At 66.4% G+C, this 53,540-nt stretch carries 57 protein-coding genes (1 of these 57 running past the window's edge); 28 read left to right on the plus strand and 29 right to left on the minus strand.

The annotated features are described in order from the left end of the window. Positions 1 to 16: 16 nt before the first annotated feature. The 3 genes from AC1D1F_RS12080 to speD are packed head-to-tail and all read right to left on the minus strand — an operon-like array spanning position 17 to position 2,538. A complete protein-coding gene (locus AC1D1F_RS12080) occupies positions 17 to 1,408 on the minus strand; it encodes an aminopeptidase P N-terminal domain-containing protein (protein WP_477696727.1) in 1,392 nt (463 codons plus the stop codon). Positions 1,409 to 1,429: 21 nt separating this feature from the next. Then, a complete protein-coding gene (gene murU, locus AC1D1F_RS12085; RefSeq protein WP_477676691.1) occupies positions 1,430 to 2,140 on the minus strand; it encodes an N-acetylmuramate alpha-1-phosphate uridylyltransferase MurU in 711 nt (236 codons plus the stop codon). Positions 2,141 to 2,160: 20 nt separating this feature from the next. Continuing rightward, on the minus strand, positions 2,161 to 2,538 hold the full coding sequence (speD, locus tag AC1D1F_RS12090; protein ID WP_477676667.1) for an adenosylmethionine decarboxylase: 378 nt from the start codon (positions 2,536 to 2,538) through the stop codon (positions 2,161 to 2,163). 132 nt (positions 2,539 to 2,670) lie between these two features. On the opposite strand from speD, the gene tkt reads away from it, so the two are divergent. The 3 genes from tkt (at position 2,671) to AC1D1F_RS12105 (ending at position 7,151) form a co-directional block, all read left to right on the plus strand. Beyond that, positions 2,671 to 4,713, plus strand: coding sequence for a transketolase (gene tkt / locus AC1D1F_RS12095; protein ID WP_477676668.1), 2,043 nt, complete (start codon positions 2,671 to 2,673; stop codon positions 4,711 to 4,713). Between the two features lie 61 nt (positions 4,714 to 4,774). Beyond that, positions 4,775 to 5,773, plus strand: coding sequence for a type I glyceraldehyde-3-phosphate dehydrogenase (gene gap / locus AC1D1F_RS12100; RefSeq protein WP_477655540.1), 999 nt, complete (start codon positions 4,775 to 4,777; stop codon positions 5,771 to 5,773). A gap of 163 nt (positions 5,774 to 5,936) precedes the next feature. After that, the gene (locus AC1D1F_RS12105) at positions 5,937 to 7,151 is read left to right on the plus strand and encodes an adenylate/guanylate cyclase domain-containing protein (protein ID WP_477676670.1); all 1,215 of its coding nucleotides are present in this window, start codon (positions 5,937 to 5,939) and stop codon (positions 7,149 to 7,151) included. A gap of 15 nt (positions 7,152 to 7,166) precedes the next feature. On the opposite strand, the gene AC1D1F_RS12110 is transcribed toward AC1D1F_RS12105, so the two are convergent. Beyond that, the gene (locus AC1D1F_RS12110; protein WP_477676671.1) at positions 7,167 to 8,087 is read right to left on the minus strand and encodes a LysR family transcriptional regulator; all 921 of its coding nucleotides are present in this window, start codon (positions 8,085 to 8,087) and stop codon (positions 7,167 to 7,169) included. A 111-nt stretch (positions 8,088 to 8,198) separates the two neighbouring features. Here AC1D1F_RS12110 and AC1D1F_RS12115 point away from each other — a divergent pair, with 111 nt between their 5' ends. Genes AC1D1F_RS12115 through AC1D1F_RS12130 form a run of 4 tightly spaced genes read left to right on the plus strand, consistent with a single transcriptional unit; the run spans position 8,199 to position 11,819 of the window. After that, positions 8,199 to 8,849, plus strand: a complete 651-nt coding sequence (locus AC1D1F_RS12115; RefSeq protein ID WP_477676672.1) for a hydrolase — start codon at positions 8,199 to 8,201, stop codon at positions 8,847 to 8,849. Between the two features lie 6 nt (positions 8,850 to 8,855). After that, on the plus strand, positions 8,856 to 9,461 hold the full coding sequence (locus tag AC1D1F_RS12120) for an antibiotic biosynthesis monooxygenase (RefSeq protein ID WP_477696728.1): 606 nt from the start codon (positions 8,856 to 8,858) through the stop codon (positions 9,459 to 9,461). A 29-nt stretch (positions 9,462 to 9,490) separates the two neighbouring features. Next, positions 9,491 to 11,386 (plus strand): amidohydrolase, encoded by a 1,896-nt coding sequence (locus AC1D1F_RS12125; protein ID WP_477676674.1) that lies wholly within the window; start codon positions 9,491 to 9,493, stop codon positions 11,384 to 11,386. 10 nt (positions 11,387 to 11,396) lie between these two features. Further along, the gene (locus AC1D1F_RS12130) at positions 11,397 to 11,819 is read left to right on the plus strand and encodes a DoxX family protein (RefSeq protein WP_477700730.1); all 423 of its coding nucleotides are present in this window, start codon (positions 11,397 to 11,399) and stop codon (positions 11,817 to 11,819) included. A gap of 37 nt (positions 11,820 to 11,856) precedes the next feature. Here AC1D1F_RS12130 and AC1D1F_RS12135 read toward each other — a convergent pair whose 3' ends face one another. The 9 genes from AC1D1F_RS12135 to AC1D1F_RS12175 form a co-directional block, all read right to left on the minus strand. Then, positions 11,857 to 12,312: a hypothetical protein gene (locus AC1D1F_RS12135; RefSeq protein WP_477676676.1), complete on the minus strand. Its 456-nt coding sequence runs from the start codon at positions 12,310 to 12,312 to the stop codon at positions 11,857 to 11,859. A gap of 2 nt (positions 12,313 to 12,314) precedes the next feature. Beyond that, positions 12,315 to 13,421 (minus strand): pirin family protein, encoded by a 1,107-nt coding sequence (locus tag AC1D1F_RS12140; RefSeq protein ID WP_477676677.1) that lies wholly within the window; start codon positions 13,419 to 13,421, stop codon positions 12,315 to 12,317. 98 nt (positions 13,422 to 13,519) lie between these two features. Beyond that, on the minus strand, positions 13,520 to 14,281 hold the full coding sequence (locus tag AC1D1F_RS12145; protein WP_477683876.1) for an ABC transporter permease: 762 nt from the start codon (positions 14,279 to 14,281) through the stop codon (positions 13,520 to 13,522). Beyond that, positions 14,278 to 15,237, minus strand: a complete 960-nt coding sequence (locus AC1D1F_RS12150; protein ID WP_477696730.1) for an ABC transporter ATP-binding protein — start codon at positions 15,235 to 15,237, stop codon at positions 14,278 to 14,280. The genes AC1D1F_RS12145 and AC1D1F_RS12150 overlap by 4 nt, the downstream gene beginning before the upstream one ends. Positions 15,238 to 15,409: 172 nt before the next feature. Continuing rightward, positions 15,410 to 16,030 carry a glutathione S-transferase family protein gene (locus tag AC1D1F_RS12155; RefSeq protein WP_477676679.1) on the minus strand — a complete coding sequence of 207 codons (621 nt, stop codon included), beginning with the start codon at positions 16,028 to 16,030 and terminating at the stop codon, positions 15,410 to 15,412. 31 nt (positions 16,031 to 16,061) lie between these two features. Continuing rightward, the gene (locus tag AC1D1F_RS12160; RefSeq protein ID WP_477676680.1) at positions 16,062 to 16,409 is read right to left on the minus strand and encodes a YciI family protein; all 348 of its coding nucleotides are present in this window, start codon (positions 16,407 to 16,409) and stop codon (positions 16,062 to 16,064) included. Between the two features lie 13 nt (positions 16,410 to 16,422). After that, a complete protein-coding gene (locus AC1D1F_RS12165; protein WP_477676681.1) occupies positions 16,423 to 16,857 on the minus strand; it encodes a VOC family protein in 435 nt (144 codons plus the stop codon). A gap of 46 nt (positions 16,858 to 16,903) precedes the next feature. Further along, on the minus strand, positions 16,904 to 17,320 hold the full coding sequence (locus tag AC1D1F_RS12170; RefSeq protein WP_477676682.1) for a nuclear transport factor 2 family protein: 417 nt from the start codon (positions 17,318 to 17,320) through the stop codon (positions 16,904 to 16,906). 33 nt (positions 17,321 to 17,353) lie between these two features. After that, on the minus strand, positions 17,354 to 17,827 hold the full coding sequence (locus tag AC1D1F_RS12175; RefSeq protein WP_477676683.1) for a VOC family protein: 474 nt from the start codon (positions 17,825 to 17,827) through the stop codon (positions 17,354 to 17,356). Between the two features lie 147 nt (positions 17,828 to 17,974). Here AC1D1F_RS12175 and AC1D1F_RS12180 point away from each other — a divergent pair, with 147 nt between their 5' ends. Beyond that, positions 17,975 to 18,643: a TetR/AcrR family transcriptional regulator gene (locus AC1D1F_RS12180; RefSeq protein ID WP_477676684.1), complete on the plus strand. Its 669-nt coding sequence runs from the start codon at positions 17,975 to 17,977 to the stop codon at positions 18,641 to 18,643. A 6-nt stretch (positions 18,644 to 18,649) separates the two neighbouring features. On the opposite strand, the gene AC1D1F_RS12185 is transcribed toward AC1D1F_RS12180, so the two are convergent. Beyond that, positions 18,650 to 19,600, minus strand: coding sequence for a LysR family transcriptional regulator (locus tag AC1D1F_RS12185; RefSeq protein WP_477676685.1), 951 nt, complete (start codon positions 19,598 to 19,600; stop codon positions 18,650 to 18,652). Between the two features lie 131 nt (positions 19,601 to 19,731). Between AC1D1F_RS12185 and AC1D1F_RS12190 the strand changes: the two genes are divergently transcribed. Next, the gene (locus tag AC1D1F_RS12190; protein ID WP_477676686.1) at positions 19,732 to 20,940 is read left to right on the plus strand and encodes an MFS transporter; all 1,209 of its coding nucleotides are present in this window, start codon (positions 19,732 to 19,734) and stop codon (positions 20,938 to 20,940) included. Between the two features lie 75 nt (positions 20,941 to 21,015). On the opposite strand, the gene AC1D1F_RS12195 is transcribed toward AC1D1F_RS12190, so the two are convergent. After that, on the minus strand, positions 21,016 to 21,882 hold the full coding sequence (locus AC1D1F_RS12195; protein WP_477676687.1) for an oxidoreductase: 867 nt from the start codon (positions 21,880 to 21,882) through the stop codon (positions 21,016 to 21,018). A 132-nt stretch (positions 21,883 to 22,014) separates the two neighbouring features. On the opposite strand from AC1D1F_RS12195, the gene AC1D1F_RS12200 reads away from it, so the two are divergent. Further along, positions 22,015 to 22,980 (plus strand): LysR family transcriptional regulator, encoded by a 966-nt coding sequence (locus AC1D1F_RS12200; protein WP_477676688.1) that lies wholly within the window; start codon positions 22,015 to 22,017, stop codon positions 22,978 to 22,980. Between the two features lie 17 nt (positions 22,981 to 22,997). Here AC1D1F_RS12200 and AC1D1F_RS12205 read toward each other — a convergent pair whose 3' ends face one another. Continuing rightward, on the minus strand, positions 22,998 to 23,600 hold the full coding sequence (locus tag AC1D1F_RS12205; protein ID WP_477676689.1) for a DUF4142 domain-containing protein: 603 nt from the start codon (positions 23,598 to 23,600) through the stop codon (positions 22,998 to 23,000). Positions 23,601 to 23,896: 296 nt separating this feature from the next. Here AC1D1F_RS12205 and AC1D1F_RS12210 point away from each other — a divergent pair, with 296 nt between their 5' ends. Continuing rightward, positions 23,897 to 26,320, plus strand: a complete 2,424-nt coding sequence (locus AC1D1F_RS12210) for a glucose/quinate/shikimate family membrane-bound PQQ-dependent dehydrogenase (RefSeq protein ID WP_477696733.1) — start codon at positions 23,897 to 23,899, stop codon at positions 26,318 to 26,320. 11 nt (positions 26,321 to 26,331) lie between these two features. On the opposite strand, the gene AC1D1F_RS12215 is transcribed toward AC1D1F_RS12210, so the two are convergent. Continuing rightward, a complete protein-coding gene (locus AC1D1F_RS12215; protein WP_477696734.1) occupies positions 26,332 to 27,228 on the minus strand; it encodes a LysR family transcriptional regulator in 897 nt (298 codons plus the stop codon). Between the two features lie 170 nt (positions 27,229 to 27,398). Here AC1D1F_RS12215 and AC1D1F_RS12220 point away from each other — a divergent pair, with 170 nt between their 5' ends. The 4 genes from AC1D1F_RS12220 to AC1D1F_RS12235 all read left to right on the plus strand — a co-directional run bounded on the left by AC1D1F_RS12220 (position 27,399) and on the right by AC1D1F_RS12235 (position 29,955). Then, positions 27,399 to 28,154, plus strand: a complete 756-nt coding sequence (locus AC1D1F_RS12220) for a glucose 1-dehydrogenase (protein WP_477676498.1) — start codon at positions 27,399 to 27,401, stop codon at positions 28,152 to 28,154. Between the two features lie 64 nt (positions 28,155 to 28,218). Continuing rightward, on the plus strand, positions 28,219 to 29,118 hold the full coding sequence (locus tag AC1D1F_RS12225; protein ID WP_477676499.1) for an SDR family oxidoreductase: 900 nt from the start codon (positions 28,219 to 28,221) through the stop codon (positions 29,116 to 29,118). Positions 29,119 to 29,150: 32 nt separating this feature from the next. Beyond that, the gene (locus AC1D1F_RS12230) at positions 29,151 to 29,492 is read left to right on the plus strand and encodes a DoxX family membrane protein (protein WP_477676500.1); all 342 of its coding nucleotides are present in this window, start codon (positions 29,151 to 29,153) and stop codon (positions 29,490 to 29,492) included. 130 nt (positions 29,493 to 29,622) lie between these two features. Next, positions 29,623 to 29,955 (plus strand): helix-turn-helix domain-containing protein, encoded by a 333-nt coding sequence (locus AC1D1F_RS12235; protein WP_477676501.1) that lies wholly within the window; start codon positions 29,623 to 29,625, stop codon positions 29,953 to 29,955. 3 nt (positions 29,956 to 29,958) lie between these two features. Here AC1D1F_RS12235 and AC1D1F_RS12240 read toward each other — a convergent pair whose 3' ends face one another. Continuing rightward, positions 29,959 to 30,813, minus strand: coding sequence for an AraC family transcriptional regulator (locus AC1D1F_RS12240; RefSeq protein WP_477676502.1), 855 nt, complete (start codon positions 30,811 to 30,813; stop codon positions 29,959 to 29,961). Positions 30,814 to 30,996: 183 nt separating this feature from the next. On the opposite strand from AC1D1F_RS12240, the gene AC1D1F_RS12245 reads away from it, so the two are divergent. Beyond that, complete coding sequence (locus AC1D1F_RS12245) at positions 30,997 to 31,551, plus strand: carboxymuconolactone decarboxylase family protein (RefSeq protein WP_477676503.1); 555 nt, start codon at positions 30,997 to 30,999, stop codon at positions 31,549 to 31,551. Between the two features lie 6 nt (positions 31,552 to 31,557). Here the strand turns inward: AC1D1F_RS12245 and AC1D1F_RS12250 are convergent, their stop codons facing one another. Then, positions 31,558 to 32,487, minus strand: coding sequence for a LysR family transcriptional regulator (locus tag AC1D1F_RS12250; protein WP_477676504.1), 930 nt, complete (start codon positions 32,485 to 32,487; stop codon positions 31,558 to 31,560). 145 nt (positions 32,488 to 32,632) lie between these two features. On the opposite strand from AC1D1F_RS12250, the gene AC1D1F_RS12255 reads away from it, so the two are divergent. Next, positions 32,633 to 33,643, plus strand: a complete 1,011-nt coding sequence (locus tag AC1D1F_RS12255) for an aldo/keto reductase (protein ID WP_477676505.1) — start codon at positions 32,633 to 32,635, stop codon at positions 33,641 to 33,643. Between the two features lie 18 nt (positions 33,644 to 33,661). Here AC1D1F_RS12255 and AC1D1F_RS12260 read toward each other — a convergent pair whose 3' ends face one another. After that, on the minus strand, positions 33,662 to 34,858 hold the full coding sequence (locus AC1D1F_RS12260) for a Fic family protein (RefSeq protein WP_477676506.1): 1,197 nt from the start codon (positions 34,856 to 34,858) through the stop codon (positions 33,662 to 33,664). 104 nt (positions 34,859 to 34,962) lie between these two features. Beyond that, the gene (locus tag AC1D1F_RS12265; protein WP_477676507.1) at positions 34,963 to 35,940 is read right to left on the minus strand and encodes a GlxA family transcriptional regulator; all 978 of its coding nucleotides are present in this window, start codon (positions 35,938 to 35,940) and stop codon (positions 34,963 to 34,965) included. A gap of 124 nt (positions 35,941 to 36,064) precedes the next feature. On the opposite strand from AC1D1F_RS12265, the gene AC1D1F_RS12270 reads away from it, so the two are divergent. Beyond that, positions 36,065 to 37,063, plus strand: coding sequence for an SLAC1 anion channel family protein (locus AC1D1F_RS12270; RefSeq protein WP_477676508.1), 999 nt, complete (start codon positions 36,065 to 36,067; stop codon positions 37,061 to 37,063). A gap of 7 nt (positions 37,064 to 37,070) precedes the next feature. On the opposite strand, the gene AC1D1F_RS12275 is transcribed toward AC1D1F_RS12270, so the two are convergent. Continuing rightward, positions 37,071 to 38,255 carry an NAD(P)/FAD-dependent oxidoreductase gene (locus tag AC1D1F_RS12275; RefSeq protein ID WP_477696736.1) on the minus strand — a complete coding sequence of 395 codons (1,185 nt, stop codon included), beginning with the start codon at positions 38,253 to 38,255 and terminating at the stop codon, positions 37,071 to 37,073. Between the two features lie 219 nt (positions 38,256 to 38,474). Between AC1D1F_RS12275 and AC1D1F_RS12280 the strand changes: the two genes are divergently transcribed. Beyond that, a complete protein-coding gene (locus tag AC1D1F_RS12280) occupies positions 38,475 to 38,978 on the plus strand; it encodes a hypothetical protein (RefSeq protein ID WP_477676510.1) in 504 nt (167 codons plus the stop codon). Positions 38,979 to 39,100: 122 nt separating this feature from the next. Here AC1D1F_RS12280 and AC1D1F_RS12285 read toward each other — a convergent pair whose 3' ends face one another. Together AC1D1F_RS12285 and AC1D1F_RS12290 are read right to left on the minus strand one after the other, a co-directional pair. Continuing rightward, entirely contained in the window at positions 39,101 to 41,857 is a 2,757-nt protein-coding gene (locus AC1D1F_RS12285) for a polysaccharide deacetylase family protein (RefSeq protein WP_477676511.1), read from the minus strand. 176 nt (positions 41,858 to 42,033) lie between these two features. Then, complete coding sequence (locus AC1D1F_RS12290; RefSeq protein WP_477696737.1) at positions 42,034 to 42,945, minus strand: LysR family transcriptional regulator; 912 nt, start codon at positions 42,943 to 42,945, stop codon at positions 42,034 to 42,036. Positions 42,946 to 43,046: 101 nt separating this feature from the next. Here AC1D1F_RS12290 and AC1D1F_RS12295 point away from each other — a divergent pair, with 101 nt between their 5' ends. The 6 genes from AC1D1F_RS12295 (at position 43,047) to AC1D1F_RS12320 (ending at position 47,688) form a co-directional block, all read left to right on the plus strand. Beyond that, positions 43,047 to 43,514, plus strand: coding sequence for an ester cyclase (locus AC1D1F_RS12295; RefSeq protein WP_477696738.1), 468 nt, complete (start codon positions 43,047 to 43,049; stop codon positions 43,512 to 43,514). 18 nt (positions 43,515 to 43,532) lie between these two features. After that, positions 43,533 to 44,456 (plus strand): NADP-dependent oxidoreductase, encoded by a 924-nt coding sequence (locus AC1D1F_RS12300; protein WP_477675494.1) that lies wholly within the window; start codon positions 43,533 to 43,535, stop codon positions 44,454 to 44,456. 39 nt (positions 44,457 to 44,495) lie between these two features. Further along, positions 44,496 to 44,966 carry an ester cyclase gene (locus tag AC1D1F_RS12305; RefSeq protein WP_477696739.1) on the plus strand — a complete coding sequence of 157 codons (471 nt, stop codon included), beginning with the start codon at positions 44,496 to 44,498 and terminating at the stop codon, positions 44,964 to 44,966. Positions 44,967 to 45,100: 134 nt separating this feature from the next. After that, positions 45,101 to 45,979, plus strand: coding sequence for an NmrA family NAD(P)-binding protein (locus tag AC1D1F_RS12310; protein WP_477696740.1), 879 nt, complete (start codon positions 45,101 to 45,103; stop codon positions 45,977 to 45,979). Between the two features lie 57 nt (positions 45,980 to 46,036). Continuing rightward, on the plus strand, positions 46,037 to 46,918 hold the full coding sequence (locus AC1D1F_RS12315) for an AraC family transcriptional regulator (protein ID WP_477696741.1): 882 nt from the start codon (positions 46,037 to 46,039) through the stop codon (positions 46,916 to 46,918). 71 nt (positions 46,919 to 46,989) lie between these two features. Next, entirely contained in the window at positions 46,990 to 47,688 is a 699-nt protein-coding gene (locus AC1D1F_RS12320; protein WP_477675498.1) for a B3/B4 domain-containing protein, read from the plus strand. Positions 47,689 to 47,832: 144 nt separating this feature from the next. On the opposite strand, the gene AC1D1F_RS12325 is transcribed toward AC1D1F_RS12320, so the two are convergent. Both AC1D1F_RS12325 and AC1D1F_RS12330 read right to left on the minus strand, forming a co-directional pair. Further along, a complete protein-coding gene (locus tag AC1D1F_RS12325; protein ID WP_477696742.1) occupies positions 47,833 to 48,402 on the minus strand; it encodes a DUF1439 domain-containing protein in 570 nt (189 codons plus the stop codon). Between the two features lie 124 nt (positions 48,403 to 48,526). Continuing rightward, positions 48,527 to 48,778, minus strand: a complete 252-nt coding sequence (locus AC1D1F_RS12330; protein WP_436155460.1) for a hypothetical protein — start codon at positions 48,776 to 48,778, stop codon at positions 48,527 to 48,529. 173 nt (positions 48,779 to 48,951) lie between these two features. Here AC1D1F_RS12330 and AC1D1F_RS12335 point away from each other — a divergent pair, with 173 nt between their 5' ends. The 3 genes from AC1D1F_RS12335 (at position 48,952) to AC1D1F_RS12345 (ending at position 50,932) form a co-directional block, all read left to right on the plus strand. Next, positions 48,952 to 49,389 carry a universal stress protein gene (locus tag AC1D1F_RS12335; protein ID WP_436155459.1) on the plus strand — a complete coding sequence of 146 codons (438 nt, stop codon included), beginning with the start codon at positions 48,952 to 48,954 and terminating at the stop codon, positions 49,387 to 49,389. A 99-nt stretch (positions 49,390 to 49,488) separates the two neighbouring features. After that, positions 49,489 to 49,884, plus strand: a complete 396-nt coding sequence (locus AC1D1F_RS12340) for a MerR family transcriptional regulator (protein WP_477675500.1) — start codon at positions 49,489 to 49,491, stop codon at positions 49,882 to 49,884. A gap of 49 nt (positions 49,885 to 49,933) precedes the next feature. Then, positions 49,934 to 50,932, plus strand: coding sequence for an aldo/keto reductase (locus AC1D1F_RS12345; protein ID WP_477696743.1), 999 nt, complete (start codon positions 49,934 to 49,936; stop codon positions 50,930 to 50,932). A 2-nt stretch (positions 50,933 to 50,934) separates the two neighbouring features. Here the strand turns inward: AC1D1F_RS12345 and AC1D1F_RS12350 are convergent, their stop codons facing one another. The 3 genes in view from AC1D1F_RS12350 to AC1D1F_RS12360 are tightly spaced (at most 39 nt apart) and all read right to left on the minus strand, a layout consistent with a single transcriptional unit that may run on beyond the window. Next, positions 50,935 to 52,203: a sensor histidine kinase gene (locus AC1D1F_RS12350; RefSeq protein WP_477675502.1), complete on the minus strand. Its 1,269-nt coding sequence runs from the start codon at positions 52,201 to 52,203 to the stop codon at positions 50,935 to 50,937. Between the two features lie 7 nt (positions 52,204 to 52,210). Then, positions 52,211 to 52,918, minus strand: coding sequence for a response regulator transcription factor (locus AC1D1F_RS12355; protein WP_477675503.1), 708 nt, complete (start codon positions 52,916 to 52,918; stop codon positions 52,211 to 52,213). A gap of 39 nt (positions 52,919 to 52,957) precedes the next feature. Beyond that, a protein-coding gene (locus tag AC1D1F_RS12360; protein WP_477697407.1) for a MipA/OmpV family protein crosses the window boundary here: on the minus strand, positions 52,958 to 53,540 show its 3' portion. 221 nt of this gene lie beyond the right edge of the window; the window shows 583 of its 804 coding nt (coding positions 222-804); its start codon lies beyond the right edge, outside the window; the stop codon is at positions 52,958 to 52,960.

Consider the following 53,540-nt stretch of genomic DNA (forward strand, 5'->3'; position numbering starts at 1 on the left):
ACGCGTTCACGGAGCATCAGGCACGCATCAAGGCCTCAATCTCATCCCCATCCACCGGCACCCCGCGCGTCATCAGCTCACACCCCTTGGCCGTGACCAGCGCGTCGTCCTCAATCCGGATGCCGATATTCCAGAACTCCCTGGGCACGTTCTTGCCGGGGCGCACATAGAGGCCGGGCTCTATCGTCAGCACCATGCCGGGCCGCAGGATGCGCGAAGGCTTGCGCATGATGGGCTGGCCCATGGCGTCCTTGTCGGGGCGTGGTTTGCTGCCGGGTTCGCTGTAGTCGCCGCAGTCGTGCACGTCCATGCCCATCCAGTGGCTGGTGCGGTGCATGTAAAACTGGCGATAAGCGCCGGACTCGAGCACGTCGTCGACCTTGCCGTGTTTGGCCTTGGGCAGCAGGCCGGTGTCCAGCATGCCCTGGGCCAGCACGCGCAGCGCGGCCTCGTGCGGGTCATTGAAGCGCTTGCCGGGCCTGGTCGCCTTCACCGCAGCGTACTGGGACTCCACCACGATGTCATACAGGCGGCGCTGGGCCGGCGTGAATTTACCGTTCGCCGGGAAGGTGCGTGTGATGTCGCTGGCATAACCGTCGAGTTCGCAGCCGGCGTCTATCAGGCACAGCTCGCCGGCCTTGAGTTCGGCGTCGCCGGCGCGGTAGTGCAGCACGCAGGCATTGGCGCCTGCGGCCACGATGCTGGTGTAGGCCGGGAACTGCGAGCCGTGGCGGCGGAACTCGTGCAGCAGTTCGGCTTCCAGGTGGTATTCGCGCAGGCCGCCCTTGATGGGATCACGCAGCATGGCGGCTGAAGTCTGCATGGCGCGCACATGCGCGCCCGCCGAAATTTTGCCGGCACGGCGCAGGGTGGCGATCTCGTGGCTGTCCTTGAAGAGGCGCATCTCGTCGAGCACGCCGCACAGGTCGTGCCGGCTTTGCGGGCACTCGTCGCCCAGACGCACGCGGGCGCGCACCTTGTCGAGCCAGTCGTCGACCCGGGCGTCCAGGCCTTCATGTGTGGCAAAGGGGAACCACACCGACTTCTGGTTGGCCAGCAGCGCCGGCATCCGGGTGTCCAGTACCTCGGTGCTGAAGGCGGCGTCCACGCCCAGCCGGGCCGGCGCGGCCTTGGGGCCCAGGCGTATGCCGTCCCAGATTTCGCGCTCCAGGTCCTTGGGGCGGCAAAACAGCGTGGTCTTGCCGTTGGCCTCAATCGCCAGCCAGGCTTCGGGCTCGTCAAAGCCGGTCAGGTAATAGAAATAGCTGTCGTGCCGGTACGGAAAATCGCTGTCGCGGTTGCGCGGGTACTCGCGCGCGGTGGGCAGCAGGGCGAGGCCGCCGCCGGCCGCCCTGAGTGCACGGGCCACGGCGGCACGGCGTTTCTGGTAAATCGTGGTGGTGCTCATGGTGGCTGCGCTTTGGGTTTGTTAATTGGTGGTGACGGCTGCCTGGTTCAACTCGTCCAGCCGGGCCGGTGTGCCCACGTCGGTCCAGGGCCCGGTGTACAGCTCGGCGCTGACCCGGCCATTGTCCATCGCGGCGCGCAGCAAGGGGGCCAGTGGGGCTTTGAGGCCTTCGGGGTTGCCGAAGGGCATGCTGTTGAAGAATTCGCGGCGGTACAGGCCGATGGTGCTGTAGGTGAATTTGGGTTCCGCGCTGTCTTTGGCCAGGTTCAGTGCCAGGCCGTCCGGGCCCAGGCCGAAGTCGCCCTGCGGGTTGTGGGGCGGGTTGGCCACCAGCCAGAGGTGGGCCAGCTTGCCGCCGGCGGCAAAACGGTCTACGGCGGCCTGGCTGAATTCAAAGCCCGGCACAAACACGTCGCCCGCCAATAGCCAGAACACCTCGCCCAGCAGCGGGAGCGCGCGCGCGATACCGCCGGCGGTTTCCAGCGCGCCGCCGAAATCAACGCCTTCGTGTGAATAGGCAATCGACAGCGGCGTGCGGCCTGGCTGGCTGAAGTGGTTTTCAATCTGCTCGCCGAGCCAGGCGGTGTTGATCACCAGGTCGGTGAAGCCGCCGCGCGCCAGCGCCTCGGCATGCCAGGCGATCAGCGGCTTGCCGCGCACTTTCAGCAGGGGCTTGGGCGTGCTGTCGGTCAGCGGGCGCATGCGCTCGCCGCGGCCGGCGGCCATGATCATGGCTTTGATGGCCGGGTCGCTCACTGCGTATCCCCGCGGTCCAGTGAGCGCTGCTCGGTCCATTCCGGGTTAAAACGCCGTATCAGCGCATCCATCAGGCCGCGCGCGCGCGCCGAGTGGTCGGCGCCAAAGTTGCAGACGTACACGTCCAGTGTCACGGCCTTTTGTTCAGGCCAGGTGTGAACGCACACATGCGATTCGGCCAGCAGCACGGTGGCCGTGATGCCGCCCGGGCCGTGCACGGTGTCGGGAAAAGTGTGGAACAGCTGGTTGACGGCCTGCAGGCCGGCGGCCTGCACGGCCTGCACGCACCAGTCGCCCAGGCGGGCGGCGTCGGTGAACCAGGCGGGATCGCAGCGGCATTTGTAAAGGTCGGCGGTCAGGTGTAGGCCTTGCATCCCCCGACTTTAGACGATGCGCGGCCCCGTCCAGGCCGTAACTTGGTTCCATATCCCGCCAAATTCCCGGGCCGGGGCCAGACGGTAAAATACCGGGTTACCCCTGATCTTTCCCCCTCCGGAGCAGCCTACATGGCAAACACGCAAATGATGGCGAATGCGATACGCGCACTCGCAATGGACGCCGTACAACAAGCCAATTCCGGACATCCCGGCGCCCCCATGGGCATGGCCGACATGGCCGTCGCCCTCTGGGGCCGCCACCTCAAGCACAGCCCGCACAACCCCAACTGGTTCGACCGCGACCGTTTTGTGCTCTCCAACGGCCACGGCTCCATGCTGATTTACGCCGTGCTGCATTTGACCGGCTACAAACTGCCGATCAGCGAACTGAAAAACTTCCGCCAGCTGCACAGCAAAACCCCCGGCCACCCCGAATACGGCTACACCCCCGGCGTCGAAACCACCACCGGCCCGCTGGGCCAGGGCCTGACCAATGCCGTCGGCATGGCGCTGGCTGAAAAGCTGCTCGCCAAGGAATTCAACCGCGAAGGCCACACCGTCGTCGACCACAACACCTATGTGTTCATGGGCGACGGTTGCCTGATGGAAGGCATCAGCCACGAGGCCGCGGCCCTGGCCGGCGCCTGGAAGCTCAACAAGCTGGTCGCGCTATATGACGACAACGGCATCTCCATCGACGGCCAGGTCGCACCCTGGTTCATCGACAACACCGCCGTGCGCTTTGCCGCCTACGGCTGGAACGTGCTGGGCCCCATCGACGGCCATGACGCCGAGCTGGTCGCCAATTCCATCGAAGGCGCGAAGAAGTCCAGCGACAAGCCCACGCTGATCATCTGCAAGACACACATCGGCAAGGGCTCGCCGAACCGCGCCAACACCGCCAAGGCCCACGGCGAGCCGCTGGGCGCCGAAGAAATCAAGCTCACGCGCGAAGCCCTGAACTGGCCCCACGCCCCGTTTGAAGTGCCGAAAGAAACCTACGACGCCTGGGATGCCAAAGCCAAGGGCCTGGCCGCTGAAGCCGCCTGGGACGCGAAATTCGCCGCCTACAAGGCGGCGCATCCTGAACTTGCCGCCGAACTGGTCCGCCGCATGAAGGGTGAGCTGCCCAAGTCCTTCGCGCAACTGGCGGTCGACACCGTCATCGGTTCGCACACCAAGGCCGAAACGGTCGCTTCGCGCAAAGCCTCGCAGCTCGCGCTGGAAGCCTTCACCGCCGGCCTGCCTGAAATGCTGGGCGGCTCGGCCGATTTGACCGGCTCCAACCTGACCAACACCAAGTCCACGCCCAGCCTGCGTTTCGACATGAACGGCGAAGTCGTGCTGACGGCCAACGCCGACGGCGTGAGTTCCATCGGCCGCCACATCAACTACGGCGTGCGTGAATTCGGCATGGCCGCCATCATGAACGGCATTGCGCTGCACGGCGGCTACATCCCCTACGGCGGCACCTTCCTGACCTTCAGCGATTACAGCCGCAACGCCATCCGCATGGCCGCGCTGATGAAGCTGCGCGTGGTGCACGTGTTCACCCACGACTCCATCGGCCTCGGTGAAGACGGCCCGACGCACCAGTCCATCGAGCATGCCGCCAGCCTGCGCCTGATCCCCAACCTGGACGTCTGGCGTCCGGGCGACACGGCCGAAACAGCCGTTGCCTGGGCCGTCGCGCTCGAGAACAAGAACAAGCCGACGGCACTGCTGCTGAGCCGCCAGAACCTGCCCTACGCGCCGAAGAAAGACCTCGGCAACATCAGCCGCGGCGCCTACGTGCTGGCCGAGCCGGCAGAAGTCGGCCTCAACAAGAAGGCCCAGGCCGTCATCATCGCCACCGGTTCCGAAGTGCAACTCGCGCTGAAGGCACAGGAAATACTGGCCGCCCACAAGATCGCCGTGCGCGTGGTTTCCATGCCCAGCACCACCACCTTCGACAAACAGAAAACCGCCTACAAGAGCGAAGTGCTGCCCGAAGGCATCCCCCGCATCGCGGTGGAGATGGGCGTGACCGACGGCTGGTGGAAATACGGCTGCGCCGCCGTGGTCGGCATCGACAGCTACGGCGAATCCGCCCCGGCACCCGTCCTGTTCAAACACTTCGGCTTCACGGCCGAGAACGTCGCCGACACCGTGCGCAAGGTGCTGCGCAAGTAAGCGCACGCAACGTACGCTGCCTGTCCAATCAACCAATTTCAACTTCCAGGAGCAACAGCAGATGACTATCAAACTTGGCATTAATGGTTTTGGCCGGATCGGCCGCAACGTGTTCCGCTCGGCGATCAAGAGCTTCGGCGACATTGAAATCGTCGGCATCAACGACCTGCTCGAGCCCGACTACCTGGCGTACATGCTGAAGTACGACTCGGTGCACGGCCGCTTCGAAGGTGACGTGTCCGTCGAGGGCAACACCCTCATCGTCAACGGCAAGAAGATCCGCCTCACGCAGGAACGCGACCCCGCCAACCTCAAGTGGGGCGACATCGGCGCCACCGTGGTGCTGGAGTCCACCGGCCTGTTCCTCGACAAGGCCTCCGGCGAGAAGCACCTGGCCGCCGGCGCGAAGAAGGTCATCTTCTCGGCGCCGTCGAAAGACGACACTCCGATGTTCGTTTTCGGCGTCAACGACAAGACCTACAAGGGCGAGGCCATCATCTCCAACGCCAGCTGCACCACCAACTGCCTGGCGCCCGTCGCTAAGGTGCTCAACGACAAGTGGGGCATCAAGCGCGGCCTGATGACCACGGTGCACGCCGCCACCGCCACGCAGAAAACCGTGGACGGCCCGAGCAACAAGGACTGGCGCGGCGGCCGCGGCATCCTGGAAAACATCATTCCTTCCAGCACCGGCGCCGCCAAGGCCGTCGGCGTGGTGATTCCCGAGCTCAACAAGAAGCTGACCGGCATGTCCTTCCGCGTGCCGACTTCCGACGTTTCGGTGGTCGACCTGACTTGCGAACTCAACAAGGAAGCCACGCTGAAGGAAATCTGCGCCGAGATGAAGGCGCAAAGCGAAGGCGCGCTCAAGGGCATCCTGGGCTACACCGAAGACAAGGTGGTCGCCACCGACTTCCGCGGCGATGCCCGCACCTCCATCTTCGACGCCGACGCCAGCATCGCGCTGGACGGCACCTTCATCAAGGTGGTGGCCTGGTACGACAACGAATGGGGCTACTCCAACAAGTGCCTGGAAATGGTGCGGGTGGTGGCGAAGTAATTCGCTGCGGCTTCATCAAAAAAAAGCGCCTTCGGGCGCTTTTTTTTCGGCCGTCGCACATGAAAAGGCCGCAGGCGGTCAATGTTCATTGACCCAAAGCCGGCCGGCCCGTATGGTCGCCGGATGCCGCGCCCATGCCGCGCGGCGCAAGGGGAGGAACATCATGGCGCTGCAGCCGTTTCGGGAGTGGCTTGTCCAGAAAAGCTGGGCGCACGGGGTGTATTACGCCAAGGCGGTGGCCTGCCTTTTGCCGCCGGCCGCGCTGGCCGCAGATGCGCCTTATTTCGGCGTCTCGCCGCAGCACTGGCCGCCTGGCTTCGCGGGCCTGCTGGCCTGGCAACTCACGGCGGAGCTGTTTTTCATCGCCGTCGCGCTGGCGGACCGATTCCTGCCTCGGCTTCGAAACAGCGAAGCGGCGCTCAATGCGGCCTGTGCGGGCGCGATGGTGCTGGCCACCTGGGTCGGGGCGGTCCATGGCTGGATGCGGGGCGACTTGGCCATCTACGCCGCCGGCGCGACCTTTGTGGCGGCTGTGATGTGCACGCCCAGCCCGGTGCGCCGGCCGATGTACGTGCTGAGTTTTGCGGTGCTGGCCCTGGCCGCCGGCATGCGGGAGGGGGACGGTGTGGCGCTGCTGGCCGCGCTGGTCAATCCGTTCTGCGTGGTGGTGCTGTGCATCGAGCTCGACAGGTTCATGCATGCGCGCAACGCCGAACTTTACGCCGAGATGCAGCGCGCGGAGACCGAACGCGCGCGCGCCGACAAGGTGCTGTACAACGTGTTGCCGGCTTCCATCGCCGACGAGCTCAAGCGCGACGACAAGGTCAACGCGGTGAAGTTCGACAACATGGGCGTGCTGTTCGCCGACATCGCCGGCTTCACGACTTTTTCGCGCGCCCTGCCGCCCGACGCGCTGGTTCTGGTGCTGAACCAGATCTTCTCGGCCTTTGACGGCCTGGTCGAAAAATACGGCCTCGAAAAAATCAAGACCATAGGCGATGCCTACATGGTCGTCGCGCACCATCGGCTTGAGGCCCTGGGGCGGCTGGCGCTCGACATGGGCGAGGCCCTGCGGCGCTACAACACCGGCAACGGCACGGAACTGGCCATACGCATCGGCATCCACACCGGGCCCGCGGTGGCCGGAGTGATCGGCGTCAAGCGCTTCCTCTACGACGTCTGGGGCGACACCGTCAACGTGGCCAGCCGCATGGAATCCAGCGGCGCGCCCGGCGCCGTCCACGTCAGCGAAGCGGTGTACCTGCAGACTCGGCAGCATTTTTCATTCGTCGCGCGCGAACCCATAGAGATCAAGGGCAGGGGCCGCATGGCCACCTACTGGCTGCTGGGCCGGACGGTCCGGCTCACCTCAGCATGAAGCCTGCACGCGCAGTCACGGTAGCGAAGGCACTTCAACGGCCGACATGGCTTGCGGCAGAGCCGCCACCAGGTGATCGATCAGGGCGCGCACCGTGACGGGAACGCGCCGTGTCGCCGGGTACAGCGCGTAGAGCGCGATCTCCGGGGATTCCTGCCACTGCGGCATCACCGGCACCAGCCGTCCCGCCGCGAGGTGCTTCGCTGCCAGGAACTCGGGCTGCAGGATCAATCCGGCGCCAGCGACGGCGGCCTCCACCAGCAGGTCGCCGTTGTTGGCGCACAGCGGCCCGCCGACGGCCACGTGCGCCGTTTCCCGGCCCCTGCCGAGGTGCCAGATGTGCCCCTTGTTGGCATGCGCGTAGTTCAGGCAGCGATGCGCCTTGAGCGCCTTCGGCGAGCCGGGCGTTCCGTGCGCCTGCAGGTAGGCGGGGGCGGCATAGATGGCGCGTCGCACGTCGCACAGGCGGCGCGCCGCCAGCGAGGAGTCCGGCAGTTGCGCGATGCGCAGGGTGAGGTCAAAGCCCGTCTCATAGGGGTCGAGCATGCGGTCGTTGAGTTCCACGCGCAACTCGACCCGCGGATGCAGCGCCAGGAACTCCGACAGCAGCGGCGCCAGCACCAGCTTGCCGAAGGACATCGGCGCATTGACGCGCAGCGGCCCTGCCACCGCGCCGCGCAGGGCCGCCATGGACTCGCGGGCTTCGGCGGCGATGGCCAGCAGATCCACGGCATAGTCGTGCAGCGTGGCGCCGGCACTGGTCAACGCAATCGCGCGGGTGGAGCGCGCAAACAGCGTACCGCCGTATTCCACTTCCAGCGAAGCGATGAGCTTGCTGATCTGCGAGCGCGTCACGCCGAGCTCACGCGCGGCGGCGGCAAAGCTGCCCAGCCGTGTCGACAGCACCAGGGCCTGGAGGGCGTCGAGTCTGTCCATGAATTGGTTCCTCTTTGGATACGGTTTGGTTCGAAAACTCAGTCTAGTCAACCTATTGGCTGCAATTTAGCATTCCAGCTTGTTTGTTTCACCATTACAAGGAAATTCACCATGGCTCAAGGAAAACTCGAACTTCTGACCCCCCAGAACTGCGCGCTTGTCCTGATCGACCACCAGCCGCAAATGACCTTCGGCGTGGCCAACATCGACCGGCAACTGCTGAAGAACAACGTCATCGGCCTGGCCAAGGCGGCCAAGGTGTTCAATGTCCCCACGGTGCTGACCTCAGTCGAGACTGAATCCTTTTCGGGCAACATCTGGCCCGAACTGCTCGCGGTGCTGCCCGACAACCGGATTTTTGAGCGCACCAGCATGAACACCTGGGACGATGCCGCCGTCAAGGCCGAACTGAAAAAATTCGGCCGCAAAAAACTGGTGCTCGCGGCGTTGTGGACCGAGGTCTGCCTGAACTTCCCCGCGCTGGAGGCCATGGCCGACGGCTACGAGGTGTATTTTGTGGAAGATGCCTCCGGCGGCACTTCGGTGGCGGCGCACAACATGTCGGTGCAGCGCATGATCCAGGCCGGCGCCGTGCCCATCACCTGGCAGCAGTTCCTTCTCGAAATGCAGCGCGACTGGGCGCGCAAGGAGACCTATGCGGGTACCACGGGCATCGTCATGGAGCATTCCGGCGCCTACGGCTCTGGCGTCGACTACGCGATCACGCACGTGCACAAGATGCCCGCGCGCAAGCTGGGCTGAAGCGCCATGAACAGCGCCACAAACAGCACGGGTGAGCCGGCAGGCCCGTCCTCTGAAAGCGTCAGCCTGGTGGTGCGCCACCGCGTGCGCCCCGGTGCGCGCGCCGCGTACGATGCCTGGCTGGCGGAGACCATGCGGGTCGCCTCGGCCTATCCGGGCCACCAGGGCGTGCATGTGGTCCGCCCGTCCGGCACCGGCGTTGACTACCTCATCGTGGTCCGCTTCGCCACCTCTGAGCAGTTGAATGCCTGGTACCGATCCACCGAACGCGCGCGCCTGGTCGAGGCCGTGCAGCCGCACCTGCAAGCCGGTGAACAGGTCACCCTGGGCACCGGCATCGACTTCCTGTTTCCCCCTGAAGCGGCGGCTGGCGCGGAGGCGCCGGTAAAGCCCGCGGCCTGGAAACAGTGGCTGATCACCACCTCGGTCATCTGGCCGCTGACCATGGTCGTGCCCTGGGCCATGGGGCCGTTGTTCAAGGCCGTCCCCGCCCTGGGCGTGTATGGCGTGGAGCACGGCATACTGGCGGCCGTCATCGTGGCCCTGGTGGTCTGGGTGGTCATGCCGCCCTACACGCGGCTGCTGCACCCATGGCTGTTCGCGCGGCGCTGATTCCCCCTCAACAATTCCCGGAAGTCCGCATGACCGATCCCGCCATGGCCGCCACGGCCGACATCATTTTCATCAACGGCCGCTTCACCACCCTGGACCGGCAGAACCCGGTGGCCGCCGCGGTGGCCGTGGCTGGCGGCAAATTCATCGCCGTGGGCAGCCACGAAGATGCCATGCGCCACGCGGGCGCCAAGACACAGGTGGTCGACCTGGCCGGCGCGGCCGCCCTGCCCGGCCTGCACGACAGCCACACGCATTTGATACGCGCCGGCCTCAACTACGCGATGGAACTGCGCTGGGACGGTGTGCCTTCGCTCGCCGATGCGATGGCCATGCTCAAGGCGCAGGCGGCGCGCACGCCGGCGCCGCAGTGGGTGCGCGTGGTCGGCGGGTTCACCGAGCAGCAGTTCGCGGAAAAGCGCCTGCCCACACTCGCGGAAATCAATGCGGCCGCGCCCGACACCCCGGTCTTCATCCTGCACCTGTATGACCGCGCCCTGCTCAACGGCGCCGCCCTGCGCGCCGTCGGCTACGGCAAGGACACGCCGAATCCGCCCGGCGGCGAAATCGCGCGAGACACCCAGGGAAATCCGACAGGCCTGCTGCTCGCCAGACCTAACGCGATGATCCTCTACGCCACACTGGCCAAAGGCCCCAAGCTGGACCCGGACGCGCAGGAGGCGTCGACCCGGCTTTTCATGCGCGAGCTGAACCGGCTCGGCATCACTTCGGTGATCGATGCCGGCGGCGGCTTCCAGAACTATCCCGACGACTACCGCGTGATCGAGAAGCTGCGCGATACCGGCGAGCTCACGGTGCGCATAGGCTACAACCTGTTCACGCAGCGGCCGAAACAGGAGGCGGATGATTTCCGGCAGTGGACCGGCATGCTGCCGCCGCTGTCCGGCACCGACATGCTGCGCCACAACGGCGCCGGCGAAATGCTGGTGTTCTCCGCGGCCGATTTCGAGGACTTCCGCGAGCCCCGGCCCGAACTGCCCGCCAGCATGGAGGACGAGCTCGAGCGCGTGGTGCGCCTGCTGGTGGAAAAGCGCTGGCCTTTCCGGCTGCACGCGACTTACGACGAATCCATAGGGCGCGCACTCGACACCTTCGAGAAGGTCAACCGTGAGATTCCTTTCAACGGCCTGCATTGGTTTTTTGATCACGCCGAAACCATCAGCGCGCGCAACATCGACCGTGTCAAGGCGCTGGGCGGCGGCATCGCCGTGCAGCACCGCATGGCCTACCAGGGCGAATATTTCATCGAGCGCTATGGCGCCGGCGCCGCCGAACACTCGCCGCCGATTCGCCGCATGCTGGACGCCGGCCTGCCCGTGGGCGGCGGCACCGATGCAACCCGCGTCGCGAGCTACAACCCCTGGGTCTGCCTGTACTGGATGGTCACCGGCAAGACGCTGGGCGGCACCGCGCTGTACCGCCCCGACAACCTGCTGGACCGCGACACCGCGCTGCGGCTGTGGACCAGCGGCAGCGCCTGGTTCGCCAATGCCGAGGGCCAAAAAGGCCAGATCAAGGTGGGCCAGCTTGCCGACTTCATCGTGCCCTCGCGCGACTTCTTCGGCATCCCGGAGTCCGACATCAAGGACCTGGTGTCGCACCTGACGGTGGTGGGCGGGCGCATCGTGCACGGCGACGGCGGTTTCGCGGGCCTGGCGCCGCCCATGCCCAAAGCCGCCAACGACTGGGCACCGACAAAGGCTTTCGGCGGCTACTGGCGCGAGCCCGCCTCCGGAGGCAAACCGGCGGGCTTCGCCGCGCGCGCGATGCAGCCTTTCGCCGATTGCTGCGCCAAGCCCTGCGCGGTGCACGGGCACGGCCACACCCAAAGCTGGCTGGGCAACGCGCCGGTGTCCGACGAAAAAAGTTTCTGGGGCGCTCTGGGTTGCGCGTGCTGGCTTTGAGCAATAGCTGATGAGGAAAACCATGACCGCGCGCGAGAACACATTTTTAATACCGGCGCTCCAGGCCGCCAGGCTGCTGCTGGCGGTCGCCTTCGTCTACAGCGGCGTTTCCAAGCTGTTCAATTTCGACGCGGCTATCGGCGAGGCCGCGCATTTCGGCCTGAGCCCGGCGCCCGTGTTCGCCGCCGCGGTGCTCGTCACGCAACTGGCCGGCTCAGCGCTGATGCTTTCCGGCCGCGGCCCGTGGGCGGTGCTGGGCACACTCGCGCTGGCCGGGTTCACGCTGGTGGCCACGGTCATAGGCCATCCGTTCTGGGCCATGAGCGGCATGGAGCAATTCCACAACCGCAATTCATTCCTCGAGCATCTGGGGCTGATCGGTGGCCTGGTGCTGGTGGCCGCACTGTCCTGGGACCGCCGCGCCGCGCGCTGATGGGCGCCGGTCCGCAACCACCAGGCCTGAGGAGGGCTCAGCGGCCCAGCAGTTCAGCCGGCAGCGACAAGCCGGGCCGTTCGTCGTCCCAGGCCATCGCGCTCATCTTCCAGCCTTCGGGGGTCTTGATGAACTGTGTCGAGATCACACCGCGTGCTTCAAAGTCCTTGCCGTTCTGGGTGCCGGCTTTGCCGTAGGCGCTGTAGCGGTGCGCGATATTGCCGAAGACCTGCGTGGTCTCCGACAGCTCCCATTCCTTGAAGCGCGTCAGCGCGCCACTGTCCACCAGGGCCCGGCGCGGCGCGATGAATTCGGCGACGGTCGATATCTCGGGCGTGGCCGCCGTGTTCTTGATCAGCAGGCCGGCCTCGATGAACAGGCCGTGGATGTTCTGGTAAGGCGGTGCGCCGCCGGCCTCGAAGGACACGGCCTCAAAGAACGCCGCCGCCAGCGCATCAAGTTCGCGCTTCACGTCTTCTGCTTGTGTGCTCATGCTCATGTCGACTCCTGGATAGGTAGTGCGGTGCTTGCCGCTTCCGCCGGCCGCTCTTCGCGCCCGCCCGGGTAGCGCGCAAAACGCGCCGGCTCACGGCCGTGCACCGGCGCGTCGTCCGCGAAGGACCAGCCGCCGAACTGCGTGCGCTGGTAGTCGGCAAGGGTCTGCGCGATTTCGGCCTGAGTGTTCATCACGAAGGGGCCGTACTGCACCACCGGTTCGCCAATCGGCTTGCCTTGCAGCAGCAGGAACTCGGCTTCGTCGGCGCCGCTGTTGGCCAGCTCCACGGCCGCATCGGCCCGCAGCGTAATGGCCGCATGGCCGCTGACGGGCTGGCCGGCCACGCCGGCCGACGTGCCCTTGAAAAAATACAGTTGGCGCTGCGTACCGCTGCCCTTGGCGGCGGGCAATGTCCAACGCGCGCCGGGCGCCACGCGAATCGTCCAGATCGCCACATCGGCATCGGCCTGCGCGGCCCAGGAATCGGGCGGCGGTGCGAGCGGGCCGGTTTCGGCCTCGCCCAGGCGCCCGGCGATGACGGCGACTTCGGTGGTGCGGCCCGCGCTGTCCGTGAGCACCTGGCGCGGAATGTCCTGCGACCAGAACATGGTGAAGTGCGGGTCCGCCATCTTGCCGGCCGCCGGCAGGTTGAGCCAGATCTGGAACAGCTCCAGCGGGTTGGGGTTCTGGGGGTCCAGCAGCGGGAACATTTCGGAATGCACCACGCCTTTGCCGGCCGTGAGCCACTGCACGTCGCCGCGGCCGAAGCGCGCCGTGGCGCCCAGCGAATCGGAGTGGTCGACCAGGCCCTTGCGCACGATCGTCACGGTTTCAAAACCGCGGTGCGGGTGCGCCGGAAAACCCGGCACCGTGCTGCCGTGGTACATGCTCCAGCCGTCCTTGCGCGCGAAGTCCTGGCCGATGTCGCGTCCCGTGAGTGAGGCGTCCGGTCCCATCTGCGCATTGGCCCGGGGGTAGGCGTCGTCGTGGTAGACGCAAAAGAGGAAGGGATCGAGCGTCGCCCACGGAAAGCCGAGCGGCTTGACCTGCAGGACCGGGTGGGCGGCGGAGTCGGTGGCGGAAGATGCGGCGGACGTGGCAGGCATGAAGAGGCCTTTCTGGCGTGTGACGTTCAAAGAAGACATATGCGGCCGGCCGCTGATGCTTCAAGCGGCGCCGGCCTGCCAACGGGCTTGCCGGCTCTTCAGCTCTTGAGCTTCCAGCCCGTGCGGAAGATCCACCACACCACGCCCAGGCACAGCCCCAGGAAGCCCAGGATGGCCAGCACGCTGAGGCCCACATTGACGTCGGCCACGCCGTAGAAGCTCCAGCGGAAGCCGCTGATCAGGTAGACCACCGGGTTGACCAGGGCGATGTTTTGCCACAGCGGCGGCAGCATGTTGATGGAATAAAACGCGCCGCCCAGGAAGGTCAGCGGCGTCACCACCATCAGCGGCACAACCTGCAGCTTCTGGAAGTTGTCGGCCCAGAGCCCGATGATGAAACCGAACAGGCTGAAGGTCAGCGCGGTCAGCAGCAGGAAGCACAGCATCCAGAAGGGGTGCGCAATGCTGTAAGGCACGAAGAGGCGCGCCGTGACCAGGATCAACAGGCCCAGCATGACGGACTTGCTTGCCGCGGCCCCCACATAACCGATCACTACCTCCATCGACGACACCGGCGCCGACAGCAGCTCGTAAATCGTTCCCGACCACTTCGGCATGTAGATGCCGAAGGCGGCGTTCGAGATGCTCTCGTTGAGCAGCGACAGCATGACCAGGCCGGGGATGATGAAGGCGCCGTAGCGGATGCCGTCGATGTCGCCCATGCGCGAGCCGATGGCGGCCCCGAACACCACGAAATACAGCGAGGTTGAGATCACCGGCGAGGCGATGGACTGCATCAGCGTGCGGAAGGTGCGCGCCATTTCAAAGCGGTAGATCGCGCGGATGGCGTGCCAGTTCATGCGGCCTCCTTGATGTTGGCGGTGGGGGTGTCGGCATGCACCAGGCTCACGAAGATGTCTTCGAGCGAGCTCTCGCTCGAGTGCAGGTCCTTGAAGTCGATGCCGAGTTCGGCCAGCTGCTTGAGCAGGGCCGCAATGCCGGTCTCCTCGGTCTGCGTGTCGAAGGTGTAGACCAGGGTGTGGCCTTCCTTCGTCAGCTCCAGCGGCAGCCCGGCCAGGGCGGCCGGAATGCTCTGCAGCGGCGTTTGCAGCTGCAGGCTCAATTGCTTCTTGCCGAGCTTGCGCATCAGCACGGTTTTGTCCTCGACAAGGATCAGCTCGCCTTTGTTGATCACGCCGATGCGGTCGGCCATCTCCTCGGCTTCCTCGATGTAGTGCGTGGTCAGGATGATGGTGACGCCGCCGTCGCGCAGCTCGCGCACCATTTGCCACATGCCCTTGCGCAGTTCGACGTCGACGCCGGCGCTGGGCTCATCCAGGAACAGGATGGTCGGCTCGTGCGACAGCGCCTTGGCGATCAGCACCCGGCGCTTCATGCCGCCCGAAAGCGCCATGATCTTGCTGTCCTTCTTGTCCCACAGCGACAGGTCGCGCAGCACCTTCTCGATATAGGCCGGGTTCGGCGGCTTGCCGTACAGGCCGCGGCTGAAGCTCACGGTGGACCAGACGGTTTCGAAGGCATCGGTCGAAAGCTCCTGCGGCACCAGGCCGATCTTGGAGCGGGCGGCACGGTAGTCGCGGACGATGTCGTGCCCGTCGGCCGTCACCGTGCCCGAACCGGGGTTGACGATGCCGCAGACGATGCTGATCAGGGTGGTCTTGCCAGCGCCGTTGGGGCCCAGCAGGGCGAAGATCTCGCCGCGCCGGATCTCCAGGTCCACCGACTTGAGCGCATGAAAGCCCGAGGCGTAGGTTTTGCTGAGTTGCTGTATGGAAATGATGGGATTGGCTTGCACGCGGCATCCTGGTGTGAAGTGGGCACTCAAGGAAGAGTGCCCGAATCATTCTATCGAGCGCGAGCGAAAAGCCGGGGACTAAGGGCTTTTCAAGGCCTTGCCGCTTTTCGCGCGTGGGTACGGCCGCCTCGTGCCGCGCGGCGCTCCGATTCCCGGCGGGCCTGCGCCGCCTTCAGGCGGCTCGCTGTTCGGGCCAGGGTTCGCGCCAGGCAGGCAACTGGTTCAGGCGGTCGTGCCAGCGCCGGATCGCCGGGAAACCCGCCAGCGGCAAGCGTGCTTTTTCGGCGTAGGGCAAGGTGATGGCCACCGCGAAGTCGGCGACGGTCAGGGCATCGCCGACAAGGTACTCGCGCCCTTTCAGGTGCCCCTCCAGCACGCCGGCATAGCGTTCGAAATCCGGCGTCACCCGGGCAATCTCGGCGGGGTCGGCCTCGCGCCCCAGGAAGCGCGGCTTGATGATGTGCTCAAAGTAAAAAGTGCCGACGGCCGGCGCGAACTCGGTCGCATCCCACATCAGCCAGCGCATCACCTCGATGCGGCGTTCATCGCGCGGCCAGAGTTCCGAGCCGGCTTTCTCCGCCAGGTGGCACATGATGGCGTTGGACTCCCACAGAACCAGTTCGTCATCGACCAGCACCGGCACCTTGGCGTTCGGATTCATCTTGCGGAATTCAGGCGTGCGGTGCTCGCCTTTTTCCAGCGCGACAGGGATGAATTCCAGTGGCGACTCCAGGTGCCGGGCGACGGCGCAGGCCTTGCGCGGGTTCAGCGTGTCCGAGTAGTAAAGCTTCATGGTTTTTCCATCGTGTGTTTCCCGTGTGTTTTCAAGCCGCCATGCGCGGCAGGTCGGACCAGACCGGCCTGACCTCTATGGTCGCGGCACTGGCCATGGGGTGGCCGGCCGCGATGTCGATGGCTTCCCGCATGCCGGCGCATTCAATCAGCCCGTAGGCCGACATTTTTTCCGCGCTGCCGGCAAAAGGGCCGTCCGTCACCACGCGCTTGCCGCGGCGCACCCGCACCGTGGCGGCTTCGCCCGGCGGGCGTAGCGGGTTGCCGTGCTGGAGGATGCCGCGGCCTTGCATGTCCCTGACCCAGGCGCCTATTTCGGCGACCAGGGCCGGGGTGGGCGCGAAGGCCGCGTCGTGGCAGATGATCAGCAGGAACTGCATGGGATGCGCCGCCTCAAGGCATGGGCAGCGGATGGATCACCATCCACGACACGCCGAAGCGGTCGACCACCACGCCGAAGGACGAGGCGAAAAAGGTCTTGGCCATCGGCATTTCCACCTTGCCGCCCTCGCCCAGCAGCTTGAACAGGCGCTGCGCCTCGGCATCGCTGGCCGCGGACACAGACAGCGAGAAGCCCTTGAACTCCGCCTTGCCACCGCCCATGCCGTCGGAGGCCATCACTTCCGTCTCGCCGATCTTGAAGCTGGCGTGCATGATGCTGTTGGGGTCGGGGGCCGGGCCGCCGTCGGGGCCGCAGCCATCCGTCATGGGTTCGGGGTTTTCCTTGAAGCGCATCATCATCGTGACCTGCGCGCCAAGCGCCTTGCGGTAGAACTCGATGGCCTCTTCGCAGCGGCCGTTGAAAAAGAGGTAGGACTGAACCAGCATGGGAATCTCCTTTGGGGTTGGTTGGTTGGGGGGTGGGGATGCGTGCCTAGCGCGGAAACAGCGCGGCGGTGGCAGGCCAGTCGGCCATCCGCGTTGCGGGAACAAGTGCAGGAACTGGCGTGGCCGGCCGCGTATCGCGGCCGAAGTACACCTGCACTTCCACGAGCTTGCCGCCCTGGAAGCGCAGCCATTCGGTGTTGCGGAATTTTTTGCCCGTGGTGCTTTCGGCCTCATAACGTATGAAGGCCTCGTCGCCCTGGCCAAATATCTTCTCCACCGTAAAGCGGCGCAGCGTGCGGCTGTTGGGCCAGCAGCGCGCGAAGTAGGCGGCGCGGTTGATGCGGTCGTCCAGCGGGCTGCTGAAGGTGAAGCGCTCGTCCAGCAGGTCTTCAAGGACTTGCCGGTCCTGCGTCTCGTACGCCGAAAAATACCGGCGCACCAGGGTGGCGATGGGGCTGTTCATGGCGGCGGCCTTTCTTGCAAATACTGTCCGGCTTCAGGCCCTGTCGTAGGCCTCTTTCAAATCCTTGATGCTGATCTTGCGCATCTTCAGCATCGCGCTCATGGCGGCGCCGGCCTTGGCCGGGTTTTTGTCGCCCAGCATTTCACCGAGCGCCGTCGGGATGATCTGCCAGGACAGGCCGAACTTGTCTTGCACCCAGCCGCACTGGTTGGGCGCGCCGCCGGCCGAGAGCTTGTCCCACAGCTCGTCCACCTCCGCCTGCGTCTTGCAATCCACAAAGAGCGAGATGGCCGGCGTGAAGCTGAAGTGCGGGCCGCCGTTGAGCGCCATGAACTCCTGGCCCTCAAGTTCGAAGCTGCCCGTCATGACCGTGCCCTCGGGACCGGGGCCTTCCTTGCCGTAGCGCCGCAGCATGGTGATCTTCGAGTTCTTGAAGATCGAGACATAGAAGTTCATGGCTTCTTCGGCCTGGTCGTTGAACCACAGGAAGGGGGTGATTTTCTGCATGGTTGGGGTCCTTGTAAGCGCGGGGTTTCGCGGGGAAATTCAGGGTTCGGAGGCTTGTGCGGTGGCCCAATCAGCAGTATTGTGTACACCGTCCACAAAAGAATAGCAAAGATAATGAACGCTGTCCACATAAATACGTAACAAGCCATGTCGAGCGCGTCCCAGCCCCCGCCACCCCGCAGCACTTACCGCCACGGAGACTTGCGGCGCGCGCTGCTGGAAGCCGCCGTCGAGCTGGCCCGGGCGGGTGGCCCCGAGGCCGTGGTGCTGCGCGAAACCACGCGCCGTGCGGGCGTCGCGCCCAACGCCGCCTACCGCCATTTCGAAAGCCGCCAGGCCTTGCTCTATGCGGTTCGCTCCGCCGCGCTGGCGGCCGTGGCCCGCGCCATGGAGGCCGAACTGGCCGCACTGCCCCCGGATTTACCGCCCGCCGAATTCGCCCGCGCCAATGTGCGCGCGGTGGGCACCGGCTACCTGCGTTTTGCGCAGGCGGAGAGCGGGCTGTTCCGTACGGCCTTCGGGCCTTCGGACGATTTGAAGGAAAGAGCCCAGGGCGCGCCGGCCGATAGCGAGCGCAAAGGGCAAAGCGGGCTGGACCCGTTCGAGCTGCTGGGCGCCGCGATCGACAAACTCGTGGGCGCCGGCGTGATGTCGCCCGAACGCCGCCCCGGCGCCGAGTTCCTGGCCTGGTCGGCGGTGCACGGCCTGGCGATGCTGGTCATAGACGGCCCGCTGGGCCCCATCCTGGGCCCGCAGATGCTGCAGATCGGCGAGCGCCTGATCGATATGGTGGAAAAAGGCCTGTGCGAAAAATAGCGGGCCTCAGGCCGCGCCCGCCGGGTCCGCGCGTGAGGGCAAGCCCATGCCTGCAGGCAGCCCCTCGCGCAACGCCTCGATAAAGCGGCGCAGCTTGGCCGGGTAAAAATTCGAATAGGGATAGATCAGCCAGACCGGCAGCGGCGCGGCGCACCATTGGGGCGCCAGGTGCAGCAAGCGGCCTTCCGCCACGTCCTCGGCCACCAGCCAGGTTGAGGAAATGCTCGCGCCCAGGCCCAGCAGCGTGGCATTGCGCAGCGCGAACAGGCTGTCCGTGCCCAGGCGCGGCTGTATCGCGAAGCGGAACTCCTCGCTGTCGCGGCCGGCATGGCGGCGGGTCAGCGCCACCTCGTTGCGGTAAAAGGTCTGCAGCGCCAGCCAGGGCAGGGCCTGCAGTTCGGCTGGCTGCAGCGGCGGCGGCCGGCCCTGCAGCAGCGAAGGCGCGGCCACCACGATGCGCCGGACTTCGGCGATCTTCACGGCCACCAGCGAGGGGTCTTCCACCGCGCCCACGTGCACCGCGCAATCGATGCCCTGGGCGATGAAGTCCGGCGTGCCGTCGTGCAGCAGCCATTCCACCGTGACCCGCTCGTGGCGCCGCAAATAATCGACCAGCGGCCCCACCAGCCGCTGCTGGCCCAGCGCATGCGGCACGACCACGCGCAGCGTGCCCTCCGGCACTTCCTGCGTGCCGCGCAGGTCGGCCTCGAAAGCGTCCCAGTTGCCCAGCAATTCCTTGGCGCGGGCAAAACAGCGCTCGCCGTCCTCGGTCAGCTTCATCGCGTGGGTGGAGCGCTGCAGCAGCTTCAGGCCCAGCGAACGCTCCAGCGCCTGCAGGCGCCGGCTCACCGTGGGCTGCGTGGCGTTCATCTGCGCGGCGGCGGCCGACAGGCTGCCCGCCTCCACGATGCGCACAAAGGTCTGCATCAGTTCAATCCGGTCCGGCGCGGTTTTCATGGGTGTCCGTTCTCTGTCTTTGCATACGTATTGCGTATGACCATTGTGCCCAATAGCCGCCTTCACAGCGTAAAACCAAGCCCGCATACTCGCGTCCTGCCCTTAGAGGGGCGTTTACCAGGACTTTTGACATGACCATCACCGCCAATACGCATGACCACGCCGCCCCGGGGTTGCCGCTTTCGCTGATTCTTTTGCTCGCCACCGGCGCCGGCCTGGGCGCTGCTTCGCTTTATTACAGCCAGCCCATGCTGGCCCTGCTGGTCGCCGAATTCAAGGCCACGCCCGCCACCATCGGCCTGGTGCCCACGCTGACCACACTCGGCTACGCGCTGGGCATCGGCCTGCTCGCGCCGCTGGGCGACCGTTATGACCGGCGCCGCATCATCGTGGGCAAAGCCGCCGCCCTGGTGCTGGCCTTGCTGTTGGCCGCCTGCGCGCCCTCGCTGGCGGTGCTCGTGCTGGCCAGCCTTGCCATCGGGCTGGCGGCCACGCTGGCGCAGGACATCGTGCCGGCCGCCGCCACGCTCGCGCCGGAGGCGCAACGCGGCAAGACCGTGGGCACCGTGATGACCGGCCTGTTGCTGGGCATCCTGCTCTCGCGCGTGGTGGCCGGCGTGGTCGCCGAGCAGTTCGGCTGGCGCAGCATGTTCGTGGCGGCCGCCCTCGGCATTGCGCTGCTGGGAGCGGCCATGTCGCGGCTGCTGCCGCGCTTTGTGCCGACCACGCAACTACCTTACCTGGCGCTGCTGGGCTCACTCGCCACGCTGTGGAAGCGCCACCCCGCGCTACGCCGCGCGGCCATCGCCCAGGGGCTGATCAGTGTCGGCTTCAGCGCCTTCTGGTCCACGCTGGCCATCATGCTGCATGCCGCGCCCTTCAACCTGGGCAGCAGCGCGGCGGGCGCCTTCGGCCTGGCGGGCGCCGCCGGTGCATTGGCCGCGCCGCTGGCCGGCCGGCTCGCCGACCGCAAGGGCCCGGAAATCGTCACGCGCCTGGGCGCCACGCTGGTGGCCGTGGCCTTCATCGCCATGGCCTTGGGCCCCGACCAGCTGTGGCTGATCGCGCTGGGCGCGGTGGTGTTTGACCTGGGCGCGCAGGCCACGCTGATCGCGCACCAGACCCTCATCTACGGCATAGAGCCCGCCGCGCGCAGCCGCCTCAACGCCGTGCTCTTCATCGGCATGTTCAGCGGCATGGCCAGCGGCGCCTGGCTCGGCAGCGTGGTGCTGGCGCACGCGGGCTGGCAAGGTGTGTGTGTGATGGCCGCGGTATCGGGTGCGGCCGCGCTGATGGTGCGCATGTGGCCCGCGAAGAAGCTCGCGCCCTGCGCGGCCTGATGCGGACATTCCCGCGCCGATAAAAAAAGGCCTCTCGCGAGGCCCTTTTTTTATTTCTTATCCACGCAACGCGGTTCAGGCGGCCAGCGCTTCCTTAGGAAAGTCCGTCGACGCGGCCAGCGCCTTCCAGTCCTTCAGTTCGGCCTCGACAAACGCATGCTTGTCCGCAATCGTCTGCAGCGTGTCGGTGCCCAAGGGCAGGCGCAGCGGCGGCGTGGCGGAGTCCACCAGCGCCAGCATGGCCTGCGCCAGCCGCAGCGGGTCGCCGGCCTGCTTGTGGTTGATCTGCGTGGCGGCCGCGCGCACCCGGCCGGCGCTCGCGGCATAGTCGTCCAGGATGCGCGGCGAGACCGACAGCGAGTTGCTGTCCAGGAAGTCGGTGCGGAAGTAGCCCGGCTCCACCACCGTCACGTGGATGCCCAGCGGCGCGAGTTCGCCGTGCAGCGCTTCGCTCAGGCCTTCCACCGCGAACTTGGTCGAGCAGTACACGCCAAAGCCCGCGCCGGACTGGTAGCCGCCCAGTGACGAGATGTTGATCACGTGGCCGCTGCGGCGCTCGCGCATGGACGGCAGCACGGCGCGCGTCACGTTCAGCAGGCCGAACACATTGGTTTCGTAAAGGCGCCGCACTTCGTCGGCCGTGGCTTCTTCCACCGCGCCCAGCAGGCCATAGCCCGCGTTGTTGACCAGCACGTCGATGCGGCCGAAGCGCGCCAGCGCGGCTTGCACGGCAGCGGCCGCCTGCGCCTCGTCCGTCACGTCCAGCGGCAGCGCCAGCAGCGCAGCGCCCGCGGGGAATCTTTTCTGCACCGAAGCCGCGTCGCGCGAGGTCGCCACCACCGCCTCGCCGCGGGCCAGCGCCGCCTCGGCGATGCGCGCGCCAATGCCGCGCGCCGCGCCGGTGATCATCCAGACACGTTTGAAATCCGTCTTCGCATTCATGGCCAGGTCCTTCAAAAAAAGTTGTTGAGGAGGGCAATGTAGGATTTCCATTGGGTGTTGAATAGCCAGGAGTCGCTGGGTTCATAATCAAGCAAATCGTGATAATCACCACCCAGCCCCGAGAGAAGCACCATGGCTTTGAATGAACTGCGCGCCATCGCCACCTTCGTCAAGGCCGCCGAACTCGGCAGCCTGCGCCAGGCCGCCGCGGCGCAGGCCATCACGCCGCAGGCCGCCAGCCAGGCGCTGGTGCAGTTGGAGCGGCACCTCGGCGTGCGCCTGTTCCACCGCACCACGCGCAGCCTGAGCCTGACGGAAGAGGGCGAGCAGTTCCTGCAGGCCGCGCAGCCCGGGCTCTCCACGCTGCAGCGCGCGCTGCACGGCGCGCGCCGCAGCCGCGAAGAGATCGCCGGGCCGCTGCGCATCGTCGCGCCGCGCTCCATCATGCTCGAGGTGCTGTGGCCGGTGCTTGAAGAGTATTGCCGCCGCTACCCACAGGTCGAACCCGACATCCAGATGGACGACCGCATCGGCAACTGGGTCGAAGACCGTGTCGACGTCGGCTTTCGCGCCGGCTCGCCGCCCGGAGGCGGCATCATCTCGCGGCGCATCCTGCCGCTGCAGCTCATCGTCTGCGCCGCGCCGGCCTACATCGCCCAGCACGGCGCGCCGGCCACGATAGACGAGCTGGCGCACCATCGCTGCACCGGTTTTCACAACACGGGCAGCGGCAAAACCATGCCCTGGGAATTCAAGGTCGGCGAAGAAGTCGTGGGCCGCGTGATCGCGCCATCCTTCCTGGCCAACGATGTGGACCTCGAAGCCCGCGCCGTCGTGGCCGGGCAGGCCATAGGCCAGCTGATAGGCGTGACCGCCGCGCCGCTGGTGCGCGCCGGTCGGCTGGTGCCGCTGCTCACGCAACACGTCACCGACCACCTGGGCCTGCACGTCTATTACGGAAGCCGCAGCGCGCAACCGGCGCGGGCGCGCGCCTTCATCGACCTCGCGGTCGAGCGGCTGGTGGGCAACACGCAGTTTTTCCTGGAGCCGCATGAGCTGGCGCCGCCCAAAACCGGCCGGCGCCGCAAGCAGCCCTGAGCTGCAAGCTCAGCGCATCAGGACTTGGCGGAAGCGGTGGAGGCCGCCAGTGACTTTGCCATCTCCAGGTGATGCTCCACCGTCGGCAGCATCTTGCCGGCCAGGGCCTTGACGTCGCTGTCCTTGCCGTCCTTCTGCATCTTCTGCAGCAGCTTCACGGTGCTTTCATGGTCTCCGACGCCGGCGCGCTTGGCGTATTCCTTGTCGAACAGGCTGCCCGACAGCGCTTTCAGCGCGGTGGCCCTGGTCTTGGCCATGGCGCCGGCGCCGTCCGGCAAGGTGACGTTCTTGGCGGTGGCCAGCGCCTGCACTTCGCCCAGTGCCTTGGTGTGATCGTCCACCATCTGCTGCGCGAATTTTTTCACCTCGGCACTCTGCGATTTTTCCAGCGCCATCTTGCCGGCGTCGACCTCGGCCATATTGCCCTGCGCCAGGTCTTCCAGCATCTTGCGGTCGCTGCGGTCCAGCTTGGAGGCGTCTTCGGCCTTGGTGGTCGCGGGTGCGGCGGGTGCGGTGCCGCTTTGCGCCCAGACGGCGGGCGCGACGGACAGCGCCAGCGCCGCCAGCACGGCAAGCGCCAGGCCGTAGGTGCGAAGTGAGGATTGGGGTTTCATGGGCATGGAAAGCTCCTGGAAAAGTGGGTGAAATGCAGCGCCCGCGCATCACGCGCGAAGGCACCGCCGACCCCTCAAGATCGCCTCTGCCGCCCGCGTGCCGCGCCGGGCATTTCCGGTGCTGCATGTAGGAATGCACCGCATGCCCGGTGCGAGATGGCCCGCCCGCGTTCCTACAGCCGTGTCAGCCGCAGGCTGACGCACCAGGCGGCGCGCACGCGCTAGATTGGCTGTCTGCCGCTGCGCTTTTTTTGAATGCTGTGTGGGATGCCACGGCTGAGCGCGCCGGCCCAAGAACAACAATGCCTTCTTCCAACATAGACCCCCTCCGTCGCCGCACGCCCTGGGTCACGGGCCTTGTGCTGCTGGTGCTCGGCGTGCCCTTGCTGCTGGCCGGCTCCTGGCTGGGCGTGCTGGGCGGCACCTGGTATTACCTGCTGGCAGGCCTGGGCTTTGTGCTCACGGGCGTGCTGCTGATGCGCCGCAGCCCCGCCGCGCTCTGGGTGTTTGCCGTGCTGATTGGCGGCACGCTGGCCTGGGCGATCTGGGAGACCGGGCTGGACTGGTGGCCGCTGGCCGCGCGCGGCGGCGTGGTGTTTGTCATCGGGCTGTTCCTGGCGGCGCCCTGGATCGCCCGCACCTGGCCCATAGGCGAGGCCGGCCATGAAGGCGTGACGGGCGCGCGCGGCGGCCGCTGGGCATTGGGCTCCGTGCTGGGCGCGTTTCTCGTCGCGGCGGTCGTCACCTGGTTCCATGACGACAACCGCCTGGTGGGCATGCTGCCGCTGCCGCCCATGGGAACCGTGGCCGCGCCGTCGCCGGCCGACGGCGTGCCGGCGGAAGATTGGCATGCTTACGGCCGCACCGGCCACGGCCAGCGCTATTCACCCCTGGCGCAGATCACGCCCGACAACGTCAAGCAGCTCGGGATCGCCTGGCAGTACCGTACCGGCGACATGCGCGGCCGCCCCGGCGACCCGGAAGAAACCACCTTCGAGGTGACGCCGCTCAAGGTCGGCAACCGGCTGTTCTTCTGCACGCCGCACCAGTCGGTGATCGCGCTCGACGCCACCACCGGCGCCGAGATCTGGCGCTTCAACCCCGAGATCCAGAACAAGCTCGCGCTGCAGCACCTGACCTGCCGCGGCCTGTCCTACCAGCCGCCGCCCGCCGCACCTGTCCCGGCAACTCCGGCCGCCGGCGGCGGATGCGCGGCCAAACTCTTTATGCCCACGGCCGATGGGCGCGTCATCGCGCTGAGCCCCGACAGCGGCAAGCCCTGCACGGCCTTCGGCGGCGGCAAGGGCGAGATCGACCTCTGGGCCGGCATGCCCAACCTCAAGCCCGGCGCCTATTATTCGACCTCGCCCGTGGTGGTGAGCTCGCGCCTCCTCATCGTCGGCGGCACCGTGCTCGACAACGTCTCCACCAAAGAGCAGTCCGGCGTCATCCGCGCCTTCGACATCAACACCGGTGCCCTGGTATGGGCCTGGGATTCAGGCCGGCCCGATAGCAGCGCGCCGCTCAAGCCCGGTGAAACCTATACCGCCAATTCGCCCAACAGCTGGTCGATCTCCAGCGTCGACGAAGCGCTGGGCATGGTCTACGTGCCCCTGGGCAACCAGCCGCCCGACCAGTGGGGCGGCCAGCGCAGCCCGGCGGTGGAAACCTATTCGTCCTCCGTCGTTGCGCTGGATCTCGCCACCGGCAAGGTGCGCTGGAACTTCCAGACCGTGCACCACGACCTCTGGGACTACGACGTGCCGGCCCAGCCCAGCCTGCTGGAGCTCAACATCAACGGCAACCGTGTGCCCGCCCTGGTGCAGCCGACCAAGCAGGGCGAGATCTTTGTGCTGGACCGCCGCACCGGCACGCCGCTGCTGCCCGTCAGCGAAGTCCCCGCGCCGCAGGGCGCCGCGCAGGGCGACCACAGCGCGCCCACACAGCCGAAGTCGGCGCTGTCTTTCAACCCGCCGCCGCTGACCGGCCGCGACATGTGGGGCGCGACGATGTTCGACCAGCTCTATTGCCGCATCGCCTTTCACCGCCTGCGCTACGAGGGCCGCTTCACGCCGCCCTCCACGCAGGGCACGCTGGTCTACCCCGGCAACTTCGGCGTCTTCAATTGGGGAGGCGTGGCCGTCGACCCGGTGCGGCAGATGGCCTTCACCACACCGACCTACCTGGCCTTTGTCTCGCAGCTGGTGCCCCGCACCGACGACACGACACTGATGGTGCAAGGCAAGCAACGGCCCGAAGGCAGCCTGCCCTCGCTCAATGAAAATTTCGGCGCGCCCTTTGCCGTCAAGCTCAGCGCCTTTTTGTCACCGCTGGGCATTCCCTGCCAGGCGCCGCCCTGGGGCTATGTGGCCGGCGCCGACCTCAGCACCGGCAGCATCGCGTGGCAGCACAAGAACGGCACGGTGCGCGACCTCACGCCCCTGCAACTGCCCTTCCGCATGGGCGTGCCCAGCCTGGGCGGCCCGCTCGCCACGGCCGGCGGCGTCGCCTTCCTCTCCGGCACGGTAGACAACTACCTGCGCGCCTACGACGTCAACAACGGCGACGAACTCTGGGCCTCGCGCCTGCCCGCCGGCGGGCAGGCCACGCCCATGAGCTACACCGGCGCCGACGGCCGGCAGTACGTGCTCGTGGTTGCCGGCGGACACGGCTCGCTGGGGACGCGCGCAGGCGACTATGTGCGGGCCTACGCGCTGCCGCGCTAGTTGAACCGTTCTTATCCGGCCCGGCTCATCGTGTCGGCCACCCAATCCACAAACACCCGCACGCGCGGCGACAGCTGGCGGTGGTGCGGGTACAGCACCGACACCGGCATGGGTGCCGGCCGGAATTGCACCAGCACCTCCACCAGCGCGCCCGCTTCGAGTTGCGCGGCTAGGTGGTAGCGCGGCACCTGGATGAAACCCAGGTGCGCGGCGCAGCAGGCCTTGTAGGCGTCGGCGTCCGTGACCGCGACCGAGCCCTTGAGCTGCACCTGGCGCGGCGCGCCGTCCACGATGAAGTCAAAGGGCAGCGCCTTGCCGGTGCGGCTGGATAAAAAGTTCACCGCGCGGTGGCCGCGCAGCGCCTCCAGCGTGTCGGGTGTGCCGTGTTGGTCCAGGTACTCGCGGCTCGCGCAGGTCACCTGTTCAAGCAAGGCCACGCGCCGCCCCACCATGCTGGACTCGGCCAGTTCGCCAACACGCAGAACGCAGTCCACGCCCTCGCGCACCAGGTCCACCAGCCGGTCGCCCATGCCGATCTCCAGTTCGATGTCCGGGTAGCGCTCAAAGAACTGCCCAATCACCGGCAGCAAAAAATGCTTGGCCAGCGTGCCGTGCAAGTCCACGCGCAGCTTGCCGCGCGGCTTGCTGCCCGTGTTGACAAAGGCCGACTCGGCTTCCTCAAGATCCGTCAGCAGGCGCAGGCAGCGCTCGTAGTAGGCCGCGCCGTCCTGCGTGGGGCTCACATGCCGCGTGGTGCGCTGCAACAGCCGCACACCCAGGCGTTTTTCAAGCTGCTGCACTGCGTGCGTCACCGTGGCGCGCGGCAGGCCCAGGTCGTCGGCCGCCTTCGTAAAACTGCCCAGCTCGACGATGCGGGTAAAGAGCTGCATCGAATGAAAACGGTCCATAACGTGCGCTTCTATTGTTGGTGATTGTTGAACAGTGATGGCAAGTTTACGGTATTTATCGTATGTGGATTGAATAGAACAATAGCTTCACTGGCTCACCAAAAGCGCACAACACACTGAGCGCCGCAGGCAGTCAGAGCCCGCCCACTTTTAACCATCAGGAGTTTCAAATGACCGCTTCAAGCAACAACACCACCCAGGTTGCCATCGTCACCGGCGCCTCGCGCGGCATAGGCGCCGCCGTCGCACAGCGCCTCGCGCAAGAGGGCTACGCCGTCATCGTCAACTACGCCGGCCAGGCTGAAGAAGCCCAGGCCGTGGTGCAGTCCATCACCGCAACTGGCGGCAAGGCCGTCGCCGTGCAGGCCGATGTATCGAGTTCAGCTGCCGTGAAGCAGCTGTTTGACGAAAGCATCAAAGCCTTCGGCCGCGTCGACGTGCTGATCAACAACGCCGGCATCATGCCGCCCACGTTGCCGGCCCTGGCCGACACGGACGATGACACCTTTGACCGCCTCTTCGCCGTCAACGTCAAGGGCAGTTTCAACACCCTGCGTGAAGCCGCGGCGCGCCTGCAGCCCGGCGGCCGCATCGTCAACTTTTCGACCAGCGTGATCGGCCTGGCCCTGCCCGGTTACGCGGTTTACGGCGCGACCAAGAGCGCGGTCGAAACCTTCACGAACATCATGGCCAAGGAGCTGCGCGGCAAAAACACCCGCGTCAACGCCATCGCCCCCGGCCCCACGGCCACCGCACTGTTCCTGAACGGCAAGACGCCCGAGATGGTGGAACGTATGTCCAAGATGGCGCCGCTGGAACGCCTGGGTACGCCGGAGGACATCGCGAGTGCGGTGGCTTTCCTCGTGAGCGAGAACTCGGCCTGGGTGAATGGACAGACGCTCCGCGCGAATGGTGGCGTTGTCTAAGCGCACGCACTTTCACCGACACATCCACAACTTTTTCCAAACCCTCTTCAGAAAGCCACACACCATGAAATCCATCATCCTCGTCACCGGCGCTTCCACCAGCATAGGCCATCTCAGCGCCCGCGCCCTGGCCCAGGCCGGCCACACCGTGTATGCCAGCATGCGCGACGTCGAAGGCCGCAACGCGCCCAAGGTGCGCGAACTGCGCGACTGGAGTTTCGCCAAGGGCCTGGACCTGCGCGCCGTCGAACTCGACGTGCTCTCGCAGCCCTCGGCCGATGCCGCCGTGGCCCGCATCCTGGCCGAGCAGGGCCGGCTCGACGTGCTTGTGCACAACGCCGGCCACCTGGTGGTCGGCCCCAGCGAGGCCTACACACCCGAAGAAATCATCAAGGTGCTGGACACCAACTTCCTGGGCGCCCAGCGCGTGAACCGCGCCGCGCTGCCGGCCATGCGCCAGGCCGAAGCCGGCCTGCTGCTGTGGGTCAGCAGCAGCACGGTGCGCGGCGGTTTCCCGCCTTTCCTCGGCCCTTACGCCGCGGCGAAGGCCGCCATGGATTCGATGGCTGTCAGCATGTCCTATGAACTCGCCCGCTTCGGCATCGAAACCTCCATCGTCGTGCCCGGCGCCTTCACCAAAGGCACGGCCCACTTCCCCAGCGCCGGCAAGCCGGCCGACGCGGCCCTCGCCGGCGCCTATGCGCGTTATGACGGCGTGATGGACAAGGTCGGCGAACGCCTCTCGGCCCTGAGCCCGGCCGATGCCGACCCGCAGGCCGTGGCCGACGACATCACCCGCATCGTCGGCCTGCCCGCCGGCACACGGCCCTTCCGTTCGGTGACCGACTTCATCGACGACGGCGCCGCTGAAGTCACCGTGGTGGCTGAACGCGTGCGCGAAGAGTTCGCCCACCGCATCGGCATCGCCGACATGCTCAAGCCCGTGATGCGCCGCGCGGCCTGAGTGCTCGCCTCCACTTCATCAGAAAGCACACCATGAACCCCACCCTCGTCCTGCCCCTGGGCCGCACGCTGATGGCCCTGGCCTTCATGGGCCCTGGCGCGTCACACTTTCTTGACTCGGCAAAACAGCGCAACTACACGGCCGCCGCTGTGGGCGCCGTCGAAGTCGCCGCAGGTCTGGCGCTCGCCTTCGGCTGGCAAGTTCGTTGGCTGGCCCTGGCCGCTGCGGCCTTCCTGCTGGTCGACGCCCTGCTCGCCCATGACTTCTGGGCTGCCACGCCGCAGGAGTTGCGCAACCAGGTGCTGCATTTCTTCAAGAACCTTGCGCTGGCTGGCGGCTTTGTGCTGCTGGCCACATCGGCTGCCGCCAGATAGGCCGGTCCAGGCGTCACGACAGGCGCGCTGGCTACAGGTTAAGCCGATGCTTGTATGTAAATCAAAAAAGTATGAAAATACAGATAAATAATGAAATTAAGTCTGTAATTTAATACATTTTTGATTCCGTTTGGCCCGCAAAGACCCTCTCTCCGAACCCCTGGAAGTCACGCAATTTGTGACTGAAGTGGGGCAGCGCATCCGCCTGATGCGGCGCGCCCGGCGCCTGACCCAGACAGACCTTGCCATGCGGGCGGATGTGAGCCGCCTCACGGTGATCGCTGTGGAGGCGGGGGCCCTGTCCACCCGTTTTTCGGACGTCGCGCGCCTGCTTTGGGCGCTGGATGATCAAAGCCTGCAAGCCGCGCTGGCCAGCGCTGCGCAAGATGCTGCTTACCAGGATGCTGCGCGGGGTTTCGTGTTGGGCGGCAAGGCTCGCCGTGAAGTTCGCGCTGGCCGGTGAGTGCTACATCACCCCCTTCGCCCATTCCCGAGGCGAGACGCCCGTCTTCCGCACAAAGAGGCGCGACAGCGCCGATGCATTCGCGTAACCGAGCTGCGCGGCAATCGCCTTGAGGGACTGGCCGCCACGCAGCTCGGCCTGTGCGATCGCCAGCCGCCAGCAGGCCAGGTAGTCCGCCGGCGTTTGCCCGACCTTCTGCCTGAACAGCAGCGCGAAGGCGCTGCGCGACATGCCGGCCGATTGCGCCAGGCGTTCCAGGCTCCAGGCCTCGCCGGGGTTTTCATGCACGGCGGACAAGGCTCGCGCCAGGCGCGGCTCGGCAAGGCCCGCCAGCAGGCCTTCGGGCAGGCCGCCCTCTTGTGGGTTGTCCAGTAGCCAGCGCAGCAATTGCAGCAACAACACCTCGAACAGCCTGTCGGCCAGCAGGCGCCGGCCGCAGCGCACCTGTTCGGTCTCGGCAAACAGCAAGGCCAGCGTGTGCTCCAGCCCCTGCACGCGCGCGAGCGGCAACACCACCAGTGCCGGCAAGGCGCGCGCCAGCGGGTGGCCGGCGCCGCCGTCAAAGGCCAGCGTCGCGCAGGTGAAGTCGGCGCCCTCCACCGGCGCGTTGTGGAAGTCGTGCGCCAGCGGCCGCGGGTAAAACACCAGGCTGGGCTCGCTGACCTCCACCCGCTGCGGCGCGCCGCTTCCGGTGCGGTGCGTCACCACCATGGTCCCGCGCCGCATCACATGCAAAAACCCCAGCCCGGCCTCAGGCGTGAAATGCGTGACGCCGCATAGCGGCCCGTTGTGAAACATATGGGCGCGCACACGAAAGCGGTCCATCAGGGCGGAAAGCCGGTCCAGTCCTTCGGTCATGGGCGTGTCTCTCTGAGTGGCGAGCATGGGTGAGTGATTTGTACGATAAGGATGATTATGTGGACGAATTCATCCAAAGCGTCCTGATTGTCGCGCGAAACTGCTCCCTGTGCAGCGACAGGCCTTAAGGCCGCCGCCGCGCGAGATGTTTCCCTTCAACCCCGACTTTTCAAGGACTCCACCATGTCACGCATTCCATTGATAGACCGTAGCGCCAGTTCCACCACCGCCGACCGCAAGGCCCTGCTCGACCAGGTGAACCAGGCCTTTGGCGCCACGCCCAATATGTTCAAGGCCGTCGCCAATTCGCCCGCTGCGCTCAAAAGCATGTGGGGCTCGTTTGGTGCGCTGGGCGGCGGCGTCATCGACGCCAAACTCGGCGAGCAGATTGCCGTCGCCGTCGCCGACCGCAATGCCTGCGAATACTGCCTGGCCGCCCACACCGCGCTGGGTCGCAAAGCCGGCGTCAGCGCCGAAGGCATGGCCGCCGCGCAGCGCGGCGAGTCCACCGACCCGGCCACGGCGGCGGCGCTCACCTTTGCGCTCAAGCTGGTGAACGGGCGCGGCAATATTTCCGAGGCCGACGTGCAGGCGGTGCGCCAGGCGGGCTTCAGCGACGAACAGGTCGTGGAGATCCTCGCGCACGTGGCGCTCAACCTCTTCACCAACTACGTCAACGTGGCATTTGCCGTGCCTGTCGATTTCGCGCCCGTCAAGCTGAGCCGCGCCGCGGCCTGACAGCGTTCACGGGTAGAGTCCGGCCCCGGCTGCGAACTCCGCCTTGAACACCTCGGCCACCCAGTCGGCGAAGGCGCGCACCTTGGCCGTCAGGTGGCGGTTGCGCGGGTAGAGCACCATCATGGGCAGGTCCTCAGGCTGCCAGTCGGGCAGCACGCGCACCAGGTCGCCGCTGGCCAGCAGCGCGCAGGTGCGGCGCGTGAGCGGCGGCTGCGACAGGCCCAGGCCGGCCAGCACCGCGCCCATGTGGCTGTCGGCATCGTTGCAGCTGACCCAGTGCGGGCGGTGGACCTGCCGCGCGTCACCGCCTCTGGAAAATTCAAACGGAAACACCTTGCCGGTTTTCGCGGAATGGAAGTTCACGAAGCGGTGCTGTTCCAGGTCTTCCAGCGTTTGCGGCGTGCCGTACTTCGCGAGGTAAGAGGGCGCGGCGCAGGTCACCACGCGTAGCCGGCCCAGCGGCCGCGCCACCAGGGTCTCGTCGTGCACCAGGCCGCCACGTATCACGCAGTCCACGCCCTCGGCCACCAGGTCCACCGGCCTGTCGGTGCTGCCCAGCTCCAGCACCATGTCCGGATAGCGCCTGAAAAACTCCGGCAGCGCCGGTGAGATCACATGCCGGCCCACGGCGGCCGGCACGTCCACGCGCAGCCGCCCGGCCGGCGTGGCCACCGCGCGGCGCAGCGTGCCCTCGAGCTCGCCCATGTCCTGCAGCATGGCCAGCGCGCGCTGGTGATACAGCGCGCCGTCGTCCGTCAGGCTGAGCCGGCGTGTCGTGCGGTTCAGCAGGCGCACGCCCAGGTGGGCTTCCAGCTCCTGCACCGTCGTGGTCACACGCGCCTTGGGCATGTGCAGGGCCGTGGCCGCCGCGGTAAAGCTGCCCAGCTCCACCACGCGGTTAAACACTTCCATCGCTTTGTAGCGGTCAACACTCATGGCATATGCCTTTTCGCCTTATTTATTCTTGAAATCGATAACAGTTATTTTGAATTGCGGCAGTTTATTCTTTTATTCGATGCCAATACAGTCCTTCTACCCGCTCACACAAACACTGACTCCGAATTCACCGAAAGGCTCCCCAATGACCCGCAACATCCTCTCCTCCACCCGCCTGGGCTTCAGCGGCCCGCAATCCGTCTCGGCCATCGGCCTGGGCGCCATGGGCATGTCCGGCATGTACGGCGCCAGTGACGAGGCGCAAAGCATCGCAACCATCCACGCCGCGCTCGACGCCGGCGTCAACCTGATAGACACCGGCGACTTCTACGGCATGGGCCACAACGAGATGCTGATAGGCCGCGCACTCAAGGGCCGGCGCGACGAAGCGCTGGTCTCCGTCAAGTTCGGCGCGCTGCGCGACCCGAGTGCCGGCTGGATCGGCATGGACGGCCGGCCCGCCGCCGTCAAAAACTTTTTGGCCTACAGCCTGCAGCGCCTGGGCACCGACCACATCGACATCTACCGCATCGCGCGGCTGGACCCGAACGTGCCCATCGAAGACACCATAGGCGCCATCGCCGACATGGTCAAAGCCGGTTTTGTGCGCCACATCGGCCTCAGCGAAGTCGGCATCGAGACCATCCAGAAAGCCCACGCCGTGCACCCGATCACCGACCTGCAGATCGAATACTCGCTGCTCAGCCGCGGGCCCGAGGCCGACATCTTTCCCGTGCTCAAGCGCCTGGGCATAGGCGTCACGGCCTACGGCGTGCTCTCGCGTGGCCTGCTGTCGGGCTCCAAGCCCACGGGTCCCGGCGACTTCCGCGCCCACCTGCCGCGCTTCACCGGCGACAACGCCGTCAAGAACCAGCAGCTCGCGGGCGTGTTGCAGCAGCTCGCCACCGGCCTGGGCGCCAGCGCCTCGCAGGTGGCCATTGCCTGGGTGCTCGCGCGCGGCAAGGCCCTGGGCCTGGACATGGTCGCACTGGCCGGCTCGCGCACGCTGAAACAGCTCGATGAATCACTGGGTGCGCTCAAGCTCGCGTTCAGCAGTGACGACCTCAAGCGCATTGAAGCCGCACTGCCTGTCGATGCCGTGGCCGGCACGCGCTATGGGGCTGAGCAGATGGCGCATCTGGACAGCGAGAAGTAAGAGCGGCTCTAGACGCGGTCAGGCCGGCGCGTTGCCCGTGGCGTTCCAACCTTCCACATTGACGGCGTAGCGCGTTGCCTTGCCAACGCCCGTCACCGTGAGCAAGCCGTGCTGCAGCAACTCCGTGAGGTCGCGGCTTGCCGTCGCTGTGGAGGTGCCGGTGATCTTGCTGTATTTGTCGGTCGTCATGCCGCCCAGGAAGCCGCCATCGCCGGCCTCCAGCAGGCGAGCCAATACCTTGCTCTGCCGTTCATTCAGGGAAAAGCCGGAGGCGCGCAGGCGGAACGCCGTTTTTTGCAGCGCCTGTGTCACCACCGCTTGCGACCTGAGGCAGCAGGCCGTGAAGGCGTGCACAAACCATTGAACCCAGGGCGTGGCGTCCAGGCTGCCCCGCTGTGCCTGGTTCAACGCGTCGTAGTAGGCCGTTCTTGACTCGAACATCTGCCGCGAGAGCCCGAATAGACGCGCCGATGAGCCGATGTCCTGGGCGATCGCCATGTCCACGATCGCCCGGCCGACCCGGCCGTTGCCGTCTTCAAACGGGTGTATCGACTCGAACCACAGGTGCGCGATGGCGGCGCGTGCGATGCCGTTGATGGAAGGGGCGGCCGGCTGGGCCGCCGTGCGCTGCGCGGGGCGCGTGTCTTCAAACCAGGCCAGAAACAGCTGCATCTGCGCCCCTACGTCGCTGGATGCTGGCGCGATGTAGTGCACCTTCTCCCGGCCCAGCGGGCCGCTGACGATTTGCATCTCGTCCGCATGGTCGCGGTAGCGCCCCACGGCAACCCTGCGCAAGCCCGATGTGCCGCCGGGGAACAGGGCCGACTGCCAGCGGCACAAGCGGTCTTCATCCAGCACGGATTGATAGCCGTCCGTCGCGTCCTGCATCAGCTCGATCAGCCCTTCCACATGGCGGTCCTGCGTGGGGAGGTCCGCCAGTCCCAGCCGCCGGCACACGGAAGACCGCACCGCGTCCAGGTTCAGTTTTTCACCTTCAATGGCCGCCGTGGCCATGGCCTCCTGAACCCACAATTCACCGGTGATCGCCTGCGCCTCCGCCAAGCCTATGGCCTGCATCTGCCCGAGTAGCCGGCCTTGCTCCAGGCGCGCCAGGTTCAGGTCATGCTCAAGCGCGCTGGCGTCAAACACCAGCGCCGGCCAGCCCGGCTGTTGCCACACATAGGCTGGCTTGGGAAATGAGGTTTGGGACGGCATGATGCGTATTTTAGCAAATACGCATCAAAAAATGAGGCGTATTTCCTCAAATACGCCTCATCGCGGCCTTTTCCCCACACGCAAACTGACAACCGGCCACCTGTTCAAGCCGCCCCCAACCCCGCAAAGCGCCTGCGGTAATCCTTGGGGCTCACGCCCAGGCGCCGCGCGAAGGCGCGCCGGAAGCCGTCCACATTGGCATAGCCCAGCGAATCGGCCAGTTTTTTGATCGGCACTTCCGAGGCTTCCACCTGGCGCCTCGCTTCGTCGATGCGCGCCGCCTCCACAAAGGCCGCGGGCGTCACACCGGTGGCCGCGCGGAACACGCGCGCGAAATTGCGCTCGCTCATCGCGGCGCGCCGGCACAGCGCCGGCACCGAGAGGTCCGCGCCCAGGTGCGCCAGCACATAGTCCTGGATCTCGCGCACCACCGACTTGTCCGCCGTTTGCGCCGCCAGGTGCGCGCTGAACTGCGACTGCCCGCCCGGGCGTTTGAGGAACATCACCATCTTGCGCGCCACCTTCAGCGCGATGTCGCGCCCGTGGTCTTCCTCCACCAGATGCAGCGCCAGGTCCATGCCTGCCGTCACGCCGGCCGAGGTGTAGGTGTTGCCGTCCCTCACGTAAATCGCGTCGGCCTCCACCCGCAACGCGGGAAAGCAGGCGGCCAGCCGCTCGGTCGAATTCCAGTGCGTGGCCACGCGCTTGCCGTCCAGCAGGCCCGCTTCCGCCAGCAAAAAAGCGCCGGTGCAGACCGATCCCAGGCGCCGCACCGAGCGTGCCTGCCGCTGCAGCCAGGCGCTGGTTTCCGCCTTGCCGGCCAGTTCTTCGGGTAGCGGGCTGCCGGCCACCAGCAGGGTGTCGATACGGCCGCGGTGATTGTGGATGGTGCTGTCCACCACCATGCGCATGCCGTTGCTGCCCTTGAGCTCGCCGGCCTGCGTGCCGATCAGTTGCAGCCGGTAGGCGCGCGGATTGCCCAGCTGCTGCGCGGCCTCGGCGAAAACGTCGGCCGGCCCGATCACGTCCAGCAGCTGGACACGCGGGACGGCGAGTATGCAAACCTGGCAGGTGGCGGACATGGGGGCCTCTTTGGCGGGATCGGCTGCTTTTGCGGCCTCGCAAAAAACCAGCATAGCCGAAAATAGCGTACACGACAAATTCAGCCAACTTTGCAGACCCCACTGCAAACCCCCCAAGGCCTCGATGAACACGACCACCGCCTCCACCGCAAGCTCCCCGGCTTTTCCCGCAGGCGCCTATTCCATACGCCAGCTGCCCATCAACCTCTACGGCGCCGTCATGGGCCTGGCCGGCATGGCACTGGCCTGGCGGCTCGCCGTGCCGGCCTTCGGCGCGCCCGCTGCCGTCGGCGAAGCCATGGGCTTCTTCGCGCTGGCCGTCTTCGTCGCGCACTCGGCCGGCTACCTCGCCAAGCTCGCGCTGCACCGCGATGCCGTGCGCCGCGAATTCACCGACCCGGTCTCGGGTAACTTCTTCGGCCAGTTCGCGATTTCCCTGCTGCTGCTGTCCTCGGTGCTCATGCCCTACGGCCAGGCTTTCGCGCAAGCTTTGTGGACGGCCGGCCTGGTGGTGACCTCTGCGCTGGGCCTGCTGACCGGCAGCCGCCTGCTGCAGGGCAGACTGGCCGCCGCCCACATGCTGCCGGTGTGGATCATCCCCGGCGTCGGCGTGCTCGACATCGGCGTCACCGGCGGCCACATGCCCATGGCCTGGGCCGGTGAAATCAACCTGCTGGCCATGGCCGTCGGTGCCATGGTCGCGCTGGTGCTGTGGACGCTCATCATCCACCGCCTGGCCCACGGTGAACCGCTGCCGCTGGGCATGCGGCCTTCATTGATGATTTTGATGGCGCCCTTTGCCGTCGGCTTCCTGGCCTGGGTCAATGTCTTCGGCCAGGTCGACCGCTTCGCCGGTGCGCTGTTTTACTTCGCGCTGTTTGTCTTCGTGGTGGTTTCGCCCAAGGTGTTCCGGCGCGACGTGCCCTTCTCGCCCGGCTGGTGGGCCGTCAGCTTCCCCATGGCCGCGCTGGCCAGCGCCGCCATCGTCTATTCAGAGGCGCGCGGCGGTGCGGTGCTGCATGGGCTGGCCGGTCTGCTGCTGGCGGTGCTGACGCTGGCGCTGGTCGTGCTCACGGTGCGCACCCTGTACTGGGTGTTCAACGGCAAGCTGTTCGCCACTTAAGCAAAGCCTAGATGACGTTCTTCTCAACCAGGGTCTCGCCCCGCAGCAGCCGCTGCGCCGACAGCGGCGACAAATCCAGGCTGGTGTAAGCCCCATCGCAGATCCACTCCGCGATACCGCGCCCTACGGCCGGCGACTGCTGCAGGCCGTGGCCGCTGAAGCCGTTGGCCAGCAGCAGATTCGGCAAGGCCGGGTGCGGGCCCAGCAGCGCGTTCTGGTCGTACGTGTTGTATTCGTAATAGCCGGCCCAGGCGCGCTGCAGGCGCAGCGCCTCAAAACCCGGCACGCGATGCGCGAGTGTCAGCCAGGCCTGGTCGAAGAGCTCATGGTCCACCTCGAGCGGTGCGTCGTTGTCGTCGCTGCCCTCGGCGGGCGACAGGCCGCAGATCCAGATCTCGCCTTCGGGCCGGAACCACAGGCCGCTGGTGTCAATCACCAGCGGGCAATCGGGTGTCTTCGCAGGGCTGGCGAACGCATACACACAGCGCCTGCGCCCATAGACCGGCAAGTCCAGGCCCGTGCCCGCCAGCAGCGGCCGTGCCCAGGCGCCCGCCGCATTCACCGCCCAGTCGCAGGGCAGTTGTGCGCCACCTTGCAGGTTCACCGCGTTCACGCGGCCCGCGTGGTGCACAAAGCCCGTGGCTTCGGCCTTCAGGTACTTCACACCGAGGCTGCGCGCTTTCTGCTTGAAGGCCATCAGCAGGCCGTAGCCGTCAAACCAGCCTTCACCGCTGAGGCCCAAAGAGCCCAGCGCGAGGTCGTCCACGTTCAGCCACGGAAAGCGTTGCCGCAATGCATCGGGTTCAAGCAGTGCCACCTCCACGCCGAGCGCGCGCTGCGTCGCATGGTTCTCGCGCAAGGTAGCCGCACCGGCCTCCGTCGCCAGGTACAGATAGCCGCGCTCGGCCAGGCCGATCCCGGGCACCTCGCCGTCCACAGCCAGGTGCTGCTTGATGTTGCGAAGGAATTCAATGCCGAACTGCGAGACCGCGATGTTCACCGGCTGCGAGAACTGCTGGCGAATCGAACTCGCCGACAGCGCCGACGAAGCTTGCGCATAAGTCGGGTCGCGCTCCAGCACCGTGATCTCGCCGGCAAAACGCGGATGGCTCGCGAGGAAATACGCGATCGCGCTGCCCATCACGCCGCCGCCCGCGATCACGATTTTTTGTGAAGGTGTTGTGCTGCTCATGTCGTTCAATCTTGTCCTGCGTTCCCGATGCGCCTCATCCTACATGCGGCGCAGCTTGCCCGCGCATTTGTCGCCGTACAGCGACAAAACATGTAAAGCGTGGGCCGCAAATGCAAGCTTGTGTGTGCCGGGTCAACAGCGCCGCGTGCAGGCCGTTGAACACGAGGCTACCGTGACAACAACGGTCCAAGCTTCAATCCATCCTGAAAGGACTTTCTCATGAACAAACTGCTCGCCACCCTGATCGCCACCCTGTTCGTCGGCATCGCTTCCGCGCAAACCGCGACGCCCGCCACGCCCGCCACGCCGGCTACCCCGGCCACGCCGGCTGCCAAGGCGGAAGCCAAGGCCGACAAGTCCGTCGCCGCCGCCGCGAAGAGCGAAGCCAAGGTCGATGCCAAGGCCGACGCCAAAGTTGAAAAGGCCGAAGCCAAAGCCGCTGAGAAAAGCAGCAAGGCCGATGCCAAGGCCGCCAAGGTGAAAGCCAAGGCTGAAGCCAAAGCCGCCAAGGCAGACCCCGAAGACAAAACCAAGGCCGAAGCCAAAGCCGAAAAAGCCGGCGTCAAGGCCGACACCAAGGCCGCTTCCACCAAGGTTGACGCCAACGCCAAGGTCGATTCCCTGAAGGTCAAGACCGAGGCCGACAAGGCCAATGCCAAGCTCGACACCAGCGCCGCCAAGGGCGAAGCCAAGGCCGACGTGAAAGCCGCCGGCAGCAAGTAATTGCCGTTGCGCAAGATGGGCCGCTGATCATTGATCAGCGAGCCCAACAAAAAAAAGGGGGCAGGTTTATCACCTGCCCCCTTTACTTTTTGCGCTTCGAATCCTGCGCCGGTTTGCGTTCCTCAGCTCTTCTCAATCTGCTGCTTCGCGTGGGCCGCGCCCGGCCCCGTGGGCGCCAGCTCCAGGTAGGCGCCGAAGGCCTTCTTCGCCTTCTCGCCGTCACCGGCCTTCGCATGGGCATCGCCCAGGTTCAGGTAGGCGACCGCGCGCGAGGGGTCCATCTTCACGGTGTTCTCAAACCAGCGCGCCGCTTCCTTGAACTTGTCCTGCTTGAAGTAGACGAAGCCCAGGTTGTTCGCGGCCAGCGCGAAGTCGGGACGCAGCTTCAGCGCCTCGGTGAACTGCGCTTCGGCTTCAGCATAGCGTTTTTCCTTGTAGAGCTGCAGGCCGCGGTCGTTGGCGCGCTGCGCCAGCTGGCGCGCCGAACTCGGCACGGCCAGCGGCGTGACGATCTTCTGCTCGCCGCCCTGCAAGTCTTTCACCATCACCGTGGCCGATGCCGGCAAGGCGAGAGGGCTGTCGCCCGTGGTGGTGGGCGCGGCGGCAACCGCCGGCGGCCGTGTCGCGTCCAGCTTGCTGTTCAGCGCGATCGCGTCCAGCGGAAGCTGGCTGGTCTGCGCGCTCAGGAACTCCGCTTCCGCCGGCAGCGCGAACACAAAGTCGCCGCCTTCCGAACCCGGCAAGCTGCCGAAGGCCGGCGTCTGCCGCGACACCGCGGCCACTGCCGGCGCCACATAGGCGGCCAGCTCGGTCGCGGTGATCAGGCCGTCGCCGTTGAGGTCGGCCTTGCCCGTCAGCGCCTGCAGCAGCGTCCAGGTGAACACCGAATGCCCGTTGGGCCCGCCGTCGGCCACCAGCTGGTCGGCGCCGCCCGCCGTCAGCATCTGCCGGCCCAGGCGCTTGGCGTTGTCGCGCAGGAAGTTGCCCGAGCCCGCACCGCGCGTCAGCCCCAGGCCGCTGTAGCAGGCATCCATCACGAAGAGCACGTGCTTGGCCGTCAGGCTCTCGGCGATGTTCTGCAGCTCCGTCATCGGCACCGCGTCGGTCGCGAGCTTGTTCGGGTCTGAATCGGCCGGAATGATGTAGCCCAGGTCGCGGCCCGAGCTGAGCTGGCGCGTCGCGCCGTGGCCCGCGAAGAACACAAACAGCCGGTCGTTCTTTTTCATGCCGCTGCGCGCCAGCTTGTCGTTGAATGCCCCCAGGATGCCGGCGCGCGTCGCCTCGCGGTTCTCCAGCGACAGCACGTGGTCCGCGCTGAAGCCGAAGCGCTGCACCAGCGCCTCGCGGATCGCCCGCGCGTCGCGCACCGCGTACTGCAGCTTGGGCCAGTTCGCATAGTCGTCGATGCCGATCACGATGGCCCATGAATCGCTGTAGCCCGGGTTGGCCGCCACTGGCGCGGGCATGGCCGTGTTGTTATTGCCGCCCTTGGCCACGCTGAAGCCGTTGCCGTCCCAGCCCGCGAACTGATAGCCCTCGGCCGACAGCCGGTCCAGGATCGCCGGCAGCGCTTTCACCGTGCGCTCATGGATGTCGTGGAACAGGATGATGCCGCGGCCTTCCTTGTCCACCGTGCGCAGCACGCGCTCCACGATGGAGCTCGGCACCGGGTCGGCCCAGTCCAGCGAATCGATGTTCCACATCACCGAACGCAGCTGCGCGCCCGACAGCAGGTCCAGGCCCTCGTCGTTGCGCGCGCCGTAGGGAAAGCGGAACAGCGGCGAACGCCGCGCGTCCACAGCCTTCAGCAGCTCGTCGGTGCCCATCACCTCCGACTTCAGGCCCTCGCCCTTGAGTTTGGACAGCTGCGCATGCGTCATGCTGTGGTTGGCCAGCGTGTGGCCCGCCTCCAGCAGCTTGCGGCTCACATCGGCGCGCGGGCCCAGTTTGGTCTTGCCGTCGGCCGCCACCGTGCCCAGGTTGCTGCCCACCTGGAAGAAGATGCCCGGCGCGCCGTACTGCTTGAGGATGGCCGCGATCTCCGCCGTGTACACGCCGTGCGGGCCGTCGTCGAAGGTCAGCACGATGGTCTTGGGCGGCAGGCTGTAGCCGAACACCTCGCCCTCTTCCTCACCCTTGGCCTTGCGCGTGGGCGCCTTAGGGGCGGGGTAGGGCATCACCACGCCGAAGTCCTTCAGGATCTGCGCGCGCGTGTACAGCTTCTTGAGGCTGGCCACATAGTCTTCCCAGCGCTCGCGCTTGAGTTCAATCGCGCGCGGCTCAAAGCGGCCGAACACCAGGCGGATTTCTTTCTCGTAGTTGCGCTCGATTTCCTGCAGCGCGTCCAGGTCTTCGCCGATGCGCTTGTGCAGCTTGATGGCCGGCAGCGAGGAATCCGCCGCCACCGCCGCCTGCAGGCTGCGCAGCAGTTCGCGAAACGCCAGGCGGTCCGCGTCGAACAGGTTCTTGTCGCTCTCGATGTAGTCCAGCAGGCCGGCCACCGCATCAAAACGCTGCGCGTTGCCCGAGGCCGCCAGCGCCGCCATCTGCGCCTCCAGCGCGGCCACGCGCTCGCGGTTCTCATGGAACAGGCCCTGGCCCACCTGGTTGGCCATGGCGCGCTCGTTCACACCCAAGGCTTTTTCGTCGGCGAACAGCACGATGATCTTGCGGTAGCCGGCCAGCAGCTCCTGCATGCCCGTCAGCAGTTTGCTTGTGTCCAGCGGCTCGGCGGTCGCCACCGCCACCGCGGCAACTGCCGCTTTGTCCTGCTTGCCGCGCCAGGCCCGGCTGTCCAGGCCGATGACGACGGCCGTCCCCACGGCCAGCAGCAGTACAGTCCCCGTGGCCGCCAGGACCAGTTTTGTTTTTGGTGTCATGGTGTTGTTGTTATGGCAAGCCCGGCCGCGCCGGGTATTGGTTCATCGCCCTCCGGCGCGCCCCAGGCCCTGCCTGTGGCGGCGCACCCCCTGTGCGGTGGATCATAGCTTTGCGCCGTGGGTGGGCTGCAGGCGCTTTGATTCAACTCCCTCTCCCGCTGGCGGAAGGAGCAAGGCTACAGGGACTTCGCCAGCGACTCCATCAACGCCCTGAGCCACATCTGGGCCGGGTGCGTGTCGCTGCGCCTGTGCCAGAGGAGGTCGAACCGCACTTCCGGCAGCGCGACCGGCGGTGGAAACAGCACCAGCATGCGCCGCGCCGGTGAATGCAGGGCCACGCGTTTCATCACCGTGGCCGTCATCCGGGTCTGGGCCACCACCGCCGGCACGGCAAACATCTGCGGCAGGCTCAGCGCCAGCGTGCGGCGCTTGCCCAGCCGCGCAAGCGCTTCGTCCACCAGCCCATGGCGGTCGCCTTCGGGCGAGGCCAGGACGTGCTGCAGCGACAGAAAGGTTTTCATGCTCATGCCGCGCCGCGCGTCCGGATGGTCGCGGCGCACGATCGTGACGAAGTCGTCACGCAGGATGGGGCGGGTCAAAATCCTGCTCTCCGCCTGCGTCGGCGGAACGCCCACCGCCGCATCGATCAAGCCGGCGTCGAGCAGGTCGACGGCGCTGTCGCGGCTGCTGAAACTGCGCACGCTCAGCGAGATGCCCGGCGCTTTCTTCTCGAGCGCGCCCAGCAGGGCGGGCAGCAGCACGAAGGCCGGGTAGTCCGACAGGCCGAGGGTGAAATCCATGCTCACCTTGCCCGGGTCGAACACGGGCTTTTTCACCAGGACCGCCTCCAGTTGCCGCAGCGCCTCAGCCACCGGCCCGGCGAGGTCCCTGGCGCGCGGCGTGGGCAGCAGGCCCTCGGCGCTGCGCAGAAACAAGGGGTCTTCCAGCAGCGTCCGCAGGCGCGACAGCGCGGCGCTCATCGCCGGCTGGCTCACGCCCACGCGCACCGCGGCGCGGGTCACGTTGCGCTCCTCCATCAGCGCGGCAAAGGCCGCGAGCAGGTTCAGGTCAACACCATGAAAATCCATAAATCAAATACTCATTTATACAGATCATTTGTTGGACAGATGGTAACGCGGCGCCCAGAATTCCGCCATTGCTTCATCACACCAACACAAGGATCACCGCAATGAGCAACCCAAACCCCGGCAGCCACGCAACGCAGCAGCAAGCGCAGGACCTGGCCCGGCGCCAGTCCATAGACCTGCTGTACCGCGCCTTCAGCGACCAGAACCCCGACCTGATGGACGCCGCCGTCACCGCCGACTGGGACGACATTCCCCTGGCGCCCGGCCAGGGCCCCGGGCCGGAAGGCCTCAAGCCCATCATCCGCGGCTTCATCGAAGCGCTGCCCGACGTGCGCATCACGGCCCACGATGTGCTGATGAGCCAGGACCGTGCCGCGGTGCGCGCCGAGATCACCGGCACCCACCGCGGGCCGCTCTTCGGCATTGCGGCCACCGGCAAAAAGGTCAGCTTCCGCATCCATGAGTTCCACGAATTCGAGGGCGACCGTATCAAGCGGACCTGGCACCTGGAGGACTGGTTCGGCCTGTTCCTGCAGCTCGGCGCTTTCCCCGCGCTCAACAACAACTGAGCCATCGGGAACCAAGCCATGAAGACACTTCGTATCCTCGAATTCGGAAACCCCAGCCTGGCCGTGCTGGACGACGTCCCGGCGGCCGAACCGGGCCCGGGCCAGGTCTTGCTGCGCATCGAAGCCGCGAGCGTGAACCCGCTGGACCTCAAGATGCTGGCCGGGTATATGCAGCAGGTGTTTCCGGTGAGCCTGCCCTACGCGCTGGGCACCGACCTGGCCGGTGTGGTCCGGCAGGTCGGCCCCGGCGTGGCCGGTTTTAAACCCGGCGACCGCGTGGTGGGCCGCCTGGAGCCCACCGCCGGCGGTGCGTTTTCGCAGGCGGCCGTCGTCCCCGCGGAAGCCCTGAGCCTCGTGCCGGCCGACATGAGTTTCGAGCAGGCCGCCGCATTGCCGACGGCCGCGGGCACGGCCTGGCTGGCCCTGTTCGGCGCCGGCAAGCTGCAAGCCGGGCAGCGTGTGCTGGTCCATGCGGCCGCGGGCGGTGTCGGCAGCTTCGCCGTGCAGTTCGCCCGGCAGGCCGGGGCGCATGTCATCGCCACCGCCTCGGCGCGCAACCTGGGCCTGGCCGGGGAGCTCGGCGCCCACGAGGTGATCGACTACCAGCGCCAGGACTTCGCCGGCCTGCTGCGCGGGGTGGACCTGGTCCTCGACACGGTGGGCGGTGACACGCTCGAACGTTCATGGCAGGTGCTCGCCCCCCAGGGCGCGGTGGTCAGCACCGTCGACTTCGCCGTCAAGCCTCGCGGCAGCCAGCACGGCTCCTTTGTGTTCTTCAACCACGATGCCGCGGCCCTGTCCCGCATCCTGGAAAGCTTCAAGGCCAAGCAGCTGCAGATCGTGCTGGACACGATTCATCCGCTCGATGACGCGCGCGCCGCGCTGGAGCAGGTGGCGGGCGGCCACGCCCGCGGCAAGGTCATCGTGCGGCCCTCGCACTGAGGCGCTTGCCAATCCATTTACCCACACGGAGATCAACACATGAAAAAAACACTCACGGCCCTCGCCATGGCAAGCGGCCTCGCCGGTGCGGTCCAGGCCGCCGACCAGGATGTGGTCCAGGCGCTCTACAGCGACGTGCTGAGCGGCACCACCAGCCCCGACCTTCCGGCACGCATGGCCAGGGTGCTCTCACCCGACTGGCGAAGCATCGGCGACTACGCGAGCCCGGTGAAGACGCGGGACCAGTTCCTGGCGCAGCTGCAGCGCGTCGGCAGCGCCCTTCCCAACCTGAGCTGGAAGGTCGAAGAGATTTTGCAGGTCGGCAATCGTTTTGTGGTTCGCGGCCGTGCCACCGCCACGCCCGTCGCTCCCTTCATAGGGGCGCCCTTCACGGGCCGCGGCTTCGAGATCATGGCCATCGACATCCACACCGTCGAGGACAACAAAATCGTGCTGAGCTACCACGTGGAAGACTGGCATGGGGCTGTCGAGCAGCTCCAGCGGCACTAAAGCCGCGCGAGCGTGCAGGGGCGATCAAGGGCCCACGCGCTTGTCAGCGCATTCCCACTCCCCAGGGCTACACCGGCTGTCACCGAGCCGCCGCGCCCGCCGCGAGCATGGAAGTTTTCAAACAGGAGATTCCCATGCACATCATTCTTGGTGGAACCGGGCACGTCGGCTCGGCACTCGTTAAACGCCTGATCGAAGCGGGCGAGCCCGTCACCCTTGTCACACACGACCCCGATAAGTCCGGCAGGGCCGGCAAGGCCAAGCACGAAGTGCCCCAGCGGGCCAAGGTCGCGCTGGCCGACGTCCATGACGTACCGGCCCTGCGCAAGGTATTCCAGCAGGGCACGCGGCTCTTCCTGCTCAACCCGTCCGCCGCCCCCTCCGTCGACACAGATGCCGAAGAGCGCGCCACGGTGAGGTCCATCATCGAAGCGCTGCAAGGCACGCGCCTTGAGAAGATCGTGGCCGAGTCGACCTACGGCGCGCAGCCCGTCGAGCGCGCGGGCGACCTGGGCATTCTTTACGACATGGAAAAAGCCCTCGAGGCCCAGCCCATTCCCTTCAGCGTGATACGCGCGGCCTACTACATGAGCAACTGGGATGCGTCGCTGCAGACGGCGAAGAAGGAAGGCGTGATCGACTCCATGTTCCCGCCCGACTTCAAATTGCCCATGGTCGCGCCGCAAGACCTGGGCGAGTTTGCCGCGCGGCTGATGACGGAGCCGGCTGAAAAAACCGGCGTCTTTTATGCCGAGGGCCCCGAACAATACGGCCCCGGCGATGTGGCCGCGGCTTTTTCGGAGGCGCTGGGCAAGCCGGTGTCGGTACGCGTCGCGTCGCGCGAGCAATGGGTAGAGGCTTTCCAGGCGATGGGCTTCTCGCCCGCCGCGGCCAAGTCCTATGCCGAGATGACGCGCCTCACGCGCGACCGGCCCTATACCGCCGATGCCCCCGTGCGCGGCCGCACCACGCTGCGCGCCTATGTGCAGGCGCTGGTGGGGCGGCAGGCCTGACGTCGCGGGCCTTGCGCGGCATAGCGCAGCGGCCCGAGGGCTGGCATCATCCACCCCATGCCCACATCGCCCCCGCACCAATGCCGCGTCCTGGCCACGCCCTGGGAAGGCGTGTACGGCACGCACATTGAAAGCGCCCGCCACTACCGCCGCCATTCGCATGCCGTCTTCGGCATCGGCCTGATGGAGCGCGGCGCGCAAAAATCCGCCAGCGGCCGCGGCCAGGTCGAGGCCTATGCCGGCGACATCATCATGTGCAACCCCGGCGAGGTGCACGACGGCCAGCCGCTGGGCAGTCCCTCGCGCCGCTGGCGCATGCTCTACCTGGAGCCCACCGCCATGGCCGCCGCGATGGGCGAGCCTGGCGGCGCGGCCGGGCTTGAACTCACCCAGCCCGTCGCGCAGGACCCGCGCCTTCGCCTGGCCTTGCATGAGGTGCTGGACCAGCTTCAGCACGGCGGCGGTGGGAGCGGCCCGGTTGCATCAGCCCACGCGCTTGCCTGCGACGAGGCGCTCGCGCGGGTCTTCGCCTTGCTGCCGGGCCGCCACGCCTTCGCCCCGGCGGCCGTGCCTTCCGCAAAATTTTCCAGCGCCGCCACCGTGCGGATACGGCGGGTGCGCGATCACCTGGCCGCCGACCTGTTCATGCCGCCCACGCTGGGCGAGATGGCGCTCGCGGCCGGCCTCAGCAAATTCCAGCTGCTGCGGCATTTTGAAAAAGCCTTCGGCCTCACGCCCCACGCCTGGCTGCTGCAGCAGCGCGCCGAACGCGCGCGCGGCCTGATACGCGGTGGCGCCGGCCTGGCGCAGGCGGCCGCATCCTGTGGTTTCGCCGACCAGAGCCACATGACGCGGCTGTTCACGCGCCAGTTCGGTTTTACGCCCGGCGCCTGGCAGCAAGCGACGGCGCGCAACACCGCCAAGGGCGCGCTGCAATAACGTTCAAGACGCGGGCCGGCCGCAAGGGGCAGACTGCGCAGTGTTTCATCCCGACCACCGGAGCGCCGCGCATGTTCTTTCGCCATTCAGAAGCCCTCTGGGCCGAGCACCCCGAACTCGTGCCCGGCGTGCTCTATGCCGACGGCATCAACGCCAGTGCCGACGTGGGCCCGCAAGTCGCCCGCTTCAACGCCATCGCCGCGTCCCGCCTGGCGCAGGGTAGCGAAGGCGAGTTCCCCGAAGTGCAAGCCTGGCGCCGCACGTTTTCAAAAATGGGCCTCAAGCCCACGCAATACCGCTGCGCGTCCGAATCGCTGCTGCGTCGCTTCCGCAAGGAAAACGCCCTGCCGCCGCTGCACCCGCTGGTGGATTTGTGCAATGCCGTCTCACTCGCCTTCGCGATCCCGATTGCCGTGTTCGACGTCGACAAAGTCTCGCAACAGTTGGAGGTGCGCCATGCCACTGGCAGTGAGAACTACCTGAGCTTCGGCGCAGAGATCGAGCATCCGGAACCGGGCGAGGTGGTCTTCGCCGATGCCGCCGAACCCGCCAACGCTCATGCGCGCCGCTGGACCCACCGGCAAAGCGGCCTGTCCGCCGTGAGCGCCGGCACGCGCAGCGTGCTCATCGTGGCCGAAGCCCTGCATGTGTCGGCTGCGGAAGATGTGGGCCGGCTGGTCGGCACCCTTGCGCAGGAAGTGGCGGCCGTCTGGCCCACTGAGCCGAGGACCCAGCTGCTGAGCCGGGTGTCGCCGCGATTTGAGTTTTAAGCCTCCCCCGATTTAGCTCCCTCCCCCACTGGGGGAGGGCGGGGGTAGGGGCCAGCAGCCTTCGATAGACGCTCAGCGAAATTTCAAGCGCCGCCGGCCCCCATCCCAACCTTCCCCCAGCGGGGGAAGGAGAAAAGCGCAGCCTCAAGGCTGCTGCTTATTCACAAACCCAATCACCAGGCCCCGGGCCGTCACGGTGATGCTGCCCGGCTGCACGCCCATGCTGTCGGGCAGCGCCAGGTCTTGTGACGTGAGGGTGTGCAGCACCGCGCCCTGCAGCGCCTGTTCCGCCAGCTGCGGCCCGTAGCTGGCCAGCAGCATCGAGGCCTCGGGCGGCAGGCCCTCGAATTGCAGCGCATTCACGCGCAGCTCGTGCGCGCGTATCGTCATGTCGCTGGCCTCATAACGCAGCGCAAAGTCCAGGTCGAAGGTGCCGGGGTAGGCGCGCCGCAGCGCCTGGCCGCCGGCTTCCACCGCCATCACGGCGCCCAGCCGGTTCTGTTCGGGGAGCATGCGCAGCCGCGGCGCTTGCACCGTGAGGTCCATGATGCCCTGGGCGCGTTTGCGCAGCGGAAAGCGTTTGGCAATCGCATCCTGCAACTGGGCGGTGGTGACGGTATAGCTGGGCTGGGCCTGCGCGCCGGACAGCGCCAGCCAGGCCGCGCCGCCCAGGGCCAGGCGGGTGGAGGCGGCCAGCAGCCGCCGTCGTTGCATCAAAGGGTGTGGGTTCATCATGGCTTCGATGCTGCATCGAGGGATTGGTTTCCCGCGTCAGCCAATGCCGCCATCCAATGGAAGTGCGCGTAAAGTTCACGCGCCCGAACGTAACAAACGCTGGCTAGCGCCCCACCACCGACCAGCCGGCCTTCTGGTTGGTCTTGTCGTTCTCGTATTCCCAGGCCGTGCCGCAGCGGTCGCATTTGTAGCGCGTGATGGTGACCAGGCCGTGGCGCCGCGTCTCATGGCGCGGGTCGCCTTGCACCAGCTCCGGGTGGCCCGGCGCCTTGCGCCAGTTGCGCTGTATGCCCGCGCAGGAGTCGCACAGCTCCATCTTCTTGAGTTCCTGTTCGCGCTGGGGGTCTTGGGTCATGGGCTGCTTTTGTCGTGGAGTCGTTGTGAAATCGGTCGGAGTCCCCGATTGTCGCCTGTGCCTTTCCTCGCCGCCAGGGTGGCGACCACGTTGGCGCAGGGGCGATCATTTGACCGTCCCTTACGGCAGGCCTATTCTGGAATTGCCCAGTCACTTCATTCGGGAGATACACCATGTACAAGCGAATTTTGCTGGCTTACGACGGTTCCGAATCCGGCCAGAAAGCCCTGCTGGACTGCCGCGAGATCGCACAGTGGAGCGGGGCCGCCTTGACGCTGATCGCCGTCACGCCGCTACAGCGGCAGGTGGTCGCCGCCGAAGGCGTGATCTACGAACAAGGCATCGCCGACCAGGAAAGGGAACGCTACAGGGGCATCCTCAACGACGGCTTGCGCCGGCTCATCGAAACCGGCCACGAGGCCAGCGGCGAAGTGCTGTACGGCGAAACCGTCGATGAAATCGCCCGCTACGCCAAGCAGACAGACGCCGACCTGATCGTGGTCGGCCACAAGCACCTTGAGGGCTGGGCCGCCCGCTGGTGGCGCGGCTCGGTCTCCAAGTCCCTGATCGCGCAGGCGCCCTGCAGCGTGCTGGTGGTGATCACCCGCTAAGGCGAGGCGCGGGCCCGGTCCGCCCCAATCGGCCGGTCAACAAAAGGGTTTCCAAAGAGGGCTTGACTTCGAGTGCGCTCGAAGTTTTAAAGTCCTCACATGTCCGACGCACCCACCCTTTCCTTGAGCATCGCCGAAGCCGCGGAAGCCTCCGGCCTCAGCGCCTACACCCTGCGCTACTACGAGCAAATCGGCCTGATCGCCCCCATAGGCCGGCGCAGCGGCGCGCGCCGCTACAGCGACGCCGACATGCGCTGGCTGGATTTCCTGGTGCGGCTGCGCGCCACCGGCATGTCCATGCGTGACATGCAGCGCTACGCCCAGCTGCTGCGCCAGGGCAATGCCGCCGCCAGCGTGGCCGAACGTCAGGCCCTGCTTGAAGCGCATGCCGAGCGCCTGGAAGCCGAGATACGCGCCCAGCGCGAAACCCTGGCCTACATCCGCAAAAAAATCCGCCTCTATGAAGAGATGCGCACCGAACCCAAGCGTGCGTGAATTCTTCTGGAACCACTTCACCCCCTCATTTAAAAGGACAAAAAACACCATGATCAAAACCCGTACCCTGGGCCGCAACGGCCCCCAAGTTTCCGCCATCGGCCTCGGCTGCATGGGCATGAGCGAGTTCTATTCCAACCGCGACGATGCCGAATCCATCGCCACCCTTCACCATGCGCTGGACCAGGGCCTCAACTTCCTCGACACCGCCGACATGTACGGCCCCTTCACCAACGAGCTGCTGATCGCCAAGGCCATCGCCGGCCACCGCAAGGACGTGTTCATCGCCACCAAGTTCGGCATCACCCGCGACCCGAACAATGAAGGCGTGCGCGGCGTCAACGGCCGGCCTGAGTACGTCAAGGCCAGTTGCGATGCCAGCCTCAAGCGCCTGGGGATTGAGCAGATCGATCTTTATTACCAGCACCGCGTCGACAAGACCGTGCCCATTGAAGACACCGTCGGCGCCATGGCCGAGCTGGTGAAAGCCGGCAAGGTACGTTACCTGGGCTTGTCCGAAGCCTCGGCCGCCACCCTTGCGCGCGCCTGCAAGGTGCATCCCATCGCCGCGCTGCAGAGTGAATATTCGCTGTGGACGCGCGACCCGGAATCTAACGGCGCCCTGGCCGCCTGCCGCGAGCACGGCGTGGCCCTTGTCCCCTATTCGCCGCTGGGCCGCGGCTTCCTGACCGGCGCTTTCAGCAAACCCGAAGACTTGCCCGCCGACGACTACCGCCGCACATCTTCGCCGCGTTTTGCCGAAGAGAATTTCCAGCGCAACCTGGCCCTGGTGGATGCCGTCAAGGACCTGGCCGCGGCCAAAGGCGTGACCGCGTCGCAAGTGGCGCTGGCCTGGGTGCTGGCCCAGGGCGAAGACATCATCCCGATTCCCGGCACCAAGCGCCGTACCTACCTGGACCAGAATATCGGCGCGCTGGATGTGGTGCTCAGTCCCGCCGAGCTGGCCGAGCTCGACAAGGCCTTCCCGCCCGACGCCGCCGCCGGCCCACGCTACCCCGCGTCTTATTTGAGCATGGTGAATCCCTGAAGCTAGAAGCGGATCTCCACCACCGAGCCTTTGCTCACCGCCGACGAAATGGCCCGTGACCATTTGAAGCGCTCGCAGATCCGCTTCGTCAAAAACAGCCCCAGCCCCCGGCCGCCGCCAGGCTTCATCGACGTCTGCAAGGCCGCGCTGTAGCTGCGCGCGGCCTCCACCGCGTCGAAGCCTTCGCCGGAGTCGGTTACCCGCAGCCGTTGCCGCGTGAGGCTGACCGTAACCTCCCCCTTCTGCGTGTTTTCGGCCGCGTTCCTCAGAAGGTTGGCAATGACGATCCTGAGCATCGCTTCCGGCGCATTGACGGAAAGGCTCACGCACTCCACCAGCACAAAGCGCGCGGGCTTGAAGGCCAGCAGGTGCTCATGGTCCTGCATCAGCTCCTGCAGGATCAGGTCGACCCGGGTGCTTTCCGTCCTCGCATGGCCGTCCGGCTCGCGCGACAGGTAAAGCAGGGCGCCCATGGTTTCGGTCAGGTTGTCGACCGTGCCGCGAATCCGCTCCAGCGGCCCTTTGGCCTGCGCGGGAAGGCCCTGCTTCGCCAGCACGTCCACCGCACCGCTGATCACCGCGACCGGCGTGCGGAACTCGTGGCTGGCCTGGTCCAGCAGGCTGCGTTCCCGCTCGATGAAACGCTCCACCCTTTCCAGGTGGCGATTCGCCTGCACCGCGATATCGTGCAGCTCCGCCTGCGGGTAGTCGACCGACAGCCGCTGCGAGGGCTGCTCCGGGTCCAGCGCTTCCATGCGCTGCGCCAGGGCCCTGGCCGGCTTGCGCAGGCTGCCGTGAAGCCAGAGCAGCGTGGCTCCGACCAGCGCCAGGTTGACCAGCACAAAGATCAAGCCCCCAACGCCCACCGTGTTCTGCAGCTGCTCGATGTCGGTCATGTCGATGACGGTGACCACGCGGCCGTCCGCGACCGGTGTGACCAGGGCCGCGTAGTCGTACTCGTCAAACCGGTCCAGGTCCTCTTCGCTGTAGAACCCGGCGGGCAGCGCGGCCAGGTAGGGCGGCATGCCGGCGGGCAAGGCCGCGCCGTTCTTGAGGTGCCATCCCTTGTAGGCGCCCTGTGTCGGCAAGGGCACGGGCGTGTTGCCCGTGCTGCCGGCGATGTAGTGCTGGGTGGTCGAGCGCAGTATCTGCTCCCACACCGGGTGGGTGATCATCACCTGGCCGAAGCCGACCGACACAGTGACGCCCAAAGCCAGCAGCACCCCGAACGCGACAAACAGCGCGCTGATGCGCCAGTGCAGGTCGAACATGCGCGGTTTATTCGCCATCCTGCACCCGCAAGCTGTAGCCCTGCCCGAGCACGGTGTGCAGGATTTTCGGCGCGCCCTCGCCATCGACCTCTTTGCGCAGCAGGTGCATGTGCGACCTCAGGATGTCTTTGTCCAGCGTGCGCTCGCCCCAGATCTGAGACTCCAGGTGTTCGCGGCTCACGATGTGCGGCGAGCGGCGCATCAGCACCTCCAGTATCTGCCGCTTGATGGGTGACAGCGACAGCTCGCGGTCTCCCCGGGTCACGACCAGCGACTGCAGGTTGAAGCGCAGGTCGCCGACCTCCAGCACCTGCCCCGGCGCCTGCGCCGCATGGCTGCGCGTCACCAGCACGCGCAGCCGCATTTCCAGTTCAGGCAGCGCGATGGGTTTGACGAGGTAGTCGTCGGCCCCGGCTTCAAAACCCTGCAGCTTGCTGTCCAGCTGGTCCTTGGCCGTCAGCATGATCACCGGCGTCCTGGACTTGAGTTCATCCCGCAGCTGCGTGAGCATGGTCAGGCCGTCCATGCGCGGCATCATCCAGTCCAGCACGATCGCGTCGTAGTGGTTCGCCTGCACCATGCCCAGGCCGGATTTGCCGTCGGGCGCGGCGTCGGGCTTGTGGCCGCAGGCTTCCAGGTAGTCGTAGATGTTCGCCGCCATGGGCGCGTTGTCCTCGACGATCAGGATGCTTAGCGGGCCTTCAATCATGTCCATCTTGGTTCTTTCGCGCGGTGGTGCGCTGCGCGGCGGGTGTCAGAATTTCCGGGAGACCCCGACAAAAACCGAAGTTACCCCATTTGCGTCCCTGTCCACCAAGGGGCTGTTGCGGATTTTGCTCGGCAGCGCGCTGTAAGACAGGCCGCCCGCCAGAATCCACTTGTCGGCGAAGGGCCGCATCACCTCCACACCGACACGCGGGATCACCGCGCTGCCCGGCTTGTAGTTCACCACACCGCGTGCGACTTCCGTGTCCAGCGTCCCGTAGTAATAGTTGGCCAGTTTGGCCGAGTAATGGCTGACCGCGATGTTGGGCGTGATCGTGGTCGACCCCCACTGCAGCGGATAACCGTATTTGGCGGACGCCTCGTAGCCTTTGCTCGCGCCCGACACATCGGCCTTCAGCGCCAGCTCCACCACGCCCATCTGCCCCTTGAAGGACCCGGCAATCCCCAGGTCCAGGCCGCTGTCGCGGTCTTCCAGCAGGTTGCGGTTGATGCCCCGGGCCGCAAGCTCGGCCACGCCGAAATCGTCTTTCTTGATGCCGGCCAGCCGGGCGCCCAGCGTGGCGTCAAATGTGAAACCGTCGCGGCTGAGCAGGTGGTAACCGCCGCTGATG

It is taken from the genome of Polaromonas sp. P1_H6 (assembly GCF_056405195.1).

Excerpts from the sequence above, each read along its gene's own strand:
- AC1D1F_RS12080 (WP_477696727.1), bottom strand. The coding sequence starts at position 1,408 with ATGAGCACCACCACGATTTACCAGAAACGCCGTGCCGCCGTGGCCCGT.
- murU (WP_477676691.1), bottom strand. The coding sequence starts at position 2,140 with ATGATCATGGCCGCCGGCCGCGGCGAGCGCATGCGCCCGCTGACCGAC.
- speD (WP_477676667.1), bottom strand. The coding sequence starts at position 2,538 with ATGCAAGGCCTACACCTGACCGCCGACCTTTACAAATGCCGCTGCGAT.
- tkt (WP_477676668.1), top strand. The coding sequence starts at position 2,671 with ATGGCAAACACGCAAATGATGGCGAATGCGATACGCGCACTCGCAATG.
- gap (WP_477655540.1), top strand. The coding sequence starts at position 4,775 with ATGACTATCAAACTTGGCATTAATGGTTTTGGCCGGATCGGCCGCAAC.
- AC1D1F_RS12105 (WP_477676670.1), top strand. The coding sequence starts at position 5,937 with ATGGCGCTGCAGCCGTTTCGGGAGTGGCTTGTCCAGAAAAGCTGGGCG.
- AC1D1F_RS12110 (WP_477676671.1), bottom strand. The coding sequence starts at position 8,087 with ATGGACAGACTCGACGCCCTCCAGGCCCTGGTGCTGTCGACACGGCTG.
- AC1D1F_RS12115 (WP_477676672.1), top strand. The coding sequence starts at position 8,199 with ATGGCTCAAGGAAAACTCGAACTTCTGACCCCCCAGAACTGCGCGCTT.
- AC1D1F_RS12120 (WP_477696728.1), top strand. The coding sequence starts at position 8,856 with ATGAACAGCGCCACAAACAGCACGGGTGAGCCGGCAGGCCCGTCCTCT.
- AC1D1F_RS12125 (WP_477676674.1), top strand. The coding sequence starts at position 9,491 with ATGACCGATCCCGCCATGGCCGCCACGGCCGACATCATTTTCATCAAC.
- AC1D1F_RS12130 (WP_477700730.1), top strand. The coding sequence starts at position 11,397 with ATGAGGAAAACCATGACCGCGCGCGAGAACACATTTTTAATACCGGCG.
- AC1D1F_RS12135 (WP_477676676.1), bottom strand. The coding sequence starts at position 12,312 with ATGAGCACACAAGCAGAAGACGTGAAGCGCGAACTTGATGCGCTGGCG.
- AC1D1F_RS12140 (WP_477676677.1), bottom strand. The coding sequence starts at position 13,421 with ATGCCTGCCACGTCCGCCGCATCTTCCGCCACCGACTCCGCCGCCCAC.
- AC1D1F_RS12145 (WP_477683876.1), bottom strand. The coding sequence starts at position 14,281 with ATGAACTGGCACGCCATCCGCGCGATCTACCGCTTTGAAATGGCGCGC.
- AC1D1F_RS12155 (WP_477676679.1), bottom strand. The coding sequence starts at position 16,030 with ATGAAGCTTTACTACTCGGACACGCTGAACCCGCGCAAGGCCTGCGCC.
- AC1D1F_RS12160 (WP_477676680.1), bottom strand. The coding sequence starts at position 16,409 with ATGCAGTTCCTGCTGATCATCTGCCACGACGCGGCCTTCGCGCCCACC.
- AC1D1F_RS12165 (WP_477676681.1), bottom strand. The coding sequence starts at position 16,857 with ATGCTGGTTCAGTCCTACCTCTTTTTCAACGGCCGCTGCGAAGAGGCC.
- AC1D1F_RS12170 (WP_477676682.1), bottom strand. The coding sequence starts at position 17,320 with ATGAACAGCCCCATCGCCACCCTGGTGCGCCGGTATTTTTCGGCGTAC.
- AC1D1F_RS12175 (WP_477676683.1), bottom strand. The coding sequence starts at position 17,827 with ATGCAGAAAATCACCCCCTTCCTGTGGTTCAACGACCAGGCCGAAGAA.
- AC1D1F_RS12180 (WP_477676684.1), top strand. The coding sequence starts at position 17,975 with ATGTCGAGCGCGTCCCAGCCCCCGCCACCCCGCAGCACTTACCGCCAC.
- AC1D1F_RS12185 (WP_477676685.1), bottom strand. The coding sequence starts at position 19,600 with ATGAAAACCGCGCCGGACCGGATTGAACTGATGCAGACCTTTGTGCGC.
- AC1D1F_RS12190 (WP_477676686.1), top strand. The coding sequence starts at position 19,732 with ATGACCATCACCGCCAATACGCATGACCACGCCGCCCCGGGGTTGCCG.
- AC1D1F_RS12195 (WP_477676687.1), bottom strand. The coding sequence starts at position 21,882 with ATGAATGCGAAGACGGATTTCAAACGTGTCTGGATGATCACCGGCGCG.
- AC1D1F_RS12200 (WP_477676688.1), top strand. The coding sequence starts at position 22,015 with ATGGCTTTGAATGAACTGCGCGCCATCGCCACCTTCGTCAAGGCCGCC.
- AC1D1F_RS12205 (WP_477676689.1), bottom strand. The coding sequence starts at position 23,600 with ATGCCCATGAAACCCCAATCCTCACTTCGCACCTACGGCCTGGCGCTT.
- AC1D1F_RS12210 (WP_477696733.1), top strand. The coding sequence starts at position 23,897 with ATGCCTTCTTCCAACATAGACCCCCTCCGTCGCCGCACGCCCTGGGTC.
- AC1D1F_RS12215 (WP_477696734.1), bottom strand. The coding sequence starts at position 27,228 with ATGGACCGTTTTCATTCGATGCAGCTCTTTACCCGCATCGTCGAGCTG.
- AC1D1F_RS12220 (WP_477676498.1), top strand. The coding sequence starts at position 27,399 with ATGACCGCTTCAAGCAACAACACCACCCAGGTTGCCATCGTCACCGGC.
- AC1D1F_RS12225 (WP_477676499.1), top strand. The coding sequence starts at position 28,219 with ATGAAATCCATCATCCTCGTCACCGGCGCTTCCACCAGCATAGGCCAT.
- AC1D1F_RS12230 (WP_477676500.1), top strand. The coding sequence starts at position 29,151 with ATGAACCCCACCCTCGTCCTGCCCCTGGGCCGCACGCTGATGGCCCTG.
- AC1D1F_RS12240 (WP_477676502.1), bottom strand. The coding sequence starts at position 30,813 with ATGACCGAAGGACTGGACCGGCTTTCCGCCCTGATGGACCGCTTTCGT.
- AC1D1F_RS12245 (WP_477676503.1), top strand. The coding sequence starts at position 30,997 with ATGTCACGCATTCCATTGATAGACCGTAGCGCCAGTTCCACCACCGCC.
- AC1D1F_RS12250 (WP_477676504.1), bottom strand. The coding sequence starts at position 32,487 with ATGAGTGTTGACCGCTACAAAGCGATGGAAGTGTTTAACCGCGTGGTG.
- AC1D1F_RS12255 (WP_477676505.1), top strand. The coding sequence starts at position 32,633 with ATGACCCGCAACATCCTCTCCTCCACCCGCCTGGGCTTCAGCGGCCCG.
- AC1D1F_RS12260 (WP_477676506.1), bottom strand. The coding sequence starts at position 34,858 with ATGCCGTCCCAAACCTCATTTCCCAAGCCAGCCTATGTGTGGCAACAG.
- AC1D1F_RS12265 (WP_477676507.1), bottom strand. The coding sequence starts at position 35,940 with ATGTCCGCCACCTGCCAGGTTTGCATACTCGCCGTCCCGCGTGTCCAG.
- AC1D1F_RS12270 (WP_477676508.1), top strand. The coding sequence starts at position 36,065 with ATGAACACGACCACCGCCTCCACCGCAAGCTCCCCGGCTTTTCCCGCA.
- AC1D1F_RS12275 (WP_477696736.1), bottom strand. The coding sequence starts at position 38,255 with ATGAGCAGCACAACACCTTCACAAAAAATCGTGATCGCGGGCGGCGGC.
- AC1D1F_RS12280 (WP_477676510.1), top strand. The coding sequence starts at position 38,475 with ATGAACAAACTGCTCGCCACCCTGATCGCCACCCTGTTCGTCGGCATC.
- AC1D1F_RS12285 (WP_477676511.1), bottom strand. The coding sequence starts at position 41,857 with ATGACACCAAAAACAAAACTGGTCCTGGCGGCCACGGGGACTGTACTG.
- AC1D1F_RS12290 (WP_477696737.1), bottom strand. The coding sequence starts at position 42,945 with ATGGATTTTCATGGTGTTGACCTGAACCTGCTCGCGGCCTTTGCCGCG.
- AC1D1F_RS12295 (WP_477696738.1), top strand. The coding sequence starts at position 43,047 with ATGAGCAACCCAAACCCCGGCAGCCACGCAACGCAGCAGCAAGCGCAG.
- AC1D1F_RS12300 (WP_477675494.1), top strand. The coding sequence starts at position 43,533 with ATGAAGACACTTCGTATCCTCGAATTCGGAAACCCCAGCCTGGCCGTG.
- AC1D1F_RS12305 (WP_477696739.1), top strand. The coding sequence starts at position 44,496 with ATGAAAAAAACACTCACGGCCCTCGCCATGGCAAGCGGCCTCGCCGGT.
- AC1D1F_RS12310 (WP_477696740.1), top strand. The coding sequence starts at position 45,101 with ATGCACATCATTCTTGGTGGAACCGGGCACGTCGGCTCGGCACTCGTT.
- AC1D1F_RS12315 (WP_477696741.1), top strand. The coding sequence starts at position 46,037 with ATGCCCACATCGCCCCCGCACCAATGCCGCGTCCTGGCCACGCCCTGG.
- AC1D1F_RS12320 (WP_477675498.1), top strand. The coding sequence starts at position 46,990 with ATGTTCTTTCGCCATTCAGAAGCCCTCTGGGCCGAGCACCCCGAACTC.
- AC1D1F_RS12325 (WP_477696742.1), bottom strand. The coding sequence starts at position 48,402 with ATGCAACGACGGCGGCTGCTGGCCGCCTCCACCCGCCTGGCCCTGGGC.
- AC1D1F_RS12330 (WP_436155460.1), bottom strand. The coding sequence starts at position 48,778 with ATGACCCAAGACCCCCAGCGCGAACAGGAACTCAAGAAGATGGAGCTG.
- AC1D1F_RS12335 (WP_436155459.1), top strand. The coding sequence starts at position 48,952 with ATGTACAAGCGAATTTTGCTGGCTTACGACGGTTCCGAATCCGGCCAG.
- AC1D1F_RS12340 (WP_477675500.1), top strand. The coding sequence starts at position 49,489 with ATGTCCGACGCACCCACCCTTTCCTTGAGCATCGCCGAAGCCGCGGAA.
- AC1D1F_RS12345 (WP_477696743.1), top strand. The coding sequence starts at position 49,934 with ATGATCAAAACCCGTACCCTGGGCCGCAACGGCCCCCAAGTTTCCGCC.
- AC1D1F_RS12350 (WP_477675502.1), bottom strand. The coding sequence starts at position 52,203 with ATGTTCGACCTGCACTGGCGCATCAGCGCGCTGTTTGTCGCGTTCGGG.
- AC1D1F_RS12355 (WP_477675503.1), bottom strand. The coding sequence starts at position 52,918 with ATGGACATGATTGAAGGCCCGCTAAGCATCCTGATCGTCGAGGACAAC.